This is a genomic window from Sphingomonas faeni, from assembly GCF_023195535.1.
Lineage (GTDB): Bacteria > Pseudomonadota > Alphaproteobacteria > Sphingomonadales > Sphingomonadaceae > Sphingomonas > Sphingomonas faeni_B.
This window is the reverse complement of sequence record NZ_JALPNF010000010.1, coordinates 54876-107387: the sequence shown is the minus strand read 5'-3', so window position 1 is coordinate 107387 and position 52512 is coordinate 54876. Positions and strand designations below refer to the sequence as shown.

Annotated in this window: 59 protein-coding genes, 1 pseudogene and 1 riboswitch; of the genes and pseudogenes, 30 read left to right on the top strand and 30 right to left on the bottom strand. The window is 62.0% G+C overall.

Features of this window, described 5'->3' with window-relative positions:
* Positions 1 to 611 precede the first annotated feature (611 nt).
* The gene (locus SPHN_RS16170) at positions 612 to 887 is read right to left on the bottom strand and encodes a cation:proton antiporter (protein ID WP_349238510.1); all 276 of its coding nucleotides are present in this window, start codon (positions 885 to 887) and stop codon (positions 612 to 614) included.
* 491 nt (positions 888 to 1378) lie between these two features.
* Between SPHN_RS16170 and SPHN_RS16165 the strand changes: the two genes are divergently transcribed.
* Positions 1379 to 2092, top strand: coding sequence for an HPP family protein (locus SPHN_RS16165; protein ID WP_248524753.1), 714 nt, complete (start codon positions 1379 to 1381; stop codon positions 2090 to 2092).
* 612 nt (positions 2093 to 2704) lie between these two features.
* Here the strand turns inward: SPHN_RS16165 and SPHN_RS16160 are convergent.
* From SPHN_RS16160 to SPHN_RS16150, 3 genes are all read right to left on the bottom strand, one after another.
* Complete coding sequence (locus SPHN_RS16160) at positions 2705 to 3451, bottom strand: hypothetical protein (protein WP_248524752.1); 747 nt, start codon at positions 3449 to 3451, stop codon at positions 2705 to 2707.
* A 43-nt stretch (positions 3452 to 3494) separates the two neighbouring features.
* Positions 3495 to 4193, bottom strand: a complete 699-nt coding sequence (locus SPHN_RS16155; protein WP_248524751.1) for a hypothetical protein — start codon at positions 4191 to 4193, stop codon at positions 3495 to 3497.
* A gap of 537 nt (positions 4194 to 4730) precedes the next feature.
* Positions 4731 to 6143, bottom strand: coding sequence for a sensor domain-containing diguanylate cyclase (locus SPHN_RS16150; RefSeq protein WP_187503153.1), 1413 nt, complete (start codon positions 6141 to 6143; stop codon positions 4731 to 4733).
* 342 nt (positions 6144 to 6485) lie between these two features.
* On the opposite strand from SPHN_RS16150, the gene SPHN_RS16145 reads away from it, so the two are divergent.
* Positions 6486 to 6758: a hypothetical protein gene (locus SPHN_RS16145; protein WP_248524750.1), complete on the top strand. Its 273-nt coding sequence runs from the start codon at positions 6486 to 6488 to the stop codon at positions 6756 to 6758.
* Positions 6759 to 6929: 171 nt separating this feature from the next.
* Here SPHN_RS16145 and SPHN_RS16140 read toward each other — a convergent pair whose 3' ends face one another.
* The 3 genes from SPHN_RS16140 to SPHN_RS16130 all read right to left on the bottom strand — a co-directional run bounded on the left by SPHN_RS16140 (position 6930) and on the right by SPHN_RS16130 (position 8356).
* Positions 6930 to 7673 carry a TorF family putative porin gene (locus SPHN_RS16140; RefSeq protein ID WP_248524748.1) on the bottom strand — a complete coding sequence of 248 codons (744 nt, stop codon included), beginning with the start codon at positions 7671 to 7673 and terminating at the stop codon, positions 6930 to 6932.
* Positions 7670 to 8119, bottom strand: coding sequence for a hypothetical protein (locus SPHN_RS16135; protein ID WP_248524746.1), 450 nt, complete (start codon positions 8117 to 8119; stop codon positions 7670 to 7672). The genes SPHN_RS16140 and SPHN_RS16135 overlap by 4 nt, the downstream gene beginning before the upstream one ends.
* A gap of 93 nt (positions 8120 to 8212) precedes the next feature.
* Positions 8213 to 8356 (bottom strand): DUF465 domain-containing protein, encoded by a 144-nt coding sequence (locus SPHN_RS16130; RefSeq protein WP_349238512.1) that lies wholly within the window; start codon positions 8354 to 8356, stop codon positions 8213 to 8215.
* A gap of 435 nt (positions 8357 to 8791) precedes the next feature.
* On the opposite strand from SPHN_RS16130, the gene SPHN_RS16125 reads away from it, so the two are divergent.
* Complete coding sequence (locus SPHN_RS16125) at positions 8792 to 9076, top strand: hypothetical protein (protein WP_248524743.1); 285 nt, start codon at positions 8792 to 8794, stop codon at positions 9074 to 9076.
* An 82-nt stretch (positions 9077 to 9158) separates the two neighbouring features.
* Positions 9159 to 10058 carry a hypothetical protein gene (locus tag SPHN_RS16120; protein WP_248524742.1) on the top strand — a complete coding sequence of 300 codons (900 nt, stop codon included), beginning with the start codon at positions 9159 to 9161 and terminating at the stop codon, positions 10056 to 10058.
* On the opposite strand, the gene SPHN_RS16115 is transcribed toward SPHN_RS16120, so the two are convergent.
* Positions 10048 to 10881, bottom strand: a complete 834-nt coding sequence (locus tag SPHN_RS16115) for a MipA/OmpV family protein (RefSeq protein WP_282580613.1) — start codon at positions 10879 to 10881, stop codon at positions 10048 to 10050. The genes SPHN_RS16120 and SPHN_RS16115 overlap by 11 nt on opposite strands.
* A gap of 161 nt (positions 10882 to 11042) precedes the next feature.
* On the bottom strand, positions 11043 to 12020 hold the full coding sequence (locus SPHN_RS16110; RefSeq protein WP_056418729.1) for a TerC family protein: 978 nt from the start codon (positions 12018 to 12020) through the stop codon (positions 11043 to 11045).
* 639 nt (positions 12021 to 12659) lie between these two features.
* On the opposite strand from SPHN_RS16110, the gene SPHN_RS16105 reads away from it, so the two are divergent.
* The 11 genes from SPHN_RS16105 to SPHN_RS16055 all read left to right on the top strand — a co-directional run bounded on the left by SPHN_RS16105 (position 12660) and on the right by SPHN_RS16055 (position 22791).
* Positions 12660 to 14216 carry an MFS transporter gene (locus SPHN_RS16105; protein WP_248524740.1) on the top strand — a complete coding sequence of 519 codons (1557 nt, stop codon included), beginning with the start codon at positions 12660 to 12662 and terminating at the stop codon, positions 14214 to 14216.
* A gap of 149 nt (positions 14217 to 14365) precedes the next feature.
* Positions 14366 to 15802 (top strand): IS1182 family transposase, encoded by a 1437-nt coding sequence (locus SPHN_RS16100; RefSeq protein WP_248524739.1) that lies wholly within the window; start codon positions 14366 to 14368, stop codon positions 15800 to 15802.
* Positions 15803 to 15970: 168 nt separating this feature from the next.
* Positions 15971 to 16243 carry a hypothetical protein gene (locus tag SPHN_RS16095; protein WP_248524738.1) on the top strand — a complete coding sequence of 91 codons (273 nt, stop codon included), beginning with the start codon at positions 15971 to 15973 and terminating at the stop codon, positions 16241 to 16243.
* Complete coding sequence (locus tag SPHN_RS16090; RefSeq protein WP_248524737.1) at positions 16240 to 16680, top strand: periplasmic heavy metal sensor; 441 nt, start codon at positions 16240 to 16242, stop codon at positions 16678 to 16680. The genes SPHN_RS16095 and SPHN_RS16090 overlap by 4 nt, the downstream gene beginning before the upstream one ends.
* Positions 16677 to 17270, top strand: coding sequence for an RNA polymerase sigma factor (locus SPHN_RS16085; RefSeq protein ID WP_126720306.1), 594 nt, complete (start codon positions 16677 to 16679; stop codon positions 17268 to 17270). The genes SPHN_RS16090 and SPHN_RS16085 overlap by 4 nt, the downstream gene beginning before the upstream one ends.
* Positions 17271 to 17315: 45 nt before the next feature.
* Positions 17316 to 19289, top strand: coding sequence for a copper resistance system multicopper oxidase (locus SPHN_RS16080; RefSeq protein ID WP_248524736.1), 1974 nt, complete (start codon positions 17316 to 17318; stop codon positions 19287 to 19289).
* Between the two features lie 65 nt (positions 19290 to 19354).
* Positions 19355 to 20500 (top strand): copper resistance protein B, encoded by a 1146-nt coding sequence (locus SPHN_RS16075; RefSeq protein ID WP_432715108.1) that lies wholly within the window; start codon positions 19355 to 19357, stop codon positions 20498 to 20500.
* A 101-nt stretch (positions 20501 to 20601) separates the two neighbouring features.
* Positions 20602 to 21246: a hypothetical protein gene (locus tag SPHN_RS16070; RefSeq protein ID WP_248524734.1), complete on the top strand. Its 645-nt coding sequence runs from the start codon at positions 20602 to 20604 to the stop codon at positions 21244 to 21246.
* A complete protein-coding gene (locus SPHN_RS16065) occupies positions 21246 to 21836 on the top strand; it encodes a DUF305 domain-containing protein (protein ID WP_248524754.1) in 591 nt (196 codons plus the stop codon). Before SPHN_RS16070 ends, SPHN_RS16065 begins: the two co-directional genes overlap by 1 nt.
* An 81-nt stretch (positions 21837 to 21917) precedes the next feature.
* Positions 21918 to 22292 carry a DUF305 domain-containing protein gene (locus tag SPHN_RS16060; RefSeq protein WP_248524733.1) on the top strand — a complete coding sequence of 125 codons (375 nt, stop codon included), beginning with the start codon at positions 21918 to 21920 and terminating at the stop codon, positions 22290 to 22292.
* 58 nt (positions 22293 to 22350) lie between these two features.
* Complete coding sequence (locus tag SPHN_RS16055) at positions 22351 to 22791, top strand: DUF411 domain-containing protein (RefSeq protein ID WP_248524732.1); 441 nt, start codon at positions 22351 to 22353, stop codon at positions 22789 to 22791.
* 34 nt (positions 22792 to 22825) lie between these two features.
* Here SPHN_RS16055 and SPHN_RS16050 read toward each other — a convergent pair whose 3' ends face one another.
* The gene (locus tag SPHN_RS16050; RefSeq protein WP_056025225.1) at positions 22826 to 23029 is read right to left on the bottom strand and encodes a hypothetical protein; all 204 of its coding nucleotides are present in this window, start codon (positions 23027 to 23029) and stop codon (positions 22826 to 22828) included.
* Positions 23030 to 23093: 64 nt separating this feature from the next.
* Between SPHN_RS16050 and SPHN_RS16045 the strand changes: the two genes are divergently transcribed.
* Positions 23094 to 23309 (top strand): hypothetical protein, encoded by a 216-nt coding sequence (locus SPHN_RS16045; protein WP_248524731.1) that lies wholly within the window; start codon positions 23094 to 23096, stop codon positions 23307 to 23309.
* A 146-nt stretch (positions 23310 to 23455) separates the two neighbouring features.
* On the opposite strand, the gene SPHN_RS16040 is transcribed toward SPHN_RS16045, so the two are convergent.
* Complete coding sequence (locus tag SPHN_RS16040; RefSeq protein ID WP_248524730.1) at positions 23456 to 24223, bottom strand: glutaredoxin; 768 nt, start codon at positions 24221 to 24223, stop codon at positions 23456 to 23458.
* 63 nt (positions 24224 to 24286) lie between these two features.
* Between SPHN_RS16040 and SPHN_RS16035 the strand changes: the two genes are divergently transcribed.
* Positions 24287 to 24694, top strand: coding sequence for a MerR family transcriptional regulator (locus SPHN_RS16035; RefSeq protein WP_056454901.1), 408 nt, complete (start codon positions 24287 to 24289; stop codon positions 24692 to 24694).
* Between the two features lie 1373 nt (positions 24695 to 26067).
* Here the strand turns inward: SPHN_RS16035 and SPHN_RS16030 are convergent.
* From SPHN_RS16030 to SPHN_RS16015, 4 genes are all read right to left on the bottom strand, one after another.
* Positions 26068 to 27618 carry an efflux transporter outer membrane subunit gene (locus SPHN_RS16030; protein WP_248524729.1) on the bottom strand — a complete coding sequence of 517 codons (1551 nt, stop codon included), beginning with the start codon at positions 27616 to 27618 and terminating at the stop codon, positions 26068 to 26070.
* Positions 27615 to 29150 carry a DHA2 family efflux MFS transporter permease subunit gene (locus SPHN_RS16025; protein ID WP_248524728.1) on the bottom strand — a complete coding sequence of 512 codons (1536 nt, stop codon included), beginning with the start codon at positions 29148 to 29150 and terminating at the stop codon, positions 27615 to 27617. Before SPHN_RS16025 ends, SPHN_RS16030 begins: the two co-directional genes overlap by 4 nt.
* On the bottom strand, positions 29147 to 30355 hold the full coding sequence (locus SPHN_RS16020) for an HlyD family secretion protein (RefSeq protein ID WP_248524727.1): 1209 nt from the start codon (positions 30353 to 30355) through the stop codon (positions 29147 to 29149). Before SPHN_RS16020 ends, SPHN_RS16025 begins: the two co-directional genes overlap by 4 nt.
* Before the next feature lie 93 nt (positions 30356 to 30448).
* Positions 30449 to 30988, bottom strand: a complete 540-nt coding sequence (locus SPHN_RS16015) for a TetR/AcrR family transcriptional regulator (RefSeq protein ID WP_248524726.1) — start codon at positions 30986 to 30988, stop codon at positions 30449 to 30451.
* Positions 30989 to 31135: 147 nt separating this feature from the next.
* Between SPHN_RS16015 and SPHN_RS18610 the strand changes: the two are divergent.
* Positions 31136 to 31201, top strand: a pseudogene (locus SPHN_RS18610) (TetR/AcrR family transcriptional regulator); the annotation flags it as partial.
* 9 nt (positions 31202 to 31210) lie between these two features.
* Positions 31211 to 31621 (top strand): hypothetical protein, encoded by a 411-nt coding sequence (locus SPHN_RS16010; protein ID WP_248524724.1) that lies wholly within the window; start codon positions 31211 to 31213, stop codon positions 31619 to 31621.
* A gap of 202 nt (positions 31622 to 31823) precedes the next feature.
* Here the strand turns inward: SPHN_RS16010 and SPHN_RS16005 are convergent, their stop codons facing one another.
* From SPHN_RS16005 to SPHN_RS15985, 5 genes are all read right to left on the bottom strand, one after another.
* Positions 31824 to 32114 carry a hypothetical protein gene (locus SPHN_RS16005; RefSeq protein WP_248524722.1) on the bottom strand — a complete coding sequence of 97 codons (291 nt, stop codon included), beginning with the start codon at positions 32112 to 32114 and terminating at the stop codon, positions 31824 to 31826.
* Between the two features lie 177 nt (positions 32115 to 32291).
* Positions 32292 to 32774, bottom strand: coding sequence for a c-type cytochrome (locus tag SPHN_RS16000; protein WP_037529331.1), 483 nt, complete (start codon positions 32772 to 32774; stop codon positions 32292 to 32294).
* Positions 32775 to 32786: 12 nt separating this feature from the next.
* Positions 32787 to 34022, bottom strand: coding sequence for a molybdopterin-dependent oxidoreductase (locus tag SPHN_RS15995; RefSeq protein WP_248524721.1), 1236 nt, complete (start codon positions 34020 to 34022; stop codon positions 32787 to 32789).
* A gap of 89 nt (positions 34023 to 34111) precedes the next feature.
* On the bottom strand, positions 34112 to 35263 hold the full coding sequence (locus SPHN_RS15990) for a TDT family transporter (RefSeq protein WP_248524720.1): 1152 nt from the start codon (positions 35261 to 35263) through the stop codon (positions 34112 to 34114).
* Positions 35260 to 36132 (bottom strand): LysR family transcriptional regulator, encoded by an 873-nt coding sequence (locus SPHN_RS15985; protein ID WP_056626652.1) that lies wholly within the window; start codon positions 36130 to 36132, stop codon positions 35260 to 35262. The genes SPHN_RS15990 and SPHN_RS15985 overlap by 4 nt, the downstream gene beginning before the upstream one ends.
* A gap of 146 nt (positions 36133 to 36278) precedes the next feature.
* On the opposite strand from SPHN_RS15985, the gene SPHN_RS15980 reads away from it, so the two are divergent.
* Entirely contained in the window at positions 36279 to 37346 is a 1068-nt protein-coding gene (locus SPHN_RS15980) for a sulfite oxidase (protein WP_055817283.1), read from the top strand.
* The gene (locus SPHN_RS15975) at positions 37343 to 37855 is read left to right on the top strand and encodes an MgtC/SapB family protein (protein ID WP_056626649.1); all 513 of its coding nucleotides are present in this window, start codon (positions 37343 to 37345) and stop codon (positions 37853 to 37855) included. Before SPHN_RS15980 ends, SPHN_RS15975 begins: the two co-directional genes overlap by 4 nt.
* A 51-nt stretch (positions 37856 to 37906) precedes the next feature.
* Here SPHN_RS15975 and SPHN_RS15970 read toward each other — a convergent pair whose 3' ends face one another.
* The 4 genes from SPHN_RS15970 to SPHN_RS15955 are packed head-to-tail and all read right to left on the bottom strand — an operon-like array spanning position 37907 to position 40991.
* Positions 37907 to 38677 carry an anti-sigma factor family protein gene (locus tag SPHN_RS15970; RefSeq protein WP_055817290.1) on the bottom strand — a complete coding sequence of 257 codons (771 nt, stop codon included), beginning with the start codon at positions 38675 to 38677 and terminating at the stop codon, positions 37907 to 37909.
* Positions 38674 to 39183 carry an RNA polymerase sigma factor gene (locus SPHN_RS15965; RefSeq protein ID WP_055817293.1) on the bottom strand — a complete coding sequence of 170 codons (510 nt, stop codon included), beginning with the start codon at positions 39181 to 39183 and terminating at the stop codon, positions 38674 to 38676. Before SPHN_RS15965 ends, SPHN_RS15970 begins: the two co-directional genes overlap by 4 nt.
* Before the next feature lies 1 nt (position 39184).
* Entirely contained in the window at positions 39185 to 40624 is a 1440-nt protein-coding gene (locus SPHN_RS15960) for a YncE family protein (RefSeq protein ID WP_248524719.1), read from the bottom strand.
* A 1-nt stretch (position 40625) separates the two neighbouring features.
* Positions 40626 to 40991 (bottom strand): DUF305 domain-containing protein, encoded by a 366-nt coding sequence (locus SPHN_RS15955; RefSeq protein ID WP_235528336.1) that lies wholly within the window; start codon positions 40989 to 40991, stop codon positions 40626 to 40628.
* Positions 40992 to 41154: 163 nt separating this feature from the next.
* A riboswitch (Fluoride riboswitch) is annotated at positions 41155 to 41231 on the top strand.
* 23 nt (positions 41232 to 41254) lie between these two features.
* Between SPHN_RS15955 and SPHN_RS15950 the strand changes: the two genes are divergently transcribed.
* From SPHN_RS15950 to SPHN_RS15940, 3 genes are all read left to right on the top strand, one after another.
* A complete protein-coding gene (locus SPHN_RS15950; protein WP_055817299.1) occupies positions 41255 to 42610 on the top strand; it encodes a voltage-gated chloride channel family protein in 1356 nt (451 codons plus the stop codon).
* Between the two features lie 124 nt (positions 42611 to 42734).
* The gene (locus SPHN_RS15945; RefSeq protein ID WP_248524718.1) at positions 42735 to 43007 is read left to right on the top strand and encodes a DUF190 domain-containing protein; all 273 of its coding nucleotides are present in this window, start codon (positions 42735 to 42737) and stop codon (positions 43005 to 43007) included.
* Between the two features lie 216 nt (positions 43008 to 43223).
* Positions 43224 to 43733 (top strand): sulfite exporter TauE/SafE family protein, encoded by a 510-nt coding sequence (locus SPHN_RS15940; protein WP_197977994.1) that lies wholly within the window; start codon positions 43224 to 43226, stop codon positions 43731 to 43733.
* A gap of 384 nt (positions 43734 to 44117) precedes the next feature.
* Here the strand turns inward: SPHN_RS15940 and SPHN_RS15935 are convergent, their stop codons facing one another.
* Entirely contained in the window at positions 44118 to 44504 is a 387-nt protein-coding gene (locus SPHN_RS15935; protein WP_055817303.1) for a type II toxin-antitoxin system VapC family toxin, read from the bottom strand.
* Entirely contained in the window at positions 44501 to 44746 is a 246-nt protein-coding gene (locus SPHN_RS15930; RefSeq protein WP_055818096.1) for an AbrB/MazE/SpoVT family DNA-binding domain-containing protein, read from the bottom strand. Before SPHN_RS15930 ends, SPHN_RS15935 begins: the two co-directional genes overlap by 4 nt.
* Before the next feature lie 348 nt (positions 44747 to 45094).
* Here SPHN_RS15930 and SPHN_RS15925 point away from each other — a divergent pair, with 348 nt between their 5' ends.
* Complete coding sequence (locus tag SPHN_RS15925; RefSeq protein ID WP_248524717.1) at positions 45095 to 45652, top strand: hypothetical protein; 558 nt, start codon at positions 45095 to 45097, stop codon at positions 45650 to 45652.
* A 66-nt stretch (positions 45653 to 45718) separates the two neighbouring features.
* Here SPHN_RS15925 and SPHN_RS15920 read toward each other — a convergent pair whose 3' ends face one another.
* From SPHN_RS15920 to SPHN_RS15910, 3 genes are all read right to left on the bottom strand, one after another.
* On the bottom strand, positions 45719 to 46564 hold the full coding sequence (locus SPHN_RS15920; RefSeq protein ID WP_248524716.1) for a hypothetical protein: 846 nt from the start codon (positions 46562 to 46564) through the stop codon (positions 45719 to 45721).
* Between the two features lie 69 nt (positions 46565 to 46633).
* Positions 46634 to 46969 (bottom strand): hypothetical protein, encoded by a 336-nt coding sequence (locus SPHN_RS15915; protein ID WP_248524715.1) that lies wholly within the window; start codon positions 46967 to 46969, stop codon positions 46634 to 46636.
* A gap of 25 nt (positions 46970 to 46994) precedes the next feature.
* A complete protein-coding gene (locus SPHN_RS15910) occupies positions 46995 to 47927 on the bottom strand; it encodes a site-specific integrase (protein ID WP_248524714.1) in 933 nt (310 codons plus the stop codon).
* A 408-nt stretch (positions 47928 to 48335) separates the two neighbouring features.
* Between SPHN_RS15910 and SPHN_RS15905 the strand changes: the two genes are divergently transcribed.
* The 3 genes from SPHN_RS15905 to SPHN_RS15895 all read left to right on the top strand — a co-directional run bounded on the left by SPHN_RS15905 (position 48336) and on the right by SPHN_RS15895 (position 49433).
* A complete protein-coding gene (locus tag SPHN_RS15905; protein WP_248524712.1) occupies positions 48336 to 48578 on the top strand; it encodes an AbrB/MazE/SpoVT family DNA-binding domain-containing protein in 243 nt (80 codons plus the stop codon).
* Positions 48575 to 48964, top strand: coding sequence for a type II toxin-antitoxin system VapC family toxin (locus SPHN_RS15900; protein WP_248524710.1), 390 nt, complete (start codon positions 48575 to 48577; stop codon positions 48962 to 48964). Before SPHN_RS15905 ends, SPHN_RS15900 begins: the two co-directional genes overlap by 4 nt.
* 109 nt (positions 48965 to 49073) lie before the next feature.
* Positions 49074 to 49433: a hypothetical protein gene (locus SPHN_RS15895; RefSeq protein WP_248524709.1), complete on the top strand. Its 360-nt coding sequence runs from the start codon at positions 49074 to 49076 to the stop codon at positions 49431 to 49433.
* 179 nt (positions 49434 to 49612) lie between these two features.
* Here SPHN_RS15895 and SPHN_RS15890 read toward each other — a convergent pair whose 3' ends face one another.
* A complete protein-coding gene (locus SPHN_RS15890; protein WP_248524708.1) occupies positions 49613 to 50149 on the bottom strand; it encodes a J domain-containing protein in 537 nt (178 codons plus the stop codon).
* Positions 50150 to 50502: 353 nt separating this feature from the next.
* On the opposite strand from SPHN_RS15890, the gene SPHN_RS15885 reads away from it, so the two are divergent.
* Together SPHN_RS15885 and SPHN_RS15880 are read left to right on the top strand one after the other, a co-directional pair.
* Positions 50503 to 51546 carry an NAD-dependent epimerase/dehydratase family protein gene (locus SPHN_RS15885; protein WP_248524707.1) on the top strand — a complete coding sequence of 348 codons (1044 nt, stop codon included), beginning with the start codon at positions 50503 to 50505 and terminating at the stop codon, positions 51544 to 51546.
* A gap of 321 nt (positions 51547 to 51867) precedes the next feature.
* Positions 51868 to 52062, top strand: coding sequence for a hypothetical protein (locus SPHN_RS15880; RefSeq protein WP_248524706.1), 195 nt, complete (start codon positions 51868 to 51870; stop codon positions 52060 to 52062).
* Positions 52063 to 52512: the final 450 nt, after the last annotated feature.

Here is a 52512-nt window from a genome sequence, read left to right as displayed (position 1 = left end):
CGCCTTCGCCGCAGAACTCGAAAAGCAACGGTCGGGTTTAAACCTGACCGTTGCTTCACCCGCGCTCCTGCGCGACAACAACGGTCGGTCTCTGGTCGCAGCTGGATGAAAGGCGGGGGTCACGTCACGAAGTCCGACGAGATCATGGCCCAAAATGAATTCTGCTCCGGTCGGATGCGTCCGATCAAATCCATTCGGTTCAATCCGTCCTCCGTGCGTTGCTGGGTCACGAGTTTATGAAGCTCTCTACCGAAGAGAAATCGGATCGCTTCATGGCAGCCTTGCTCGAACGCCAACCAGCCCGGCCGGCCCGGTGAAGTTGCCTGGAGCCGTTCGGCGATCACCGTACCCCGAAGCACGTCGGACGATGGCGCTAGGCGCTCTTCTATCATCCCGTCCAGAATGGTTTCGGACGCAAGGTCTTCTAGCGCTTCGACAAGTTTAGCGTCGGTGCCGGCCAGCTCGCGGAGCTTTCGCAGATCCCATATCTCGATCCTGTCTCCGAAGGTCCGATTTGAATCGCAGCAGCTCGCTGGTTGGCGGGTGGCGCTGCCCTAACTCATATGTACTCCACGCGAGATGTCAGGCGAGGCCTTTGGCAGGGGCGGCTACTATGTCCTCGTTATCGTCTGCCTCATTAAGCTGGCCAAGCTCGCCAGACGCCCGCGCTTTTCTACCATACACAAGCTCGAACAGGGGCCAAGGCCGACGAGAAACATGTAGAGCCCGACGCCGAGCTGGGCACAGACATACAGCACCGGCTTTGCATCCTTGGGGAAGATCATCGCCTGGACGTCGGGCGCAAGCAGCCCGAGCAGCGACGGCCCCAGGATGACGCCGGCGATCATCTCCCCGATGACTTGCGGTTGATCGAAGAAGCGCTTCATGATTCAGCCCATCGCACGGCATGCGGCGACGATGACGAAGACCTGCAAAAAGAATGCTACGCTCAGCTCAGATAGAGCCATATGTCCCCCCCATGCGCCAGCCAGCCGATCGATTGTCGATTGTGTCCGCGGTGCCGCTACCTACCGCGGAAGAAGACGCAAATCGGGGCCGATTTCAAGCCGGATGCATTGCAGATGGTACATGCACTCAAGCATTCCTGATGATCGCTCCAGGTTCTGTTGCCCAAGCGCCACAGGGTAGTCGTTCTAATGTCACGCCTTCAGCGTGGACCGCGATCATGCCCCCATGGCACAGGGATCGGTAGAACGTTGTAGGGTCCGGTTCGGCGTAAGCTCAGTTCGTAAGGAGGCTCAGTCGCGTGCCTGCCATATCCGACACACCGAGCTTGGCAATTCTGCTAACGATTGAGCAGTTGTAGTTGATGTGGTTACCGCGGTTTGGTCTCCATCGTTGTAGGTAATCTGAGAATATGAGACGGCCATTTTTCCCCATGATGCTTGCTGGTGCAACCCTGCGTGACCGCCTTTTTGCGTGTATTGGGGGGGTAATCGGGGTCGCACTGACGAGCCTCGTGTGCGCTATGGCGCTGCACGGATCTGAGCCGCTCCCGTTGCTGGTGGCGCCGATCGGCGCTTCTGCAGTGCTAATTTTTGCCGTCCCGGCGAGCCCATTGGCACAACCTTGGTCGGTGGTCGGCGGTAACATCATATCGGCGCTGGTCGGCGTAACAGCGGCCCGCTTCGTACCCATACCGTATCTGGCGGCAGGGGTTGCTGTGGGCGGGGCAATTCTGGTCATGTCGCTCCTACGCTGCCTGCATCCCCCCGGCGGGGCTGCTGCGTTGACAGCAGTGATCGGTGGGCCTTCAGTGCTGGAAGCTGGTTACGCTTTCCCTCTCGTCCCGGTCGGCGTTAATTCACTGATCCTGATCTTGGCTGGCATCGCGTTCCACCGGGTTTCGGGCCATTCCTACCCGCACCGCGCAGTCCCGGTAGTAGGTCACAAGCTTGCTGCATCCGAGTTAAGCATCCCGCACCCCCTAGACATTGACCTTGCGCTCGCGGATCTCGGAGAAACCTTCGATGTGAGCCGGGAAGACCTCGACCTGCTGTTCCGGCGTGTTGAGTTCCACGCGGCCAGTCGGGCGGCAAGCGGAACTCTCGACAGGCGCCCACGAACTTGACTTTGAATTCATATTTGTAATGCAAACGGGAGTTTTTTAGATTATAGAATCTATTAATATCCTTCTTGCGCTATTTATAGCGTTGCTTTGCGATTTGCTCTGGCGATCGGAAGCGAGAGCGGGAAAAATATTGTTAACATCGCTTACAATGGCAATACTGACCGCCACAATTTGGATTGCTCAGGTCGGTTTAGTCCAAGAAGCGGATCCTATATTTTCTTGGGTTGCCATTTTGTCAGCAACGCTTCTGCTAAAGTGGCTTCACACCATTATTCGAGAAGTAGACGGAAAATGACGCTATTGCTCTGTCTAAAGAGAGTTTAGGATACCAGAGGATTCGGGATACTAGTCAGGGTTGCTCTTGGGCGTTCGCCCGAGTTTGGCGACAGGAATAGTTCGGGGTATCTTCGTTAGTTTCTCGGCCGTCCGACAGCGGTAAAAGTCTTCGACGTATCGGCGCGCCGTGTTTTAGATGGCAACTCCCGTCGACTAGACGGTCGGAATGATGCATTCCGTGGATGCGGGGCGATTGGGAGGTCTGCGCAATCCGAAGGCATCCTGCCAGGTCGCACTGAAATTACGGTACTCCCGGCTGCGCCTTCCGCAAGACGATCACCGTGGCGGGCGAGCCTCACCTTCTTCGGCCATCCGCCGGATATCCGCGCCTGCCTTGCGCATGGTATCCTCGGCGCCACGTGCCGCATCTAGAAAATCTTCCTGCGACGCCACGGCGTAATTGCACCCGACCAGGAGCATTTTCGGATCCGTCGATGGCGGCACCTTCGCAGACTTCGCGGCCGGATCGCCGCCGAAGGCATCGACTAACATTTTCGCCATCGCAGCAACGGTCGGCGCGAACCCGCCGATCATCGGCCCGGTTTCGGGATCGACAAAGCGGTAATATTGTTCCGTGATCGCGATCGGCGCCCGCGTCATCTTCTGGGCAGCAATCACCCGCTCGGCGCTTGCGCGGGGTAGCAGCGCAACGACCCAGTCGCTCATGAAATAGACGTGGTCGACCGGCTCCTCGAACACCGAGACGTTGCCCTCGACCGCGAAGCCATACAACCCTATCATGCCGTCGAGCGCCTTAGGAAGTTTACTCGGGCGCATCCACGCTGGCGGGCGATACTGCAAGAAAAGCAACTCGGCGAAGGTTCCGAGCGCGTCGCGCGACTGGCAGGACAGGACCTGCGTTAGCGATGCCGGCGTCGGCAGCACCTCATGCTCGGATTGGGCCACGGCTGGCGATGCCGCCAACGCGCTGGCAACCGCGACGGCGACCATCGCTCGCACCGGAAACCGCCTCAGGGTGAAGCGCGTCGGCGACGTGGTCGCGCGGTGGTGACGATGATCCATGTTCGCGATACTACCCCGCCAGTACGCAGGATCAACTCCAGCGTTACGCATGCCGCTCGTACCGGCCTTTATCCGTGCCGTTCAGCAGCAGCGCACCATGGTCAATCAGCAACCGCAATTGCCGGAAGGCCGGTTCTGCGGTAGCGCCGGGTCCGGTTCCGGCCTCCAGCAGGACCGCGTCGCCATCGACCCGCCACTTGCCCTCCGCCGCCTGATCCGCGGCGCCGTAGCTCATGAACCAGACAAAGCTTTGATCTGGACGTAGCAGCAGTTCCGATCCCGTCTCCATCACACCTAACAGGTGGTAATGACCGGTAAGACTGCAACTGGCGCCGGATGCAGCCGCTGATGCATCCGGCGCGTAGCGTGCATTGCACCGCAGTTCTCGCATATCCATCGACGACATGTACAGGAACGACGTCATCGGATCGCCGGCGTCGACGTTCTTGTGGACGTAACGTGGGCCGCCACTGAGCAGGAAGGTCATGAAGCCGCCGTCGTCAGTTTCGAACGCGGTGATCGCTCCTCGATCATGCGGTGCCTGATACGTCTTCGCTACCAAGTCGAAGCTGTAGCTTTCCTTGGCCTCGCCTTCGCGTCGCTTGCAGCTCTTCGCTTCCGCGCAAGCCCAGGTTGTTACCGCCGTACACTGCAGACCCACGGGCGACCGTATCGTGGCAGATGCCGCGGCGGTGGCTAGCAATCCCATCGCCGCCACCGCCGGTCCAACTCGCTTCAACACGATCCATCCTCCGGTCGACACTCCGGCTCGCTGCACACGGTAAGGGCACCGTCCAGCGCGGGCGAACAGGTCCTACCATGATCTTTACTGATGCACAGGCGGATCCATTCGCGACCTGTCACAACGGTCGTGAGCGAGCCGCAAACCAGCCGGTAAAAGCTGAGATTGCGACAGCCGGCACAGCGAGGACGCAGCACATTGCCAGGCCGATTACCCAGAGCGAGATAGTCCCAGCGTTGAGCCATATCACAGGAAGCTGGGCAAACGTCAGGATAACTCCTGCCATCCACCCCCTCGTCTTGAACGCTGCCCCTGCTAGCGCAGCTAGGCCCAACGAGGACGGGTACCAGAGACGCCAGTAGGCGTCGGCATCCCAGGGTTCCGCCGCGCCTGTCACCCAGCAGACGAAAAGCCAGTACAGGACACCGGATACCAGCAAGACGGGGATCTTCATCAGTCCGGTGCTCATCGGCTCATTGTCACATGCAAAATGCCTGAATCCTATTCTCGCCAACCAGGTGCCGGGGTCAAAGCAGATTATCGCGGCTCACCAACCAAACTTTGGATATGGGCGCTGTTGCCTGCAATAGCGCCCGTGCCTCGCTGCATCCGCTTCGCGCGGTACAGAGCCTCGTCTGCCTCTTTAAGCAACGAAGCCCGATCGACATAACTTGCGCCATAGACACAGGCTCCGATCGTCGCAGACACCGTTATGACGCTACGGTCGTCAGGCACGGCGTAGCGTAGGTCTGCGAGCAATCGCGCGATGTCTTGGACGAGTTCTTCGTGCGTACGCCGTCCGCGTAGGATCAGCACGAACTCGTCCCCGCCCAGTCGGGCGATGGAGTGATCGCCCAGATACTGTACTGCTTGCAGCTTGGCGGCCATCACCTGCAAAACCTTGTCCCCTGTCGCATGGCCAAGCCGGTCGTTGACCTCCTTGAACCGATCCAGATCGATGATTGCGATAGCAAGCGGTGCGCCTTCCCGGGCGCGATCGAGCGCAGCTTCCAATTCTTCGTTAAAAGCGCGTCGGCTTGGTATGCCCGTCAGTTCGTCGGTTCGAGCTACCGCAACCAGACGGCGCTCGAATTGGTACCGGTCCGTGATGTCCTGGATCACTCCCATGACGGCGACACGCTTACCGGCGCGCTCATCGATCTCACCCAATGTGCGCACGCGACGGGGCCGCCCCTGCGCATCTGTGAAGTTCAGCTCCAGATCCCATGCAGTCCCTTGCCGCACACAGCGGTCTAGCGCTGCTTCCAACTTGGCACGATCGTCTTCGGGGTAGAACTGCATAGCTAGGGCAAGCTGCGCTTGCGAGCCCGGTGCCAGGCCGTGGATCGCGTAGGTCTGATCGGACCAGTGTATCCGTCCGCCTTCAAGCTCGAGGCGCCACGACCCGATCCTTGCCATGCGTTCGGCGTGCTGGAGCAGTCTGTGCGTGCGGGCCATGTCACCGAGGGCCTCCTGGCGATCAAGCGCCAGCTGTAGGTTCTCTTTGCTGGTCCGGCGCGCCTCAAGCAGCGCTTCGACGACCCGCGCCATACCGGCGAGTATCTCCAGCTTTTCGCGGGTCGGATCCTGCGGTTTGTCGTCAGCCACGCACAAGGTGCCGATCGGCAGCGCGGCACCTCCTCCTGGTGGTGTCACTCGCAACGGCACGCCTGCATAGAAACGCACAAAGGGTGTTTCCACCACCATAGGATTGGTTGCAAAGCGCGGGTCTTCGCGCGTGTCCGCAATGACGAGCAGATCGTCGGCAGCGATCGTATGGGTGCAAAAAGACACATCTCGTGGTGTCTCGCTAGCCTCAAGGCCGCACGCTGCCTTGAACCACTGCCGGTCCGCGTCAACTAACGAAACGAAAGCGAACTTGCAGCCAAAGAGGTGCCGCGCCCCTACAGCGATGGCGTCGAACTCGGCTTCAGGGGGAGTGTCGAGCATATCGAGAGCACGAAGCGCGTCCAGCCGCGCTACCTCGTCGACTATGCCGGTTAGGTTTACCATGGGGGACGGTAGCATAAGTGAGGTTGGCATCGGGTTAACGGCATGTACAGGGTCGGTACATCGCCGCGACTCGTTAATGGCATGGCGGCAACTGAGAGACGCTGGAGCGCTCCCGCTTGATAGGAGTATAAACGTGTCCAACTCGAGCGATCTGAGCACTCTTGTTCGTAACGAAGCGCGCGCGCGGGAACAGGCCGAAGCCAGTAACGACGTTTCAGCTCGCATCGCTCATCTGGCTCGTGCTGCCGGGTACGCCAAAATGATCAAGGCTTTGAAGCCATGATGGACGGCGAAACAACCGCTCAGCGCCTCGAACGTCTAATAACGGTTATCGGTCAGGCTTTGGCGGTCGCGGATGCTGGTGACCAACCGTTGGTAGGCGCGCATCTTCATAAATGCCTTCGAACGGCAATCGCGTTGCGTGCTATTCCGATAGTTTGTCACGGCCTTTTTAATAGCAATCAGCCCGATATCGTGAAGGCGGCAGCAAACAAGTTCGCTCGCCAGCAAAACTTACCATCCGCGACTTCTAATCCCGCAAACGAACGATGATCGAGACGGATAGGGCGTTCTCGGACTCGATCCCGGTCGATACGATCAGGAGCGCGACGTCAGGCTATTTTTCAACCGCACCGGCCGTTTGTTTAACATATACAGACGGTTCTGCCGAGGCAGTTCGTGTACACATCAGCGTTAATGGGCACTCGCTGACCGCGGTAATCGTCAGAACGAAACCTGTACGCGCCCTACGATTCTGTCTCCAGCGTTGCGTCGATCGGCAAACCTGCTAGCGATGGCGGTGCGGGAGACGTCAGTCCCAATATAATCGACGCCGATCGTCAGACGGTCACGACGATGCTCGAGACCCAGCCTCCAGTTGGTGTAACTGCCGCCCGGACGAAGACGCTCCACCCGGATGGGGTCGCGGACGCTGCCGGAAGAGTGGCCGACCTCGGCCAGCATCGTCAGCGGCGTACCGGGAATACCGGCATTGGCGTTCGTATAGACATACACGTTGCTGCCACCGATTGCGCGCTGCGACGGGGCACCGATCACGCCGACCGTGGCGTAGAGCGGACCATAGGCATAGCTTGCCGATACGCCGGCCTCGACATAGTCCATGCGTCCTCGCGCGCCCGCGAATGCGTGGCCCGTGGCGTCGGTACGGATACGCACCGCACCCAGATCCCAGTCGGTTCCTACCGAAAGGTCGACGACCGCATCGGCGCCACCGTGTCGCACGCTGTTCCGAAGCGTTACCACGCGCGCCGATGCATCGAGCGGGCCGCGCGAGACGCGAATATCGCCTGCCAGCGCGGCACGTCCCTCACTCCAGCTCAGCCCGCGCCGTTCCTCCTCGCTCATCATTTCCAAGGTTACCGACCCGGCATCTTGTGCAAACGCGGGCGTGATCAGGCCGCAACTTGCGGCACCGAGCACGCCCGCCAATCGAACGCGTCGGATCATCCTGCGCGCTGCTGACCGTGGATTTGGTCGAGCTCGACGCGCAGCATCTGCTCGTCTTCCTGCGCCAGCTTTACCAGATGCTGCTGCATGTCCGCTGACTTCGTCGCAACCTCCTTCTTGATCGCACCATGGCTCGTAACGCACCAGCCGGGCCGGGTGCCCGAAATCACCGGTTCGCTGTCGATGCTGCGCACCAGCCTGGTACCCGATGCCGCGACCGCGTGTCGCGCCACCGACATGCTCGCCGCCCAGTCGCAGCGTAGCGACGACGGTCTTCCGCCAGGTGCAACCGCGCCCACCTGCTTATGGGTGATGACCACGTCGCCGCGATATTTGACGGCGATCGGACCGCTGCGGTGATCCACTTGGTTCTGATGATTGACAGTCATGCCAAGGGCCGCACCGGTAGCAGCAAGCACCAAGCCGGCGGTTAGAAAATAGGCCATTTTCGCTCTCCTTTTGCCATCCCGATCTATTTCTGATCGGTAAAGCCAATCCTTACGGACGATGATTCGACAACGATGGTTCAGTGTGTCGGTTCAGCTGAACTGCGGCTGCAAGGCGCGTGCGTGCAGGCGGTCCTTCACGTCGAGACGCAACCGCTTCAGCCGAAATAGCCGCAAGGTATCGGGCATGCGTCGCTTCATCTCGACGCGGATCTGCTCATCCAGCCGGGCATGCAACTGGGTCAACTTGTGAGAAAATATAGGCAAAGCCGCTCTCCAACCAATGATTGAACGATCGGATCAGTCGCGATGAAGGGAGGCAAACAGGCCAGGCCTAGACATCGAGATAACCCGATGCGGTCCGACATCACGTTCGTCCTGAGACGACCGCCAGAGGGGCCCGGCCCGCTCCCTCAAGCTAGGGTTTCGCCGATCAAGGTCAATAGGATTGAGAAGGGATTCGCACGAGTTGACATTAGGGCATCGGTCCCCGATGTTACTGGCATGTACGCTCCTGCGACACATAAGCGTTTCCGCGACCACGCCGGCCAACTCGCCGCACGCGCTTAGCCCGAGCTCGCGGCTACGGCCGATCGAGTTCGGGCATTATTCGATCTGACCTTTGGGACGCGTTCTGCGCGTCCATGATCTCGAATAAGTGGAAACCGTGTAGTGGAAAACCAAGTCTCGAAATCCGATGATTTGTGTCAGGATGACCGTCAGCAGCAAGTTGCCAATCCAGCACCTCAGCCTTTCCTGCGGATGAGGCCACAAAGTTTTTTCTCGAACAAATTCGATCTGGAGATTGTAGAAGACTATTCTAAGGCTGATGCCGAAGCCCGGCAGAATGAAGGTAAGGACTGGCTGAGCCGACTTATGGAGCTCAACCTGTTACTTTTAATCGTTTTGGTTGGCGTACCGGTGCTGGTATATTGCGTCTTATCCTCTGCACTTTAGAACACGATAAGATACCGCCTTCGCGTCGCAACCGGGATCGTGGATAAAGGCCTCTGGGTCGTCCCACTGAAGCCTCGGGTAAATGACAATATGTCAGGCGCCCGAGGACCGTTTAAGTACGATAGCGCTGAATGCGAGCGAGTTTCTTTGTGACATTGCAACGCGTAAGCTGATCGGCCGTTGTGGAAAAATGGCAACGAATACCTTACCCCAACGGACCGCGTTCGATCTGCCGCATCTCGCGGTGCTGCTGACAGCAGCACTTCAAATTCTAACGCCTCTTTTACCGCAGATTGGGATCGGTGAGCCTATCGGATCCCGGTCTCTGGCGGTCCGAACCTTGATAACCCCGGCAGGCTGGGCATTCTCGATCTGGGGCGCGCTCTACCTCGGAGCCACGGTGTTTGCTGTTTATCAGGCCCTGCCCGCACAGCGCCAAAATGCATTGCTTCATCGCCTGCGCTGGCCGGCAGCGGGCGCATTTTTGGGGAACGCACTCTGGGCTGCTTACACACAGCTTTACGGGTTAAGCCTCGTATCGGTTCTGATCATTACCTTCACGCTGACGTGCCTGATCATTGCCTATCGTGCCCTGTCGAATGCGGCGGTGTCGAAAACCGCGTGGTGGTGTGCGTACCTTCCGTTGAGCGCGCTCGCCGCATGGTTGACCGTCGCTACCACCGTCAACATCGCAGCTAGCCTGAGGTATCACGGCATGGAGGGCGGTGCAGCCGCGCCGGTAATCGGTGCAGCGGTGATCGTGATTGCTGGACTCATCGCGGCCACCGTGCTGGTCCGAGGACGTGGCAATCTGCCGTACGCAGCTGTTTTCCTTTGGGCTCTTGCTGCTATCTTCGCTGCAGGTGGCCAAGCTGCAGGACCTATTGCCGTAGCAACCGGCGCTGCCGCGATCCTCGTTATTTCAGGCTTGGTCGCTGGCTACCGGCGTAGGGTATATGCGTCTGATTCGATTAGAGGTTGAACCTAAATCCGTAGCCGAGACCTAGGGTGAATTGGGTCCGGCGCCCACGTTCGCGGACGAGAGGTGAATCGCCTGCGTTCTGACCTAGTTGATCCAGGCCAGTGAAAAGCGTGACGGCGCTTCGCCGGCTCAGAGGACGAATTACGGTACCGCCTACACCGTAGGACAATAGTCCGCCTGACGCAGAATACGGTCTAAGCCCGGACCGTTGCGACTGGAGCGCATCGATGCCGAAATACGTCTCGATATACTCGCGGCTTGCCAGCGTTGCGCGAGGCCCGACGTTGATGATGGTCCGTCCCCGGCGCGCCTGGTAAGCAACTGACCCGTCGGCGACAACGCCGTCATGTCCGCCGAAGCCGCGACGAACCTCGATCCGTCCACGCCATGGCCCAGCCCGTTTCTCGATAAAGCCTCCCACCTCAACAGCTGCATCTACGTCGCCGAGGCCGCGTAGCGCGTCACTCCCGCCTGTAATGAGGAACGGCGATCCCCCGCGCTCCTCATCCCGCCCGAAGCGGAGTTTGGCCAGAGGTCCTGCCTTCCACCCGTCGTGGTTCACCACATTCCAGCCCAAACCGTCAGGAATCGAGGCAAAGATCACGTCCTTGTAGTTGAGCCGCAAGTCGGGAAAAATCGACAAGGCCATGTCTCGCGAGCCTTGCCATGCAGGACTGAGGACTGGCGCGACGCCAACGGTAATGCTCCATCCGGCAGTGCCTGCCTCCAAAGGCCTACCTGCAGGCGGGCCTGGCCTCGGGTCAGTTTGCGCGAAGCAAGGTTGAGCAGAGACTAGCGCGATGATGGCTAAAACGGCGCGCATCTTGATCCCTTTTTTTGACCATGTTGGTGGACGGCCGGACGGTCATAATCAGCAGCCACCTTATCCCTGTGCGTCGTAAACGCCAGTCTCGGTAAATGGAGTACGGCTATACCCACAGCGTATGACCGGTCCGCTTTCAATGCCGGCGGACGCGTTCAAACTCAGGCCGAAGCAGCCGCTCGCGTTTTCCACAGGGACCAGCCGACGCCGCAACCCAGTATCGCAAAGGTTACCGCCAACGACGCTGCGGGCGGGAATTTGGCGAGCCCGAACATGTCGGCAACGAAAATTTTCGAGCCGATAAACACCAGCAACGCGGCCAAAGCGTATTTCAGGTAATGGAACCGGTCGACCATTGCGGCGAGCGCAAAATAGAGTGCGCGTAATCCAAGGATAGCAAAGATGTTCGACGTGTAGACGATAAATGGATCCGTTGTGATCGCGAAGATAGCCGGTACAGAATCGACCGCAAAAATGACGTCAGCGCATTCGATCATGACCAGAGCCAGTAGCAACGGCGTAGCGATCCGGCGCATGCGCCCAGTCGCCGGGTCCTGCTCTTTTACCCAGAAACGTTCCCCGTGAAGTTGGTCGGTAACCGGCATGCGCTGGCGAATCCAGCGTAAAACGGGCGAACTGGCTACGTCATATTCCGTGTCGGCAGTCAGCCACATCTTGATACCGGTGAAAACCAGGAAGGCAGCAAAGACGTACAATACCCATTCGAACCGATCGACCAACGCCGCGCCAAAACCGATCATCACTGCACGCAGGACAATGACACCCAGGATGCCCCAGAACAGTACGCGGTGCTGGTGGATGCGGGGGATGGCGAAGTAGCCGAAGATCATGGCGATGATGAACACGTTATCCATCGCAAGGCTCTTCTCGATGACGAAGCCCGTCACGTAGTTAAGGCCGGCAGTAGGCCCGATATACCACCAAATCCACCCGCCGAACGCCAGTCCCAGCGTGATGTAACCTGCTGACAATGCAAGACTCTCGCGTACTCCGATTTCCCGTTGTCCGCGGTGCAAGACACCCAGATCGAGGATCAGCAATGTTGCGACGATGCCGAGAAATGCCAGCCACATCCAGACAGGGGTACCAAGGAATAACAAGGAGAGCAGCTCAGGCATGGGAACCTCTAACAAACATGGTGGCGTGGGGCGAGATCAGCGGTCAGGAGGGCCGGTATCTCGCGTGTGGTGGGCACAAGCGGCCTGTCAGACCCAACTCAAAGCGCTACAATTGCAGCACAATTGGAGAAGTCGGGGTTCGGCGCGCCATCGCGATACGCGCGTGCTCGTCCAACTGCTGATGGAGCTGTGCCGATCTGTTCGTTTCCATGCTCAGAGCCTCTTTTCAATCGGTGATCGAAAGCTCGGATCATCAACGACGACAGGAGGCAAAGCGGCCAGGCCTATATCGAGATAACCCGATGCGGTCCGACATCACAATAACCCGAGGGAAACTGTCAGAGGGGCCCGGCCCGCTCTTTCTAGATAGGACATGGCTCCCGGTGATCAAGCTGTTTCACTGTTTGATAATTACTGTAGTCGGCACTCAACCTGCCGCACTTTTCTTTCCAAAACCTAACGCCGATCGGGAAGAGGAATCGGTCGAAAACGCCCACTTTTGGACGCTCAGTTTGGCGAGCCGCAAGCCTGAAAGCCAATCGGCAAGCCATGAGCCGCAACGTGCCCCGCCGGCAGATGCTCTGCTTGCGGCAGGCAAGCCGTGCAGCGTATGTCGCTACTGCTGGTGGGGGGAAATGAATGGCGAATGGCAGTAGCAGCCGCGGAAACTCGGTGGTCGGCGAGCGCTGGCCGCTCTTCTGGGCAGGCTGTGCGGCGATCAGCGTTGGAGTTGCCCTTCACTTACCGATGCTCGCGATGGCCCATAGGATGGGCAATCACCTGTCGGGTATGCCCATGGACGGATGGATGTACCTGGGCATGGCGCTGATCGGCATCGGCGTGCCGGCAGCTATATTTGGCGCTTTACCCAAGAAACGCCCTGATCACAGGGCAGGCGTTGGCGTCGCATATGAAGCGCCCGATGATACCCCTCTGACGCGCTCGCATGCTGCCGTTCTGCTGGTGCTTACCCTTGGGCTCATCATCGACACTATGAAGCCAGCAACGCTCGGCTTTGTGCTTCCCGGCATGCGGGGCGAGTATGGGCTCGCCAAATCGGCCGTTGCCCTGCTTCCGTTCGTTGCCCTTACAGGGACCACAGTTGGCTCGTTTCTGTGGGGGTGGCTTGCGGATATCTACGGTCGGCGTGTGTCGATCCTGTTGTCGACGATCCTGTTCGTCTCGACCTCTATCTGCGGAGCTATGCCTTCCTACAGCTGGAACCTGGTCATGTGTTTTCTGATGGGGTGCTCGGCCGGCGGCATGCTGCCCGTCGTCTACACGCTGTTGGCAGAGATCATGCCTCCGCGGCACAGAAGCTGGGTACTTGTGCTGGTTGGCGGTACGGGGCTGGTTGGCGGCTACCTCGCGGCTAGTGGCGCCGCTCATCTGTTCGAGCCGTTGTTCGGCTGGCGTAGCTTGTGGCTGCAGGGCTTTCCAACCGGTTTGCTGCTGCTTGCGATGGCAAGGTGGATACCTGAGTCCCCGCGTTTCCTGTTGGAACGGGGCATGGATACTGAGCTGGCGGATATGGCCCGGAAGTTCGGTATTGTCAGGCGTGCGCCTCAAGCTCCTCCAGCGGATGCTGATAGTGTTGCGGCGCACCAACGCGAGTTGACCATTGCCTTGGTCATAACCGCCCTGTCGTGGAGCTTCGTCAACTTCGGTTTGCTGCTATGGCTGCCTTCCGATCTGCAGGATCGAGGTTTCAGTGCCGAGATTGCGAGCGGCATCATCGCCAGCTCAGCACTCGTTGCCCTGCCCACGATCATGATCGCGGCCTTCCTTTACAGCCGGTGGAGCAGCAAGCGCACCCTGATCGGCACTGTGCTTCTCACACTCGCCGGGCTTGCCGGAGCCCTACTGCCGGCGCCTACGCTGGCTTGGCCACCACTGCTCATCGCTGTGATCGCGTTGCTGGTGGTTGGCACAAACGGATTGATCGCCGTGCTACTTCCCTATGCAGCCGAAAACTACGCATTACGCGTCCGTGGACGTGCCACAGGGCTTATCGCGGGGAGTAGCAAATTTGGTGGCGTTGCTGTTCAGCTGGGCGCCTTCGCTGGGCTGATCCCGACGATGGGGGGCGCGGCAATCGCGCTGATTGTACCAATGACGCTGTCAGCGGTACTGATCGGGCGCGCAGGAAGAGAGACGCGGGGCCGCAGCTTACGCGAGCTGGAAGCAACGGCTTAGCTTTCGGCTCGATATAGGCCTGCAGAGTGTCCTCAGCGGTCAGATGTGTGAAAAACCAGTCGCAATCACGACTGTACAACAAACAGGTCAGACCGTCCGAAAACGTCATGAGGGATTCCAGCGTGGCGGCCGGATCGATATGATCCGGCATGGGGTACATCGAAGGTCTTCCACGCGATCAGATGCAGTTGCTGCCGGCGTCGGTCGATGACTACGTATCGGCGGACAACCCGGCGCGGTTCATCGCGGCGTTCGTCGACGAGCTGGATCTGGGTGAGCTTGGTTTTGGCCGGGCGCGACCCAAGGCGACAGGCCGGCCCGGCTATGATCCTGCTGATCTGCTGAAGCTGTACCTCTACGGCTATCTCAACCGGGTCCGGTCGAGCCGGTGCCTGGCGGCAGAGGCAGGACGCAACTTGGAAGTGATGTGGCTGCTGGGCGGCCTGCAACCGGACTTCCGCACGATCGCGGATTTCCGGCGCGTCAACGTGGCCGCGTTCAAGCCATTGTTCCGGTCGTTCGTGTTGCTGTGCCGCAGGCTAGACCTGTTCGGGCGGGAGTTGGTGGCGGTGGACGGCACACGGCTCGAGGCTGTGAACAGCCGTCGGCGCAACTTCACTCGCCAGAAGCTGGCTGGGTGGATCACAATCGCCGATGAGCGGATCGAGGAGTATCTGACCCGGCTCGACCGCGCCGACCAGGCCGAAACTGAAGCGGAAGGAGCCTCCGCACGCGCCGCTGTGCTGACGGCGAAGATCGCGCGGATGCGCGAGCGCCGGCTCCGGCATTCGGCGATGCTGGCCGAGTTGGTCGCCAGCGGTGAGAGCCAGAAGTCGCTGACCGATCCTGATGCTCGCGGCATGGCGATGCACCCCAAGGTCGGCGTCGGCTACAACGCGCAGGTCGCCGTCGACGCCCGGCACAAGCTGATCGTGGAACAGCACGTCACCAACGCCGGTAGCGACCTTGGCCTGCTCGCGCAGACTGCTGGCGCCGCACGCGAGTTACTGGGCGTCGAGCGGATCGCCGCGGTAGCCGACAAGGGCTATTACAAGGGGGAGGACATCGCTGCCTGCGAGACGGTCGGTGTGATCCCCTACGTCGCCCGCCCAGAGCGTGGTCCTGCCATCGACCAGGGCTATTTCGGCAAGGACGCTTTCGCCTACGATGCGGCGCAGGACTGCTACACCTGCCCTGCCAGGAAGCGCCTCGATCCGTTTAGCCGCTCGGAGAAGGACGGTCATTGCACCATCCGCTACGGCAACCGGCAAGCCTGCCGGGCCTGCCCACTCAAGCCACAATGCACGTCCGGTACGGCGCGGACCATCAACCGCTGGGAAGGCGAGGCGGTGCTCGATCGCATGGCCGAGCGGCTTGCCACCCGCCCCGACATTCTCGACCGGCGCCGCGAAATGGTCGAGCACCCCTTCGGCTCGATCAAACAGTGGATGAACCAGGGCGCGTTCCTGATGCGAGGGCTCGGCAGCGTGAATGCCGAGTTAAGCCTGACCGCGCTCGCCTACAATCTGAGGCGAGCCATCACGATCCTTGGGATCCCCGCCATGCTCCAGGCCATGCAGGCCTGAAAGGCACGCGTCCGGCTGCCAGAACCACCCTTATAAGCCGGCTATCAGCAGCCAAGGCGCAGTTTATGCGATATCAAAGCGGACTTGGGCCGAAAATAGCGTCAGCGACGGCTCTTCTGACACCCGATCGAGTGCGCATCTGCCCAGAATACGTTTTCGGACGGTCTGATGGATGATCTGGACAGTGCGTTGGCGAGATTGGCGGGAGCACCTGTTCCGGCCGCGCTGGACGACGTCGAAGCACGTGTTCTCGCCCGCATCGGCACCCGGCCGGTCGTGCGACAGGCCGGGCTCGGCTTCGGTGTGGTGACGGTCGCGGCATTGGCGATCGGCATGATCGGTGCCGAGTTGCCGGCGACCGCGAGCCCCGCGGTGTCGCTCGCACCGCTCGGTGGGGCTTCGCCGCTCGCACCCTCGACTTTGCTGATAGGCGAGCCGTGACCTCGACCAAGCGCGTCATTCTGTGTGTCGTCCTCGCCTTTGTTGCGGCGATCGGAGGCGTGTTCGTCGGACGTGCGCTGTTGCCCCATCCCAAGCAGCCGGGCACCGCGCTGCACGAGGTACTGCACCACAAGCTCGCGCTCGATGCCGATCAGCAGGCAAAGCTGAAGGTTCTGGAGGACCGGTTCGCGGTGCAACGGCGCGCTCTCGAGCTGGAGTTGCGCGCGACCAATGCCCGGCTCGCCGAGGCGATCGAGGCCGAGCACGGCAACGGCCCGCGGGTCACGGCCGCGGTCGATCAGAGCCATGCCGCGATGGGCGAGCTGCAGAAGGCCACGTTGGCGCATATCTTCGCCATGCGGCAGCTTCTGCGGACCGATCAGACCTCCCAGTTCGACGACGCGGTGGTGAAGGCGCTCACCGACGGCCAGGGGTGAGCCTCGATTGGACCACGCTGTCCGATGGCGAGCTGGCGACGCTCAGCATCGCGGGTCGGCAGGCCGCTTTCGCCGAAATCGTGCGACGCTACCAACAGCCGGTGTTCCGGCTCGCGCGGGCATGCGTCGGCGAACCCGACGAAGCGCTCGATCTGGTGCAGGAGACGTTCGTGGCCGCACACCAGGCCCTCCCGCGCTACGACGGGCAGCGCGCCATGAGAGCGTGGCTTTCGACGATCGCGATCAACAAATGTCGTGACTGGGCGCGAAAGCGCACGGTGCGCCGGTTCTTCTCCTTCGCGGCCCCCATCGATCATCGGGCTGAAGCTGTGGTGGACGATCAGGTGGCGATCGACGACGGCGCAGCCGACCGCCAGGAGCTGGACCGGGTAACAAAAGCCATTTCCGCTCTGCCCATGAATCTAAAAGAGGCTCTGGTGCTGCGCACCATCGAGGGTTTGAGCCAAGCCGAAACCGCCGACGTGCTGGGGATCAGCCAGAAGGCTGTCGAAACCCGCCTCTACCGTGCCCGCTCGCGCCTCCTCGAAAAGTTGAACACTGAACAAGGGATCGGCGTGCGGGACGCGTAGAAGGTGTGAAACGGGCCGGTCGCGGCCCACCTTCGAGGAGCTTTCATGTCGCGCGTTCTCGACCGCCGCCAAGTGCTGCGCGGTGCCACCCTAGCCGGAAGCGGCCTTGCTCTGTCGGCCTATATGCCGGCGTGGGCGCAGCCGGTGTCCGCGGGCATCGCCAAGCCGTTGCCGACAGTTTCGGGCGACGACATTACGTTAAAGATCGCTCACCAGATGATGATGATCGACGGACGGCAGAGCCACGCGATCGGCATCAACGGCACCGTGCCCGCTCCGCTCATCCGCTTGCGCGAGGGGCAGAACGTGCGCCTCCACGTCGTTAACGATCTGGATGAGGAAACCTCTATTCATTGGCACGGGCTGCTGGTGCCCTTTCAGATGGACGGCGTGCCCGGCATTGCCTTTCCAGGCATCCCGGCACGATCGACCTTCACCTACGAGTTCCCGATCATCCAGAGCGGCACCTACTGGTATCACAGCCACTCGGGGCTCCAGGAGCAGGAGGGGCACTACGGGCCGATCCTGATCGACCCCAAGGACCCCGACCCGGTGCAGTTCGATCGCGAGCACGTCATCGTGCTGTCCGATCACAGCTTCCAGCATCCGCACTACCTGTTCGACCGCCTCAAGAAGGAGTCGGGCTACTTCAACCGCCAGCGCCAGACCCTAAGCGGGCTGCTGGCGGGCAAGGATCAGCCGCTCAAAGAGCGGCTGATGTGGGGCAAGATGCGGATGGACCCCGCCGACGTCGCCGACGTGACCGCCTCGACCTACACCTATCTGGTCAACGGCCATGGTCCCAAGGACAATTGGACCGCGCTGTTCCGGCCGGGGGAGCGGGTGCGGCTTCGCTTCATCAACGCATCGTCCATGACGACCTTCAACGTCCGCATCCCCGGCCTGCCGATGACGATCGTCGCGGCCGATGGTTTGAACGTGCGCCCCGTTCAGATCGACGAGTTCCAGTTCGGTCCGGCCGAGACCTATGACGCGATCGTCAAGCCGCCCGACATGCGCGCCTACACGCTGGTGGGCGAAAGCGTCGATCGCTCCGGCATGGCGCGCGCGACGCTCGCACCCCGCGAGGGCATGGCTGCCGAAGTCCCGCCGCTCCGCAAGCGGCCGCTCGCGACCATGAAGGACATGGGCATGGGCGGCCATGACATGAGCACCATGGATCACGGTTCCATGAAGGGCATGGGGAGCGGTGCGACGGGCGCACAGGCTGGATCGATGGCGGGCATGGACCATGGCGGTATGGACCATGGCGCAGGTGCCGGTTCGATGCAGGGCATGGACCATTCCCAGATGAACCATGGCGCCGGCGCTGCTGCCGGCGCCATGGCCGGGATGACCGCGCCGCAGGGTCAGAGTGGCGCAATGGCCGGGATGGATCACGGGTCGGGTGCGATGCCGGGCATGGCAGATGGGCAGTCGATGGCTGGCATGGACATGGGCAGCATGAACATGCGCGATTTTTCGAAGGCCTTGGGGGTGAAGAAGGGTCCGGGTGTCCAGACCATTTCGGCCATGCCAGTCGATCGCACCGGCGAGCCAGGTCAGGGACTGGAGAATGTCGGGCACCGCGTGCTGACCTATCGCGATCTGGTTGCCCTAGAACGCAATCCCGACACGCGGGCGCCCGAGCGCGAGATCAAGCTCCACCTGACCGGCAACATGGAACGGTACATGTGGGGCTTTGATGGCGAGAAGCTGTCGGAGAGCCCAGGTCCGATCACCTTGCTGCACGGCGAACGGGTGCGTGTCACCCTCATCAACGACACGATGATGGGCCATCCCATTCACATCCACGGTCACTTCTTCGACCTGGTGACGGGCAAAGGCGCTTACGCGCCCCGAAAACATACCGTGCTCGTCCAGCCAGGCGGCACGGTGAGCTGGGACGTGACAGGCGAGGAAGGCGATTGGGCGTTTCACTGCCACATGCTCTACCACATGCACGCAGGGATGATGCGCGTCGTCCAGGTCCGCAAGGCCGGGGGGGCGGCAGCGTGAACCGGTCGCTCCTTCTCGCCGGCCTCGCCTCGGCAGTCGTCGCCAGCCCCGTGTTCGGGCAGAGCATGGATCATTCCATGCACAACATGCCGGGGATGACCATGCCGGCGAAGCCCGCGGCCAAGGCGCCCCCCAAGCCCGCACGGAAAGCAGCCGCGAAACCTGCGACCAAACGGAAGGCCCCTGTCCGGCGCGCGGCCCCCCGTCGTGCCCCAGCCGCACAGGCTCCGGCGGCCGATCCGCACGCCGGTCACGACATGAGCGGGATGCAGGGCATGAACATGGGCGGGCAGCAGGGCGCGCCCGCCCAGGACCCGCACGCCGGCCACGACATGTCCGCTATGCCCGGTATGGGCTCTCCGGCAGCAGCGGGGCAGGACCCGCATGCTGGGCATGACATGAGCGCGATGCCCGGTATGGCGATGGAGGGTAGCCAGGCAGGCGCCAAGGTCGGGACCGACCTTCTTCCCGGCAATAAGCCCGCTCCCGCGCCGTCCGGCGATCATCTCGCCGATCGCTTCTGGGGGGCAGATGCCATGGCCAGCTCGCGCGAGAACGATCTGCGGCGCGAGCATGGCGGGATGACCTACTATCAGGTGCTCTTCAATCTCGCGGAATATCAGGCCCGCAAGGGAAGCGACGGCTACCGCTGGGATGGCGAGGCTTGGATCGGAGGCGACATCAACCGACTGTGGTTGAAGTCGGAGGGTGAAGGCAGCTTCGGCAAGTCGCTGGAAAGCGCTGAGGTGCAGGCGCTCTACAGCCACGCCCTCGATCCCTACTGGAACCTTCAGGCCGGCGTCCGCTACGACTTCAAGCCGAACCCGTCGCGCACCTATGCGACGATCGGGATCGAGGGCTTGGCCCCCTACCAGTTCGAGGTCGAGGGCGCGCTGTTCCTCTCCGACAAGGGGGACGTGCTCGCCCGCGCCGAGGGCTATTACGACCAGCGCATCACCAACTACTTCGTTCTCCAGCCCAGGGTGGAGGCCAACTTCGCGGCCCAGGACGTGCGGGAGACCGGGATCGGCTCCGGGCTGACGGACCTGGAGGCCGGTTTGCGGCTTCGCTACGAGGGCCGCCGTGAGTTCGCGCCCTATATCGGCGTGTCGTGGGAACGGCAGTTCGGCGACACCGCCCGCTTCTCGCGGGCGCGGGGCGACGACACAGGGGGCTTCAGCTTCGTCGCCGGCGTTAGGACCTGGTTCTGAGCCCGCGGCTCCGCCTCCACCTTGGAGCGAGCAAGATCCACCGCTGGCTTGCTCTCCTGATCGGCGCGTAGGCGATCGTCTGGTTCACCAGCGGGCTTGTGATGAGCCTGCTCCCGATCGACACGGTTCATGGCGATCACCGCATCGATCGCAATGCCGAGCCGGCGCTGTCGAGCACCCAAGGCTTCGCACCGTTACCTGCCTTGCTCGCGTCAGCCGGAGCGCCGGTCCGGCAGCTTCAGCACCGCATGCTGCTCGGGCGACCGGTCGTCGAGGCACAGCTCGTCGACGGTCACATCCGTCTGCTGGACGCCCGCACGGCTGCGCCGCTTCCGCCACTGGATGCCAGGGTGGCCGTGACGATCGCTCAGAAAGCGTATCGAGGGAGTGGTGTACCCGCGCCCACCATCGAACGGGTCGAACGAGCCAGCACCGAGTATCGCGGGGCGTTGCCGGCCTGGCGGGCCACGTTCGCCGACGATGACGCCACCCGCATCTATGTAGCAGCCGACACAGGACGTCTCACGTCGGTCAGGACAGGAACGTGGCGGCTGTACGACTTCTTCTGGGGCCTTCACATCATGGATTGGACCGAGCACGAGCGGTTCAACACGCCGTGGCTCAACGCCTTTGCCGCAGGCGGTCTCGTCTTCGCGGTGTCGGGCGCGATCCTTCTTTTCATGCGCTGGCCGAGACGGCCGCGCCGCAAAGCCGGGGGGCGTAATTCCAGACAGGGAGTCGCATGATGGACGAGCACAAAGGCAAAATGAACATGGGAATGGGCTACGGTCGCTTCGCGGCGATGGTGGCGACCTCGACCGTCGTCATGTTCGGGCTGATGTACGTGAACGTCTATGCCCTCGGGCATATCGAGTTCAGCCAGACGCGGTTTTGGATGGCCTTCGTGATGGGCGCGACGATGGCGATCATCATGCTCCTCTTCATGTGGTCGATGTACAAGAACAAGCGGACGAATGCCGCGATCATCGGCGGTAGCATCGTGGTGTTCGCACTCGCGCTGTGGCTCGTCCGCAGCCAGGAGACGGTGGACGACGTAAACTGGATGAAAGCGATGATCCCGCACCACTCGATCGCGATCCTGACGAGCGAGCGCGCGCACATCAAAGACCCCGAGGTGCGCAAGCTGGCGGACGGAATCATCGATGCTCAGGTTCGTGAGATCACGCAGATGAAGCGGGCCATTGCCAGGCTTGAGGCAAATCCTACGCCTGCGAATGCGCCCGACCTGCCCTCCTATCGTGACAAGCAGGTTCCCCCTCCCCCGCCTGAAACTGATGAGAGCGTCGGAGTTAATACCCTTCAGCCGATCCGCTGAATTCGATCACGGGCGTGAGGGATACGGTCCCCGCGCCCGTATCCCTCCTGTGGGCGGGGGCGTTTATCCAGGAGAGACACGATGAAGAAGATGACTGTTTTGGCCCTCGCGGCCGCGCTCGGCGCCGCTCCGGCCATCGCCCAGATGCAGGGCATGGATCATTCCGGCATGAACCACGGTCAGATGATGAAGCCGACGCCGGCGAACCCCTATCCGCCTTCTGAAATGCAGATGCATCAGAAGATGATGTCGGCCATGGGCGCTGATGCGACCGAGACCTGGGTCCGCAAAATGGTCGAGCATCATCACGGTGGCATTGCCATGTCGCAGATCGTGTTGCGCGAAACCAAGGACGCAAAGGTCCGCCAGATGGCGACCAAGACGATCGCCGAGCAGAACAAGGAAGTCGGCGAGCTGAACGCCTGGCTGCGGGCGCACGGCAAGGCTGCACAGTGATCCGCCCCCGCCCCACCGCAGGGTTTGCCTGTGGTGGGGCGACCATCTAGGAATAGACATGACCCGCATCCGCCTTCTCGCCGCTGTTGCAGCGTTCGTAATGCCGGTCGCAGCCGTGGCTGCCGGGCCGGTGCTGATGCACCGCGATCCGGGCTGCCCATGTTGCGAGAAGTGGGCGCAGCAGGTGAAGGCTCAGTTCGGTCGCGCGGTGCGCGTCGTCGATGACGCGAACCGGCCCGCGTTCATGAAGGCCCGGGGCGTGCCCGCGGACTTGGCCTCATGCCACACGGCCATCATCGACGGCATGACTTTCGAGGGTCATGTGCCAATCGCCGACATGAAGCGGGCTCTGGCAACGCACCCGAAGGGTGTGACGGGGCTCGCGGTTGCCGGGATGCCGATGGGCTCGCCGGGCATGGAGATGCCGGGCATGAAGGCCCAGCCCTACGACGTCGTTGCGTTCGGACCTGGTGGACGCAAGGTGTTCGCCCACCACTGAAAAGGAGGGAGGCGCAGACGCCTCCCTCCCCGGCTTACTTCTTGGGCATTCCGGACATGTCGTGACCGGCATGATCGCCGCCCTTCTTCATGTCCTTGCAGCAATCGCCCTTGCCGTCCTTGCAGCAATCGGCACCGTCTTTGCAGCACGCCATGTCGGCGCAGCAGGACCCGGCCGCGAAGGCTGCGGTCGGAAGGGCGAGCGCCAGCGCTGCGCCGATCAGCTTGAACTTGGTCATTAAAAATCTCCGTCGATTGAATGTGTGAAACCTGTTGGAGGGTCACGCGGCTCGTGGAGGTGGAGTGGCGGGCGGTATCAGCCACCCGTTCATGACAGGGGCCGGCGACGGCCAGGCGGCGATCGGGAACGAGGATAACGGCTCGATTCTCGCCAGGGCTTTCCCCAGGACGGCGATGCAGGGCGTCGCGCAGGCCACTTGCGGTGCCTTTTTTTTGTCCGGTGCCGAAGGGTTCTTTTCCTCGCACCCGGCCATTGCCGACGCGATCGGAGCGGCTTGAGCACTGGCTTCTTAGATCGGCCCCAGCCGGATGAGCAGCATCATCGCAAGCACGGCCAGGAAGGCCATGCGAAAGACGCTGGCAAGAGGACGAGACCCGGACTTCACGCCCACTACCGGCAGCCTTTTGGACCTGAAGTCAACGCCTCAGTGCGGCATCGAAAGCGCAGCCGGGGCAATCACCATCCATAGCGCCATGGCGACCATCATCACGTTCTCGGTCAGCGAGAGGAAGCCGAGAGGTACGTTGCTATCTCCGCCCACGCAGGCGCACTTGAGTTCGCGCTTGTCGACATAGACCGCCTTGATGACGGATACCGCACCGATTGTCCCTATGACGAGCGCGATCGGCACCGACAGCCAGGTGAGCACACCAGCGGCCATCAGCACACCCCCGACACCTTCCGCGTAGGGATAAACGTAGGAATAGGGCACCCAGCGCTTGGCGAGCAGATCGTAGTTGAGGAACATGCTCGAGAAGCTCTCGACGTTCTGAAGCTTCAGCATGGCGAGCACGCACATCGAGAAGGCGATGAACCACTCCCCGGCGCGCACCGTGAACGGCGAGCCGAAGGCAGCGTAGCTGGCCGCGAGCGCCATCAGCGCGGTCATGGCGAACACCGCGACTACGGGCCGGTAAGTGACCGCCTTGGGATCGCGCACCGCCTTGCCGAAGAAGCGGCGCAGATCGTCATAACCCCCTACCCGCTCGCCCCCGATGAAGGTCTGCGGTGTGGTCTTCACGCCGTGCTCCGCCTTGAACGCGTCGGTCTCCTCGCGCGTGCGCAGCCAATGATCCTCGACCTCGTAACCTTGCCGGCGCAGCAGATCCTTGGCCTTCACGCCATAGGGGCAGGTGTGCGTCGGCATCACCATGCGATAGATCGTTGCTTTCTTGGGCGCCGCGGTCGCCATCTCACTTCTCCATCCTGTTCGCGGAACCTATATAGGGTCCGTACTATAGTACGGAGTCAAGGCATGGCGGCACTGACGATTGCGGGCCTCGCGCGTGAAGGGGACGTCGGTGTCGAGACCGTGCGCTACTATCAGCGCCGAGGTTTGCTCGATACGCCGGACCGACCCGGAGGCTCCGGCGCGAGCGGTGGTATTCGGCGCTACGGTGTCGATGACGTGCGCCGCCTCCGGTTTATCCGCTCGGCGCAGGCAGCCGGATTCACGTTGGAGCAGATCGGCGAACTGCTAGCGCTCGACGCAACCGACGACCGCGCCCGCGCACGCGAGCTTGCCAATGAGCGGATTGCGGCGCTGGACACCAAGATTCAGGAGCTTGAGCGGGTGCGCGCCTCCCTTCGCCATCTCGCGAGAGAGTGCGGAAGCGGCTCGGCCGGGCCGTGTCCGATCCTTCAAGCGTTCGATCACGCTTGAGCGTCAGGCGCGCGCCATGTGGAGCAATGAAAACCCTGTGGACCGCGCTCATTGAACCGGCCGTTCTCTGGACGGCAGCTAGCCACCCACGAGCAGTCGGTCGGCCACCAGCGACGACCTGCCGGTCGGCTCCCGACCTAAAGTCGGTCGTAGCCGAGGCACGTTGCCGATCTCCGGAGCGGGCATTCTGAACCACGGTTCTGACACACGCAAACCCTTGAGAGGCCGTGGTAGGTTCCACAGCGTCACAACCGACCGGTTATGACACCGAGCCTTTCTCGAAAACGATGGTGTTTTGAGACTGAAATCAGCAATACCGTACGATGATGTACGCTTATTGACTGCCCAGCTAATGAACGCTAGGCCATCATCGTCGAGAATAGAGCAGCAGGGTGGTGGTTCCTGCACCTGCGTAGCAGGTTCTTCTCAGCCCCGACGTCGACGTCTGCGGACGCACGAAGCGGGGGATAGAGTGGGAAATGTTGCTGTTGCGTCAGCGTGGCTCCTCGGAGCCATCTTCATCGTTTTCGCTATCACCCACGTAGCGTCCGTCAAAAGCGTCGGTCTTCTCTACGGGTTCGCTCCGAATCGGTTGGTACGGTGGATTAGTGGATTGATATCCGCCTGCGCGGGCGTCACGCTACTTATGCCCGGCACTCGGCTAATCGGTGCCACGATCGGCGTCATGATCATGGGTACCGCGCTGACTACCTCACTTCTGGATCAGAGGTTTACACCAGCTTGCTGCTGTATGCTCATTTCGGTTTGGCTGACGATCGCTGTCGCTTACGGCGGCTGAACCGAACAGGCGCTCCTCAGGGAAAGACCTAAACCCGACCCGCTTAAGCTATCGCGCCTTATCGTTTCGGATGGTGGCACTCGGCAAGCCGCCATGTTGCTCAGGCAGATCCTCCAAAGCGAGCGCTGCGTAGATTGTCGTCGCCAAGCGGCGCCTCAACCACCGGCCCCCCCACCGGCAGCCCCGCTGGTACCGCCTTGTCCACTGGATCCGCTCTGGGCACCGGTGTCGCCCTGCCCGCCGGGGGCAGTTTGAAGGCCCGCCGGTGGGATCGAACCACCCGTGCTGGCGCCGCCACCAGCCCCACCTTGAGATGCCAACCCCGCGCCTTGCGCCTGCATCTGGACACCTTGCGACATGGACTGCTGATCGCCACTGGCTGCGCCGTTGGCCGAGGGCATGCCTCCGCCCCTGGATGCATTCATGCCGCCACCCGCAGGACCAGTGCCGGCCGCGTAGCGGGTCGTCAGATCCGCATGGGTTGGGATCGTCTGCCCCTTCGGCTCATCGCTAAGCGGATCCGAGCATCCCGCGAGCAAGGCCAAGAGCCACACGACAGGCAGCAGGCGTGCGATCATATCCCATTCTCCTTGGTATTTGCGGGAGCAGGATTCCAACCGCCGCCCAGTGCCTTTTGCAGCCCGATCCAGTCGACCGTCACCTGTGCACGAGCGTTGGCGGCGAGCGACTGAGCGTCAGCAAGGTCCCGCTGCGCCGTGAGCAGATCGAGTAGGCCGACCAGACCGGCGCGATATTGTTCGTCGAGGACTGCACGCGCTCGGTTTCGATGCTCGACGGTAAGATCAGCCAGCCTCAGTCGTTCACGGTTTCGCGCGATCGCAGCGAGTCCATCTTCGACTTCACGAAACGCAGTAAAGATCGTCTGTCGATAACGCGCGGCTGCCTCATCGACCCGCCCTTGTTCCAGCTCCACCTGCGCCCTGCGCCGACCACCGTCGAAGATCGGTGCGGTAAGGTTAGCTGCGAGCCGGTAGAACTTGCTTGCCCAGTCGAATAGCCCGCCGACCGTATCAGCCTGAGTTCCTGCCGAGGCATTGAGCGACAGTCTGGGATAAAGATCTCGTACCGCACCAGCCTCGCTGTTTGCCGCGGCTGCCAACTGACGTTCCGCAATGCGGATATCTGGACGTCGTAACAACAATTCCGATGGCAGGCCTGCTGCGATCGGCCGCACGACGGCAGGGATGCTGCGTACTGGGGCGAGCGTCAGCCGCAATGCCGAGGGTTCACGAGCGGCCATCACGGCCAGGCGCTGCGCCGCCTGCAGTTCGAGGAGCTCCAGCTGCGGCACGGCGGTTTCGACCGCCAGCACCTGCGCGTCGGTTCGGGCGGTATCTGCTTCGGTAACTAGTCCGGCTCTCTCCTGCTCACGAGCAAGCGCCTGTGTTCGCCGCGCAATCGCAAGAGTGGCGCGAGAAACTGCGAGGCGGGCCTGCACCTCACGTACGACCAGATAATCGCGTGCCACTTCTGCGGCGATGCTCGTGCGCGTGTCCTCGATGCGCAGAGCTGCCGCGGATACTTGTGCATCCGCCGCTCGACGCTTGGACCGGTTCGCACCAAACAGGTCTACTTCCCAGGCGGCATCGAAGTTGCCTTGGAAGAAGTTGATTGCGGCACCGCCAGCGCCAAGTTGGCTCGGATCGAGGCTTCCGCCTTGCCCGCCTCCTTGCTGCCCGCCGCCCGGTTGGCCACTTCCTTGCTGCCCACCGCCCTGCTGCCCACCGCCACTCTGCTGGCCGCCTTGCCCAAGACCGAAGTCGATGTTCTCGCTGAACGTCTGCCGCTGCGCGATGCCGGCCGCGTTGAGGGTCGGGAGGCCATCCGCGTTCACGATCCTGCGCTGTGCGCGAGCCTGACGGAGCCTTGCACGAGCGACGTCTATGTCCGGATTGCGGGCCAGCGTATCAGCAATCAAGGCATCGAGTGTGGGATCCCCGAGTTGCGTCCACCACGTCTCGAGCGCGGGCGTTGTCGCAACCGCGGTCGGTGCATTGGCGAACGGCTTCGCCAGTGCCGGCTCGATAGCGGGTCGGTCATAGCGTGGTCCGGTCGCGCAGCCGGACAGCCCGGCGAGCATCAGCATCGTCAGTGAACGCCTCATCCCTGATCCTCCGGTCCTGGCTTGCCCTTCAGGAAGAACAGCAGCGGCAAGCAGCAAAAAGCGATCACCGCCAGCGTGAAGAACACCGCTTGGAAGGCCAGGATCGATGCCTGGCTTTGCAGCGCCTGATCGAAGGCCTCCAGCGATCCGTACTGACGAAGCGCTTGTTGATACTCGTCGCTCCACGGTGATGCGTAGGGCACCAGACCCTCACGGAACGACTGCCGTCCTCGCTCCAGCATCGTCACCGCCAAAGCAGTTCCAACTGAACCGCCAAGGTTCACGGCCATGGCGTTGAATGCGCCTACCTGCTCACGCAGATGACCGGGCACGCCGATGAACGAGTGGCTCTGGAGAGGCGAATAAATCACGGCAATACCGATAGACTGGGCAACGCTGAACATCGCGACCTGACCGAAGCTCAGGTCCGGGTAAATCCGGGCACTGAGAAACATACCGACGACCACAGTCGCGAACCCTATCCCGACGAGGTGCCGCGTCGCGACCTTGCCCGTCAGCCCGCCGACGAACATCAGCAACGCCAGCACCGACGCACCGCCGGCAGCATTGGCGAAGCCAGCCCAGGTGGCAGTGTAGCCGAATTCCTGCTGCAGCATGAGCGGGAAGATGGTCGGCGCTCCGAACAGCACCGCGCCGGTCACGAACAGGAGGATCATCGCGATGGCGGGATTGCGGTTATTAAACAGCCGGAAGTCGAGCACCGGATCACGGGCAAGCAGCTCCCACAACGGCAGGCTGGCCAGCATGACGCTGCCGATGATCGTGGCCCACAGTATCGAGGAGGATGCGAACCAGTCATTGGTCTGGCCTCGATCGAGCACATAGGACACCAGCGCCAATCCGCCCGCTGCGAGTACGAACCCGAACCAGTCCAGGCGCATGCCCTTGGCCCGGCGTTTCCTGGTCACTTCGCGGACCGCTGGCGGGTCCTGAAGCAGCAATGTGCATGCGATGACCGCAGCGATGCCTGCGGGCACGTTGGCGAAGAATATCCAGTTCCAGCTGTAATTCTCTGTGACCCACCCGCCATAGACCGGTCCGATCGTCGGCCCGACAACCACGGCCATCCCGTAGATGGCGAAGCCGAGACCACGCTTCTCAGGTGGCAAGGAGTCGGCGATCAGCGAGCTTTCGCTGGCCGCATTGCCAGCGGCCGCAGCCCCCTGAAGGATGCGGAAGAAGATCAGGCTCTCGATGTTCCACGCGAGGCCGCACAGCGCCGACGCCAGCGTGAACATGGCGATGCAGAAGATGTAGAAGCGCTTGCGTCCGAACCAGACCGCCGCCCATCCTGACAGCGGCAGGATCGCCGCCTGGGCGACCAGATAGGCGGTGAGGATCGTGTCGGCCTGCTCAGGCGCCGATGCGAGATCGCCCGCGATGGTGCGCAGTCCCACCGATATGCCGGTGGTGTTCGCCACCTCGAACAGCGTGCCGAAGCTGACGAGGCCGGCGACGACGAGCGGAGGAACGCCAGGCTTGTTCGCCGCCCGAGGCACTCCTTGCGTCACGGCATGACCCGGACGCTTGCCGTCACCGAAAGGCCGGGAACCACGTCGGCCTTGGCCGGGAACTCGCGGAACGCGTGCTCGCGAAAGCGGATCTTCACCGGTACACGCTGAACGGTCTTGACCCAGTTGCCGGTCGCATTCTGGGGCGGAAGCGCCGAGAATTGCGCGCCTGACCCTGCCTGGAAGCTGTCGATGTACCCTGCCAGCTCAAAGTCGCTCCAGGCGGCAATCGTAATCTCAACCGCCTGTCCGCGTCGCATCAGTCGAAGCTGATCTTCCTTGAAGTTGGCCTCCACCCAGCGCGCGGGCCCGACGATCGCGGCTAGCGGCTGTCCGGGTGCCAAATAGTCGCCGGGTTCGATATCGAACTGCGTCACACGCCCGGATATCGGCGCGACGACCATCGCGTCGCCGCGCCGCAGACGTGCATTTGCAAGCGCCGCCTCGGCTTGCTTCACGCGAGCGCGGGCCGCTGCGATGTCGGCAACTGCCTGTCCTATGCGTGCTTCCTGTGCCCGCGTCGTTTCGTCAGCAGCCCGCGCCGTCTCCACAGCGGATTGAGCAGAAGCACGAGCACGGTCGCGCTGAGCCTCCGCCACTGCCCCTGCCGAAAGAGAGGCGTACCGGCGGTAATCACGGTCTGCCGCGATGGCTTCGGCGTCGCGGGCGCGAGCGGTGGCAGCAGCCTGACGCACCTGGGCACGTGCCGTGACCAATGCCGCCTGCGACTGTTGCACCTGTGCCTGCGCGGTTGCGACTTCCGCCTCGGCCTGTCGGAGGGCGACTTCGTAGGAACCAACGCTGATGGCTGCGAGCGGCTGACCAGCCCGTACAATCTGATTGTCGACGACGAACACCTGCGTGACGTTTCCCGATACGCCTGGAGAGAGCCTTGCGACCGGTCCCCGGATGTAAGCGTTCTCGGTCGATTGCCATTTCCGAGCCTGCGACCACCAGACGATAGCGCCGATCACCAAGGCTATGACCACGACCACCGCGATGATCGCGATCACGCGGTGCTTCGGGGTCTCCAGCCAACCGGAGACTTTTTCCTTAGCGGTACGATCGTCCTCCGGCTCACCGTCGTCAGTATCGGGACCATCGCCGTCAGTAGAGCCATGATCTTTCTGGCTGTCCTGATCCTCCCGATCACCGTCCTCGGCGTCGGAGTGATTGGCATCATCTGTACGGCGATCGTCTGCCATATCTGGTTCCCCTGAATGGCAGTGCCCCGCCGATAGTGCTTGTCCCGCAAGCGTTTGCGAAACCTATACAAGGGTGTACGCTTACTGAAAGGGTTATTCTGAGGCTCGTGGAGATATGCCGCGAAGGAGCAATCCGAGCCGGCGATCGAGAGCCTCTTCTTTGCTTCCTACCGGATCAAGCCTCCAATCCGCTGAGATCATCCGGCAGAGTATCATGATGTCTTCGCCTGTAATGTCCGAAGCAATGATGCCGTTTGCCTGAGCGCGCCCAAGAGCAGGGGCAATCGCAGCTATGATCTTGGCTTCGCTGGCCCGATTGGTACTCCAGTCATCCATGTCCGGCAGGACAGTCAGAAATTTGTCGTAGACCATCATCATTTCGGCAAAAAGCCGAAGAAAGGTCAAAGGATCGGCCGCAGGAACCTCCAGCGCCGCGATCATGTCTTCAAGCTCGTGCTCAAGGACCGCCTCGTAGAGGGCCGCACGATCTGGAAAATTTCGGTAGAACGTGCCGCGAGTGATGCCGGCTAGTTCGCATATAACTTCGACCGCGACGTCTCCGCCTTGGTCCTGCATCAAACGCTTCGCCGCAAGCACGAGCTTTTCGCGATTTGCCTCAGCGTCCCGCCGCATCCTGGGTCTTCCAGCTTCCATGCTATGCCGTAGCAGATGGCACCGAAGGATGTCGAACCAGTTGCAATCGCCCCGATCACTCAATCGACCAAGTTGAGTGCCTCCTACCTCCGCCGGGGAATCCGTCATTGATGTACCCTTAGCGCCGTCGCGGGCAATGCGGGTGTAACCAAGGGTGGGCTGTTTCACCATTTTCCCAACAAGCAGGCCCTCATCCATGCGATGTTAAAGGAGCTCCTTGATCACTTCGACCAGGCAATTTCTGCCGCTATGGTCGACGACCCCGTAGAGCATGGCCGTTTCACCAGAGCCTATGTTCGGGCTGTCTTTCATGACCAGGCATTGGGGAAGAACAATCCCTCAGCGGGGATGTCGATGACAGTCCTTGCCGATCCAGAGTTGCAAACCCACTGGAGCAATTGGCTGGCGGAAAGACTTCAAATTCATGAAGCGACGGACAGCAATGCAATGTGTGAGGTGGTCCGATTGGCGGCCGACGGAGTCTGGCTAGCCTCGTTTTCAACTGACCCACGAACTCCGTTCCACACTGATCGTGCCCTGTCTCAAATGATTGCGCTCACCTATCCTCCCGGCGCCAACTCATTCACGAATAGCGATTGCGACCGACATTGAGGTCCGTTTCATGCGCAGCGATCAACCCGAGCAGGTCCATCATAGCTAATATCCTTGCCTTGCGCCCTGTAAGTAGATGCGTAGAGCTTCATTTCGACTTCGATTGGGAACGACGACAAAGACGGCCGATGTCTCCTCGGAATGCAGTTCCGAGAATGACGGCAGAATTGGTGATCGAAGCCATTTGGTGCGATCTCGCGACTTATCCCCGTCGCGCCACGCCGATCAATGCGGTTGAAGGGATCGGAAGCTGTGGCCGATCGCCAGCCATTTGACGTAGCTCGGCGACGATCATACACTTCTGCGTAGCATTGAGGCTTTTCCAGTCGGGCGATGGGCCGAACAGCGCGTTGAGGTCATCCAACGCTGCCATGTCGAGGTCGAAGTCGCGGGTCACAAGCTCGATTTGCGGACCACGATAGCCTGCTTCGATCAGTTCGCCGGAAGGACCTTCTGCTCGAGTGAACGGCCGAAATGGGGTGCGGGCGGCCATGATGCGCCCAGTGTCACAACCGAACGGTTCTGACACCGCCTCGCGCCCCTTTGCAGTCGGCAGAAAGATAGTTCCACCTCCGCTTGCCGGGTCCGCAGGGGTGTCACAACCCTCCGGTTATGACACCAGCGACTTTCCCGATTGAGATGGTATTTTGGGATTATGGAAGTGGCTCGGTTAGCCGGTTCCACCTGAAACATCGGGAGCCACCTTGGGGTCGGGGTCCTGCGCCTTGCCGGTTGCGGGTGCCGCCTTCTGATGCGGCATGGCGGTGAGATAGGCGACGATTGCGTCGACGTCCTTCTCGGCCACCGGCGCCTTATACACCTCGCGCATCTTGGTGACGGTCGCCTTCCACTGAGCCGCCGATAGCGCAGGCTGGGTCAGCGCCATACTGGCCGAGTGGCATGAGGTGCAGTTGGCGTTGATGACGTCGGCGTGCGGACCATCGGGATAGCTCGCGTCGTCGACCGGCAGGTCGACGCTGGTCGAGGTAAGCGAGAAGCCGCGGGCCGACACGCTGACGGGGGGCGCCGGCTCGGACGTCTCGGAGATCGGGGCAGACGCCTTGCGGCTGCTCGGCGCACCTATCGAGATGAGGATGATACCGGTCAGGCCGATCAGGCCAGCGGCCATGATGCCGGGAGACGGGGTCTTCATGCTACTCGCTCCTCAGGCCGCAATGATGGTGGTGGTTTCGATGTTGCCGCGCATGAACCCGCCGGGGTTCCAGATCGGCTTCATCGGCTGGGCGACACCGTTGGCGTTCCAGCAGCGCACCATGATGGGGTTGGGACCGCGCCTAAGCGGCACGCGACCATCCCAGCGCCGGAAGCTATACTTGCCCTCGTCCGCTCCGAGCGTCGTCCTGTACCAAGTGCGGCCACCATCGGATGAGACATCGACCTTGGCGACGCCGCAGTCGCCGCCCATCGCGATCCCGCCAACCGGGATGGACGCTTCATAGGCGATCGCCTGGCCATCGGGCAGGCTGGTCATCCAGCTGCGCGGGATCATGCGATTGATCGGCACGGTCGGGAAGTCCTTGGCACCGGGCGCGACATTCGCGCCGGGTGTCGCCGGTATCTTGTAGGCCTTGGCCATCCAATACTGGTCGTCAAGGCCGGGCAGTACCTCGATCGCGTTCAGCATCTTGACCCAGTAGGTCGAATACCAGCCCGGGACGATCAGCCGGCAGGGAAAGCCGTTGAGGAGCGGCAGCTGCTCGCCGTTCATGCCGAAGGCGATCATCACTTCGCCGTCGCGGGCATGGTCGATGTCGAGCGCCTTCTCGAAGTCAGGGGCGTCCGCCACAACCGGCTGATCGAGCGCGCCAAAGCGCACCTGTACCGCGCCTGCCTTGACCCCCGCGAGGTCCAGCACGTCGCGCAGGCGCACGCCGAGCCATTTGGCATTGCCCATCGCGCCGTTGCCCCATTGCGCGCCGGCGACCCGGGGCTGGAACAGCCCACGGCTGTTGCCCGAACACTGGTTGACCGCCGCCATCTCGACCCGCGGCAGGCGCAGCAGTTGGGCGAGGCTAATCGACAGCGGTCGGTTGACGTGGCCGAAGACGTTGAGGCGGAAGCTCTCGACGTCGATCGAGGTTGGAATGTCGGCCCAGTGCCAGCGAACGAAGAACTGGTCGTTGGGCGTGAACACCGACTTGTCGAACACGTCCATCGGCGTCTCCAACAGCGGAGGATGGATGCGTTGGAGGATCATGCTGCCCTTGCCAGGAAAGGCGCTGGTCATCGGCCGCTCGGCATTGCCGCCAGGCAGCTTCAGGTCGACGAGCTGCTGCGCCAGCGCAGGTGCTGCGGCAAGGCCGGCGGTGCCGAGCGCCGTACGCCTGAGAAAGCGGCGACGGCTGGTTTCACTCGCCAGCGCGGCGTCAAAATTGTCCATGACAAGGCTCTCCTGTGGCCAGCCACGCTGGCGGTTCGAAGCGGCGTTCTGCAAGTGATCGGACCGATTGATCCGATCATCAGGGTGGATCAGTTCGGGGTAGCGATGCAGGGCGAGACGAACAGGTTGCCGCGCCATGCTCCGGCGAGTGTCTTGGCACCGACCAGCAGCCACATCGCCGCGAGCGCGACCGTCAGCACTGTGCCGACAATACCGAAGAAGCCTAGGTTCAGCGTCGTACCGAGGCGGAAGGTGGCGACGGTGTAGACGCCGAGCGGGAAGGTATAGCCCCACCAGCCAAGGTTGAATGGGACGCCGGCGCGCCAGTAGCGGATGGTGATGAGCGTCGCGAGCGCCAGCCACCACAGGCCGAAACCCCACAGACAGAGCCCGGCGACGACGCCGATCCCTTGCGCGACGGTACCGATACCGACCAGCCCATGCGCCGCGAGGATCGCCGGCGCATCCGCCCCAAGCACCAGCATACCCAGCGCCCCGGTGCCGATCGGCCCCAGCGCAAGCCAAGAGGATGCCGCCATGCTCTCGTGCGGGAGCTTGTGGAGCGCCATGCGCAGGATCAGGATAGCGAGGATGCCAAACGCGACCGGCACCGAATAGGCCCACAGCACGTAGGAAGTGGCGAGCGTCACGATCTGCGCGTGAGGATCGGTCAGATGCGGCGCGAGCAGCCCGCCGCTGGCACCCGCCACTTCCGCTGCGACGACCGGCAGCAGCCATACCGCAGTCATGCCGTCCAGGCTGTGCTCGTGGCGGGTAAACATCAGGTAGGGGATCAACACGCCGCAGGCGAGCGACATGGCGACGTCGATCCACCACAGGACGTGTGCGACCGGCACGATGCCGTTACCGAACCGCGCGATCCCGAAGGCGAGGCATCCGTTGATGATCGTCGCCAAGCCCATCGGAATGGTCCCGATGAACATTGACACGGTGTTGTGGCCGAAGATGCGCCGTGCCTCATGCCCGAACATCGCCCAGCGCGCGCCATAGAGACCGGCGAACAGGATGAAGAGCGCGATGTTGAAGAACCACAACACCTCGCCAATCGGTTTGAGCGCGGGGCCGATATTGGGCACCTGCGGCAGCGCGAGAGCGAGGATGCCGGTGCCCATCGTCGCGGCGAACCAGTTGGGTGTGAACTGGCGGATCATCTCGCGCGGGTGATCGAGCCTGCTTAGCGGCTTGAGGCCGGTCAGGGCCGAAGGTGCGTCGGCAGTCATGCGACCTGCTCCTTGATGAGGTCCGTCAGCGCGTCGGCCGCGCGGGTGCGATAGCGTTCCTTGTGGCGCAGCGCGTGGAAGGCGCGATCGGGTAACCCAAGCGGCAACTCGACCAGATCGCCGGCCTTGAGCGCGCGTGCGACGACCAATCGCGACAACACAGCGACGCCGGCACCGGCCTCGACCGCGGTACGCACCGCCTCGTTGGACGGCAGCGTCATCGCTACTGTCAGCTGGGCCGGATCAAACCCGCGCGTTCGCAGCACGTCCTCGAAGGTCGAGCGCGTGCCCGAACCCTGCTCGCGGACGATCCAGCGTGCAGCGCGAAGCCAGTCCTCGTCGACGCGCCCGGCGTCCTCATGGCCGACCAGCACCATCGGGTCACGCCCGACATTCCAGAGGGCGAGCGCCGGTTCGTCCACCTCGCCCTCGACGAAACCGAGCTCCGCCGCGCCGCTCAGGATCTGCGCTGCTGCACCTTCGGTGTTGTCGATCGCCAGTTCGACCGCGATCTGCGGGTGGCGTTCGTAGAAGGAGGCGAGCTTTGCCGGCAACCAGTAGCTCGCGATCGTCTGGCTTGCGACGATCCGCAACGAACCACGGGCAAGCCCGGCATAGTCCGCCAGCATCGTCTCGGCATGCGCTGCCCGCCCCAGCACTGCGCGCGCTTCCTCCAGAAAGCCGCGGCCTGCTTCGGTCAGCTGGATGCCACGCCCGACACGGTGAAACAGAGGAACCCCGTAGCGCGCTTCGAGGGCCGCGACCGCGCCGGAGGCAGCGGACTGCGTGACGTTCAGCACCTCCGCTGCCTTGGTGACGTGTTCGCGCTCGGCGACACCGACGAATATTCTGAGTTGCTCCAGGGTCATGCAGCTTATATCGCGCAATCTTATCGATACGACCAACCGTTTGATCCGTTTATTTCAATCTGGATATCGGAACGATCGGTAATCCTTCGTATGCGATAGTCTTGAAGATTTGAAGCGATCCGCGCGCTTGCGGCGTTGGTTCGTCCATGACTGATATGATCGAGCGCAAATCCGAGCCCTACAACGCCGAGCCGACGCCCGGCGCGCTGATCGAGCGGTTCCTGACGCCGCAGGCGCTGTTCTACGTGCGCAGCCATGGTGCGGTGCCTGATCTGCCTGCCGATCACAGGATCGAGGTCAGCGGGATGAGCATGGAAAGACGCTCCTTCTCGGTGGAGGAGTTGAAGAGCGCGTTGGCCACGCGGACGGTGACGGCAGTTCTCCAGTGCGCCGGCAACCGGCGCACGGATCTTCAGCAGTTCGCAAAAACGTCCGGCGACCCGTGGGACGTGGGCGCGATCGGCAATGCGGAGTGGACCGGCGTACGACTGTCCGACGTACTGGATGCCGTCGGTGCGCCGGATGCGTCCGACCTGTTCGTGGCGTTCACCGGAGCGGACGAGGTGGACGTCGAAGGCGAGGAAGCATTGTTCGGGGTCTCGATCGCCATGGACAAGGCGCGGCAACCCGACGTCCTCATTGCCTGGGCGATGAACGGCGAGCCGCTGACGCCCGAACACGGCGCACCGATCCGCATGGTGGTGCCGGGCTATGCCGGGGTGCGGAGCGCCAAATGGCTGACACGGATCGAGGTGCGCGAGACGCCATCCGACGCACCGATCCAGGCGCACGACTACAAGCTCTTTCCTGCCGATGTGACGAGCGACACCGTCGACTGGAGCCAGGGTCTGACCATCAATGCCATGCCGCTCAACGCCGCGATCTGCGTGCCCGGCTCTGGCGAAAGCTTGCCGGCCGGGGAGGTGCGGATCGAGGGCTATGCCATCGCCTATGATCGCCGCGTCTCTCGGGTCGAAGTGTCGGTAAACGGTGGTCGCGACTGGCAACAGGCGACGTTCACCGATGATCCGGAGGCGCACTGGGGTTGGCGGCGCTGGACCCTCGACGCCACGCTCGACAAGGGGCGCCAGCACCTTGTCGTGCGCGCCTTCGACGACACTGGACAGGGTCAGCCCGAGCGGCCGGATACGATGTGGAACTTCGCTGGCTATCTGTGCACCGCCTGGCATCATGTGCACGTGCTGGTCGAATGATCGAAGCGTCAGCGGCACCGGATCTCGGCTTTTGGATCGATGCGATCGGGCGGCTGGTGGTGGCGACCGCGGCTGGGATGGTGCTCGGCTGGGAACGCTCGCGCGAGAACCGGCAGATCATGGGCTTGCGGACGCTGGGCCTCGTCGGTCTGGCGAGCTGCATCGCCGTGCAGGCGATCGTACACAGTGGCTTGCCGAATGTGAACGCCGATGCCGCAGGACGGGCGATGCAGGGCATTCTGTCCGGCGTCGGCTTCATCGGTGCCGGCGCTGTGCTGCGGGTCGGCCAGGGTCAGGAAGTGCATGGATTGGCGACTGCCGCATGCATCTGGGTAACAGCCACGATCGGCGCGGCAGCAGGGTTGGCGGTGTGGCCGCTCATCATCGGCGGGTTGAGCCTTGCGATGCTCGTACTGTTCGTCGGCGCTCCACTCGAACGTCGCATTCGCGAACGGGCCAGGCTGACTCCGGCAGAGGCCGACCGGAACGATGCCGCGCGCAAGCCGTGATCCCGCTGGTCCGCCCAGTGCCTGTCGGCGCTGAGAACTGGCCAGGTGCTATCAGGACACAAGCGCCGCATCGGCCTGGCGCTGGACCTCGTTGGCGATCGGATGCAGCTCGGCAGCGGGGCGCTCCCCCACCACACTATAGCCGATCCCGTCGACCGCCCATGTGACCCGGCCCATGGTCCCGCTGGACGTGCTGGTCATGCTTGCGCTCTTGTCGATTTGCATGGGCCTCGTCAGCACCGCAAGCTTCGACGCTTGCGGTCCATCATAGAGGAGCAGCGCTGCAGGGCCGTGGGGCGTCGCGACCAATCGCCCCCCGCCATAGCGGTAACCCGCTGTGCTGAGGTCCGGGATGGTCACGCGCTCACCCAATCGGCTGGAGGTCCATCGGATCAGCATGGCGCGCTGGTCGGGGCCGATTTCCGCCGGTCGAATCCGGTCGGCGGCATAGACACGGAAATTGTCGCTCGCCTCATTGGCCAGCGCCGCGATGCCCGCGTGGGGTTCGCCGCTCCACCGCGCGCTCGACCAACCACCGCCAAATCCGACCGCCAGCAGAAGCGACGCGGCGATGGCGAGTTGCCAAGGCGGTTGGCGTTGCCGTCCCCTGATGGCTGCGACGCGCATCGTCGCCGGGATCGGTTCCTCCGCGATGGGAGCGAACAGGGACGCAAGGGCTCGCGCCTGCTCCGCCTGCTCCCGCAAACGGGCATGCACGTCCGGCTGGCCTTCAAGGTAAGCGTCGACCAGACGCTGCCGCTCGGGCGACAGCCTTCCATCGATCCACGCGGCCAGATCGTCCTCTCCGATCGGGCTGGTCATCGAATACTCCTTAATCGTGGCCGTTCACCCTCGCGGAGGAGCGTCGCCAGACGGTCGCGCGCCCGCGATATGCGCGACATCACCGTTCCCAGCGGCACGCCGACGACGGCAGCGACTTCCCCATATGACAGACCTTCGACGGAAATGAGGAGCAGCACCGTCCGCTGCTCCTCGGGCAACGCATCAAGTGCGCGCAACAGGTCTCGGTGGTGCAGGCCTACGTCCTGATCGGCCGGGCGGCCGAGCGCAGCGTCGTCGACGAGGTGGAGCGGAACCGCCGTACCTCGCCGACTGTGCTGCCGCTGATGGTCGACCAACAGATTGTGCAGGATCGCGTAGACCCATGGGCGAACCTCCGCACCCCGTCGCTGGCGCCAGCGCCCGACCGCGCGCTCAAGGCAATCCTGCACCACGTCATCCGCCATCGCCGGATCGCGCAACCACGACCGGGCATAGCGGCGCAGACCGGGGATCAGTGGCTCGATCGCGGCGGCAAGCGGGTCCATCTCAGTCGCGCTGCACCTGCACGATGCGGCCCGGAGCGCCGTTCACCACCTCGGCGACCGCCAGAAAACGCCGGGGTGCCGCGGTGCTGCCTTGAACGATCTGCCGGATCGGACCCGACGCGTTGACGATCGCCGCACCTGCCGGATTGCTCATGAAGTTCGCAAGCGGCTCTACCGCACCGCTGCCGTCCGCGTTGGCGGTGAGCACGAGCATGTAAGGCTTCTTGGGCTGCAAACCGGTAACGGCACTCTGCACGACCTGAATGATGCCCTGGTCGAAGAGGGTAATGCTGCTTGCAGCACCATTGCCGCGAACCGGCCCCATGTTCAGATGCACCGCCTTGCCTGCCGTACCGAGCGGTTGAAGATTGTCGGTGCCGAGGCCTGTCGGAATAGCGTTCGGCACATAGGCGATCGCCTGCGGTGCCTGTCCGACCGGCACGGTGGCAACGACCTTGTTGCCGGCGGTGTCGATCGCGGCAAGTTCATCAGCATTCTCCAGCCCGACATAGATGCGCCGGCCGTCGCCCGATGGCCAGACACCGTGCGGCATCTTGCCGACCGGGATGGTGGCGACAAGCGCGAAGTCGGACGTGCGGAACACCTTCACCGCGTTTTCCCCGCCTACCGTGACATAGGCGAACTGTCCCCTGATCGTGCGGGCGAAGTTGACGTGATTGGTGATCGGTCCGGTATCCAGCACCTTGAGGATCGCGAAAGGCGGCTTGGCATCGAATGCGACCGTCTTGCCGATGTCCTTCAGCGTGAACCACACCTGCTTGCCGTCCGGCGTCGCGGCGATGTTGGGACAGAACGGACTCGGCTGCGCCACCTGTCCGACCTGCGCGTGGGTCGAGACATCGAACACGGCCAGCACCGGATTGAACGAGGAACAGACATAGCCGTATCGGCCATCGGGAGAGAAGATCGTCATGCCCGGACCACCGGGCGTCTTGATGCGACCGGTCTCCTTGTACGTCTTGGGGTCGAGCACGGCGATGTAATCCTCGCCGCGTACCGTAACCCACACCTCCTTGCCGTCCGGCGTGAAGAACGCCTCATGCGGGCTGCGCCCGACATAGGTCGTGTGCTTGACGGTGTTGGTGGCGGTGTCGATCCACGACACGGCGTTGGATCCGATCGACACGACCGCCAGTGTTTTCCCGTCCGGCGAGAAGCCGAGGCCGTGAACCAGCACCTGCCCCTTGTAGAGCGGGGAAAAATTCATCGGCTGCGGATCGCCGAGCTTGATGACGCCGAGCAACCTGTTGTCGGCCGGGTCCGTCACCGACACCGTGTTGGAGAATTGTTCGGATGCATAGACGCGGTCGCGGTGGCTGACAGGCACGTCCTTGGCGTTCCACGGCGCCTGCTGGGCCATGGCAATGCCCGGTGCGGCGCTCATCAGCAAGGCGGCCGAGCGCAGGAAGGTCCGGATCATGTCAGTGCTCCATATGGCTGTGGTAGTCGCCGCCCTGCGTCGGGGCTGGCGTCGAAGGGGGTAGCGGCTGACCAATCGCCAACTTCATGGCGGCGATCTCCTGCTGCTGATCGATGATGATCTCCTGCGCAATGCGCTTGAGCTGCTCGTTATGACCGTAGCGCAGCTCTGCCACCGCCATATCAATGGCGCCCTGGTGATGCGGAAGCATCATTGCGACGAAGTCGCGGTCGACGTCGCCGGACGGCTTGACCATCATGCCCGCCATCATCCGGTCCATCGCGGCAGATACCATGCTGGCGTAGCCATCGGCGGGGGCGGCCGCGACTGCGCCGGTGAGCATGGCCGAAGCAGTCAGACCCAGCATCCAATTTCGTCTACGCATAAGCCTCCGGCGCATCAGTCTCGAAAGCGTAGACGACGCCCGTCGAGATTTATTCCATGGTTGAGCCAATTATTGATCCTCAGCAAAACAATGGTCTCATCGTGACCCTGCCGATGGTTGACCAGGTCGCCGTCGGACAGCATATGCTCGGCACGGCGATGGATTTCCGCCGGGCCATTCGGCCGAACCGCCCTCGCAAGGGTCGATGATTCCTACCAGGCGCCGCAAGGCAGCAAGGAGGAATAGTGCGCGCGACATTTCGCAATCTCTACGACCAGTTCAACATGGCAGCGTTCATTCGCGATCGCCGCACCCATGCCATGTCGGTGCTGCGATGGGCCTTGATCCTGGTCCCGATGGCCGCAATGGTGGGAACGCTCTGCGCGGCTTTCTTGTGGAGCCTCGATGCCGTGACCCGGCTTCGCTTTGCCTTTCCCTGGCTGCTCTACCTGCTGCCGATCGGCGGGTTCGTGGTCGGACTGCTTTACCATCTGACCGGCCGCTCGGTGGAGGGCGGCAACAACCTTATTGTCGAGCAGATCCACGAACCGGGCGGGGGGGTGCCACTGCGGATGGCACCGCTGATCTTCTTCGGCACGGTGGTGACCCATCTGTTTGGCGGTTCGGCCGGGCGCGAAGGCACCGCCGTCCAGTTGGGCGGCAGTCTCGCCAGCGGTTTCGGTCGCGCGCTCAAGCTCGATGCTGACGGCACCCGCATCCTGCTGATGGGGGGCATTGCGGCCGGGTTCGGCGCGGTGTTCGGCACGCCCATCGCAGGGGCGGTGTTCGCACTGGAGGTGTTGGCGATCGGGCGTGTCGAATATCGCGCGCTGGTGCCGTGCCTGGTCGCGGCACTGGTCGGCGACTGGACGTGCCTTGCCTGGGGCATCCATCACGGCGTCTACCGGATCGATGCGCTGGTGCCGGTCGATGCGCTGCTCGTCACCAAGGCGGGCGTCGCCGGGGTTGCGTTCGGGCTGGTCGGTCTCGCCTTCGCCGAAGCCAATCACACGCTCGGCGGGTGGCTCAAGCGCATCGTCTCCTATGGCCCGTTACGCCCCGCCATTGGCGGCATCGCGGTCATCGCGCTCGTCTACCTGTTCGGAACGCGCGACTATCTCGGACTCGGCACGTTGGCAGCGACGCCCGACAGCCTCACCATCGCCAGCTTCTTCGGACCGGACACGCATCCGTGGAGCTGGGCGATCAAGCTGCTGTTCACCGTCGTCACGCTCAGCGCCGGCTTCAAGGGTGGCGAGGTGACACCGCTGTTCTTCATCGGCGCGGCGCTCGGCAACGCACTCGCCCCCATGTTCGGCGTGCCCACCAGCGTATTCGCCGCGCTCGGCTTCGTCGCGCTGTTCGCGGGCGCGGCCAACACCCCGCTCGCCTGCACCTTCATGGGCATCGAACTGTTCGGCGCTGCCTATGCGGTGCCGATCGCGGTGGCCTGCTTCGTCGCCTACCTCTGCTCCGGTCATAACGGCATCTACCTGTCGCAGCGCGTCGCGGTGCCGAAGGTGCCGGCGACCGGCCTCACCCCGAACGCGACGCTTCGCGAGGCGCGGGCACACCGCGCCTCGCGAAGCCCACGCTCCTGATCCCCCCACCAATCGAGGGTTTGTCCATGCCCAATCGTTTCACCGTCCAGCATCGCGAAATCGGCATGCTGCGTATCTACATGAAACCGTCCGACCGAATTGGTGAGCGCAGCCTGCGTACGCTGTGGGCTGCCAAGCCGCTCTATCGCGAGCTAATCCAGACGGCATCATCAATGCCGTCGCGCAACACACGCACTATGGGTTCAGCAACCACGGCCAGATCCGCGAGAACGGATCGGAGGCGGCCGATCCCCATCTGACGATCTGCGTCGAACTCGTCGGCGAACGCGACCAGCTCGACCAGTTCTGCCGGCGACATGGCGACCTGCTCGGCGACAAGGTGATCGTCTACAAGCAGCTGGAACACTGGTCGGTCATGCCGCGGTTCGACCGATGACACCAATGATCGAATATGGGCTGCTGATCGTCGGTGCATTTGCGGCTGCTGCAATCTCGGGTTCGGCCGGGTTTGGCGGGGCACTGCTGTTGCTGCCGCTGCTGATTTAAGTCGTCGGCGTGACCGAAGCGGTGACGCTGCTGACGATCGTCCAGATCATCGGCAACGGTGCGCCGGCCGGGATGGGCTGGGCTGGCGCCAATCCGTTGGCGGCCCGTGTTGCTGTTCCTCTCCGCTGCCATACCGTTCTCGATGCTGGGCGCATTGTCGTTCGCGTCGCTACCGACGGCGCTCGTTGCGCGGATCGTGGGCGTGGCGATCCTGCTGTTCGTCATCCTGAAGGCCACGGGCATGATCGCGTTTAAACCCTCGCGCCGCGTGCTGGTGATCGGGGGCGGTGTGACCGGCCTGTTGTCCGGGCTAGTCGGGAGCGCCGGGCCGCTCGGCGCAGCGGTGTTCCTGAGCCTCGGTTTGCCACCGCTTGCCTATGTCGCGAGTGACGCGGTCGCCTCGATCGTGATGCACAGTGCCAAGACAATTGTTTACGGCGCGACGATCGACCTTGGACCAACCTTCTGGCCGCTGGCGATCGCGATGGGGCTGGCGATGATCGTTGGCACCTGGGCGGGGTGCTTGCTCATCAAGCGTCTGCCCGTTGAGCGCTTCCGCCAGCTCGTCATGGTCCTGCTCGCGCTGATCGCGACCGAGATGATCGTCATGGGTTAGTGGGAGGATTGTCGCGAATATCCTGAGTTTCGCTACACCAGCTCAAGCGTGGTCGGCTGACGGCGTAGCTGTCGCGAATGTCAGTCGCGGAATTACGCGACTTTCAACGCACATCTGCGACACGCTAACCTGTGCGTTAACGGTGTCGCTACGCAGGAGCCGGTGCCCGGCTCGTTCAGCTGAGCCGCAGCCAACCGCGCGGCCGGACGGCGGCTTTCAGGGAGCAGAAAAGTTGTCCTGAATGACTTACTATGGGTCGGAAGTCGCCCGGCAGCTTTCGCCGAAACGCCGCCCAACAGCGGACAGGCGGTTTTCCACCAGGATGCAGACCTTCCGCTTCCAGAGGATCGACAGGTGGTTGCCCCCTGCCCTTCCCGCCAAGTTCTAGCGGATCGTCACGACCTTGACCTCGACTGCATCCGCGATCTTCTTCCAGTTCTGGTCGCTGGTCCAAGCGGGCAATCCATCCCGTCGGGCTAGAGCCAGACAAAAGCGATCTCCAAGGCTAAGGCCCGCCTCGGCCGTCGCGGCGCGCAGCCGCCCGGCGATTTTCGCCAAGGCCTTGTCGGCCGGCACTACCGTCAGTGGCAGCGGATCAAGCATGGCATCAACTTCTCGCTCGGGCATTCCGGTATGAATGAAGTGGGTCACCACCTCAGCGTAGTTCACGCTGCTCACTCGCGCACCGGCGATACCGGCTGCAACCTTGGTAGATCCCTTTTCACCCTTGATCATTGCGATGAGAGCCGAGGCGTCGAGAACCACGCTCATTCGCCGCTATCTTCGCGACGCCGATTGAGGAATGCGTCAACAGAGGCGTCGGGATTACCGCCGGTATATTGCTCGGCCAGCGCCTGCGCCCTTGCCACCGCTTGGCTGGCGGTTCGCAGAACAACGCCATCTTCGGTTTCGTCGAGATATACCGCACCGCCACCCGTCAGGCCCAACCGCTTGCGAACGTCAGCGGGCAGGCTCATGCGCCCGTTTGGCGTTATGTTGATCTGTAGCGTCATGACGGCCTCTGTACCTCTGATCAGCATCGTCATCATCTTCTAGGGATATCCCGGCTTAGCAGCAACCGTCCCCACGGTATGCCAGCGAGCCTCGTTTGTACCACACCGTTTGGATTATGGCTCATCGACGTGAAGCTGCCCCACGTGCATAATCTCCGGTGCTTTTAACGTATACCCTCTTCGAACCGATAAATCGTGACGCTCACCCCTGCGCCCGTGGACGTAAAGCGGACCGATGATCCGCGGACTGCCATAGGCAGACCACGGCTCCTCATCTGAGCTGCCCTATTGATTGATTGAGGCGACAGCGCCGGTATGATCGAAATATATGGCGGCAGGAGACCCGGGATGATTGATGGTGGCGAGTTCGATGAAGTCGAGCAGCTTCAGGACAAGCTCTTTCACGAGCACGTTGGTCGGGGAGGCGATCCCACCGTTGCCGGTGCCGCGATGCTGCTGGCCGGCTTGCAGATTCTCGCAGATCCGTTTCGGCTCTCGGTTTCCCGGGCTGAGCGGGACCTCATTTTAACCCACTATCCAGATGCTACAGACGAGACCATCGCAGCGCACCGCCTTGACCGAAAAGGCCTGATGTTCGTGCTTGAGTTCGTCGTTACCGCTGGGAGGAAATACCTCGATCATCAGCCCGAGACATCTAACGTTCTGGTTGCGACTCAATCTCGCGACAACCTCGATCGCCTCGTACCGACGATTGCGCGGGGGGTTAGTAATAGTTTTGCTAGCGCTGCGCCGCTTGATGCCTCTGCTTACGATATTGCAGCAGCGATCATCACCAATACCGTTGCCCGCGCAATGACAGAGCATGTCGCACCCGAGCAGCTCATGACCATTCTGCTGGAAAACGTGCAACGTGTGATCGCTGAAGCGCCCGACGATCGCGCGTGAGGGCCTTGCAGCGTTTGCGGTAGCTGTTTTTGGCCGAACGGCCGTGATGTCAAAGCGAGCGCTGGCCTAACGTCTTAGGAACGCCAGAACGATTAATGCTGCGACGGTCAGCCAGATCGGCGTAACAAGCCGCCCTAGCGCAGCCTCAATCCTTCTCGTCGCGTCCATCACCTCGATATGTTCGCGGGGCGGGTCGAAGGGCAGTTCAGCTTTAGGTTTATCGTCAAACATCCGCTCTTTGCGGTGGAAGTCCGACGACCAGTCCTCCTTGCGCCAAACGATCGATGCGGACTTTACGGGCAGTTCCCCCTCGCCATTCCATTTGATGCGCTTCCCCATAAATCCCTGGCTTTCAACAGTGCCATGAGGGAACAGCACCGACAGCCCGATCTCAAAATCGTGCTTCTTAAAATCGATGAGGCGACTGCGGAGAAGCGCGAAGTTGTCGGCGCCCAAACAGGTCCAGGCCGTGACTGTGGGTCGTTTGTCTTTGACAACCCCATCGGCCGTATTGATACGCGGATAATAATGAAGCCTGCCCAGAACGGGCGATCCATTATTCTTCTCTCCGCTTTCGTTCAGCCATCTTTCGTCAACGCGATAGAGGGTAAGCATTATTGGCACGTCGCCAAGCTGCCACCCGATATCCTGCTCTGCCTGACCACTTTCCTGCCCGCCTTCGTCCTCGTCCGAATAGTGGGTAACGCGAGAATGTTCTTCCTCTCCGATTGTCACGTCGAGACTAAATGCGGCAGGCGAAAACCAGCATTTCAGCTCAATCGAGCATTCGTCGACTCGATTAACGTCGGCATTATTAACGAAAACGCGGCCGCCATAAGGCACTAGCTTGAGAGTGACGTCGCGATTCATTTCATCGAGCGTTTGGCTCAATCGCTTATCGTCCTCGGCCATCACTTGCTCCACCCCGTTGCGCGTAGGATGACCTCCGCAGTCGTTGGAGTAAACCAATCAGATTCCCTTTCAGGGCTTCGATCGCTCATCTGGGTTCGTCTGGTCGAAAAGTTTGTCGATCTCGATATCCACCGGGTGCACGCCTTCAAGCTTTTCCTCGCTAGCGGAGCCCAAGGCAATTTTCAGGATCGAATTCTCCGCCGCAATGAGACCATCGCGCGCACCGTAAAGCCCCAGCATGACCGGGTCGCTGCTTACCCTGTGGGAGGGCATCTCGGCCCGCGTTGGCCGGTACAGGTTTTCGACGTCTTGGACGATTGCCCGAATGTTCCGGATCAACTCATCGCGGTCGTTATCACTGATTTGCGCCGCGCCTTCTGCCGACAGCGTCAATCCATCGCTCATCATTGTATCCTTTTCCAACGGGTACTTATGCGAAACCCTCTGCGGCGTGATTACGAAACGCCTCTTCGTCCCGAACGTAGGTGCTCAGCATCTCAATCGACTTATGCCGGCTGTGTTCCTTCATCTTAAAAAGGGTCGCACCGGTGCGGCCCGCCTCCGTCAGGAAGCCAGCGCGGAGTGAATGGCCGGCGAACAGCGCCGGATCGTAGCCGACTGCGGCAGCGCGTTTCTTCACCACCAGCGCAACAGACTGCTCGCTAAGCGCGGTCTCCGTGACCCGCCCGTGCGGTGTGAGCCTTCGAAACACCGCCCCCTCACTGATGCCCGCCGCTTCGATCCAGGCGCGGTAATGGCGCACCGGCTCGATCCGCCGCCCTTCGAGGATTGCGACCGACTGCCCTTCCCCGCCCTGGTCACCCTTCGAGAACGGGATCGATACCGATAGGCCGCGCGGATGCGGGGCGATATCCTCGACCCTGATCCGCACCAGCTCAGAGCGCCGGAACGCGCCCATCATGCCCATTGTCAGCAGCGCGCGGTCACGCAGGTCGAGCATGGTGTCGCCGGTGATGCCGCGGATGATGTCGCGCAGCACGTCAGCGTCGGCAGGCCTCTTATTGCCGGGTTTGTCCGTGCGCTTGGCTCGGCGGATACCGCGCATCATTGTGGTGAGGGTGGCGGCGCCCATCTGGGTTGTGGGCGGCTCGACGCCTGCCGCACGGTGGACGAACACGATTGCCGCGAGGCGGCGCTCGATCGACGCCTTCGACAAGGGCCGACCCGCGGAGAAGGCAGTGCCGATCTCGGCTATCTCGGCGAGATGGGCGCTGGTCACTTCCGGCGTTGCCGGCAGCGGCCGGTAGCCGCGCGCAGAGCACCATTCGGTGAACAGCCGCCAATCAGATTGATAAGCTCGCACGGTCGAGGCGGCCGAAGCACGTGCGACATATGCCTTCACCCGCGCCCCGTCCTCCGCCGTGATGCCGCTCAGCAGCGCTTGTGCGGTGCCAGGTGCGACGATCAGCGACGTGCCTGGACTGGGGTCTAAGCCCCCTGCCCCACTTTCCTCCGCGCTACTCACTAGCAGAGCGGTTTCGGGGCGGCAGTTGCGATGCGCGCCCGCGCGATCGCCGACGCACGCACCATGAGACCAGTCTCACGCCGGTGCAAAGAGTCTCATTTTGGACGAAATTGCGCATGCAGACGCCCTACCCCAATCAAGGGTTTGGTAGTAGCAGGAATAAATCTTATCGCTAGTAACTATTATGGCATCTGGGATTGATCAGGCACTAACCAGCCCCCTCCCCCTTCGATCTTGGGTGTGGTATCATATTCTCGCAATGCCACTTTTGATCGATGGTGCCTTATGACCCTTCAAGTAAACATTACGTCCAACGGTCGCATGAGCCTACCCGTGGGCATTCGCAAACGCCTTGGTTTAGAAGGTGGAGGTGCGGTGCTGGTAGAAGAAACGTTAGATGGCGTCATCTTGCGCACGGTTGATCAGGCTGTGGCAAAGGCGCAGGCGATTGCCAAGCGCTATGCCCAACATCCCGAGGCCTCGGTTGATGCCTTTCTCGCGGCGCGACGCGCGGAGAGCGGCGAATGACGCATGTCGTGCTCGATGCCTCGGCGATCCTCGCGCTGCTCAAAGGTGAGCGCGGCGCCAGCAAGGTTGCCGGCGTGATCGCGGACGCGTCGGTCTGCGCGGTCAATCAGGCCGAAGTGATCAGTCACTTCGTTCATCTCGGCGCGCCGCTTGAGGACATTCGCGCCATGCTCGGTGCCCTCCCCTATATAGTAGTGCCCGCTGACGATGCGCTGGCATGGGAGGCTGGTGACCTGCGATCGATGACCGCATCCGCCGGGCTGTCATTGGGCGATCGCTTTTGCCTGGCGCTTGCCAAACGCGTAGGGGCGCCGGCCTATACAGCGGACAAGGCCTGGAAGGATATTGCTGGCGATGCCGGCGCCAAGGTCGTGGTCATCCGATAACTACACCATTCGCCTGGGCGTTCTTCACCGTGCGACCGCTAAGCCTGACGACTGGGCCGCGCCGCTACGAAACTCCGCGCGACTTTAATCTCATCTAAGGAGTGATCAAATGCGACCCCTGATCCTGCTATCCGCGTGCTTGCTCGTCTCTGCCTGCGGCGTCGGCGCGAGCGCTCCGACCGTTATCGACGGGAGCAGCGCCGCAACCTTTGATCAGACGCTACGTGCGGCAAAGGCTGACCTTGGTCCGAAAGATCGTCTCAAATTCGAAGCCGCACTCTCAGAATTCAAGGCTCGGACATTTGCCAAGGCCAACTCTCGGCAGGAGTATCAGCGTCTACTGCGCAAGGGACTCGACGGTCTGACGGCTCCGCGTGTCGTCGATCAGTTTAACCGCGACGTGGACCGGGTTGGTGGCCAAGCTGCGGATGCCGTGTTTGAGGCCAAGCGCGCTTTGAACCGCAAATAGCCGTTGGCTGATGCCGGACGCTGCAATGATCAAACGGTAGATCGCAATCCGCCAGACCCATAATCAGACGTCCCCGCCCCCTTTCCAGCTTCCTAACGTCGGCCGCTCGTTCATCTCCGCGTTACGACCGCTTTTAGCGCCTGACCCTGCGAACTCGAATGTCCCGACTGGGCGATAGTTTAGGAAGCAGGCTGTCCAAGTCCGAGTTTTGTGCCCGATGAGCTGCGGACGGCTTTTGCAGAAGGCTCAGGCACGGGATGAGCGGCGACGCTACGTCGAACCGTAGGTGCCAATCCGGATTCCTCATTCCACAGAACCAGGATCGTAGCGATCGGTGCGGCGGTGAGGATCAGCAGGAAAAGGCCCATCAGCCATTCGTTGGTCTCTAGCGGCTGCGAGAAGCTACCGCTGGGCTGTATCGACGGGCTAGCTCGCGTCGGGCGCCTGCCGGCTTTCCTGGGGTGAAACGGGCGGTCCGCGGTCGCTCGGTGGGCAGACGGCCTGATCTGCGACCGATCATAGGCGGCGCGTGCTTCCTTTTTCCCCAAAACGGAATACGCCTCGTTGATCTCTTTCGCACGAGCAGCAACATCCACACCATGATTGGTATCGGGGTGATATTGACGGAGCAGCGCTTTCCACGCGGTGTGGATATTTTCGCGACTTGCCGTCGAGGGCACCCCTAAAACAGAATAATAGTCGGGTGAGAGAGCCATCTAGCCGTTTCTTGCGGCTAAAACGCGAAAAAGGAAAGTCAGCCTGGCGCGTGATTTTAAGCTGCCTTCTCGGTGATTCAAAGGTTGGCTTTAGGCGCAAACAGTCAGATGGCGACCATTCCCATCCGCAACTTCGTGCTTTTGACGACACCACGCCGCCCCGCCCCCGGCGCTGACCCAAAAGCGGTCGGTCGTGGCAACTTTCACACGTTCAATTCCGGTCGGTCGTTCATGAAGGTGATGCAGCTGGCGTCAAATGCCTCAAGGACGCTAACGCCAGAACCGATTGACTGGATAGTTTGTCGGAGCGGATCGTTCCGTTAGCCTCCCCGCAATGATCCAGGAGCAGGTTCTTGACCAACGTTGCACTCGTTGCCGGTTCAGGCGGCATTATCGGCAAGGCTCTCCTCGAAGAGATCGCCGGAACGGCAGGCTGGCATGGTGTAGCCCTGTCGCGTAGCCATGGTGATATCCTTGCTGATCTTAGCGACGCGGAGGCAAGCCGAACTGCACTGGCTAAAGCGAGCGATGTCACCCACCTTTTTTATGCGGCCTATGGGCCAGGCGGAGGCTTGGCAGAGGAGGACGAGCGCAACTCGGCCATGCTCCGCAACCTGCTGGACGGTTTAGAGGCTGCCAGCGCCCCGCTCGAAAGAGTGGTGCTGTATCAGGGCGCAAAGGTTTACGGCGTTCATCTCGGACCAGTAACGACGCCATTCTATGAGGACGAAAACCCGCGGCCGATCGGGCCGAACTTCTATTTCACGCAGGAACGCGAGTTACAACGGCGCCGTGCCGCCGGTGGACCGGAATGGTCGATCCTGCGTCCGGACGTTGTCGTTGGCGACGCAGCCGGCAATGCGATGAATATCGCGACGGTGATCGGCGCCTACGCCGCATTGTCAGCCGCGGACGGGGCAGCGTTTCGCTTCCCAGGCTCCCGTACAACCTATGATGACTGCCTAGTTCAGGTGACGGATGCACATGCGCTGGCGCGCGCAAGCTTGTGGGCCGCTACCGCCAGTGAAGCGGCCGACCAGGCGTTCAACTACGTTCACCCGCCGTTCCGCTGGCGGCGCATGTGGGAAAAGGTTGCCCGGCATTTCGGCATCGAGACTGGCGAGCCTATCCCCTTCGCGCTCACTAACCATATGCCAGCGCTCGAGCCCGTATGGCGGCAGATATCCGCGGGCTTACTCCAGACCGATTTCACGAAGGCGGTGGGGTGGAGCTTCGGCGACTTCATCTTCGGCACCGAGGCCGATGTAATCTCCGACATGACCAAGATTCGCCTTGCCGGCTTCCACGAGGATCGCGACCCGGTTGACGCATTGATCAGAGCAATCGAACGTCAACAAGCTGCGGGTGTGATCCCTCGGATCAAGCGGGCCAGTTAGCCGCTTGGTGAGAGCTTGGCGGGTGCTCTCGAGTGAGCTGGCAACGCCCCTTGGCGGCCAACAATAACTGGATGAACCATTGCCGATCAAAAGCGGTCAGTGATACTGCGGCGAACGGAAAACCTAAAATCTGGCTGGCCATCCGGCCAATGGAAGCTGACCAGTTCGTCACTTGTAGCAGGCTATTCACGCCAAGCGAAAAGTCCGACAGTTTTCGCAAATAATTAAGCATCTTACGGCATGACGCCTCGCTGAGGAGCAACTGATCGTGCCACTAACAAACGTCGAATTTGAACGGTCGGACTGCACGACCTTGAAGCGATGAGCACCGCAGACCGTGATGCGTTGCCGTTTGGCGTCGTAGGCTTTGCCGCCGATACGATCGTACAGGTCTACAATGCGACTGAGGCCCGTATGTCGGGGCTGGATCCGGCCACGGTCACCGGCGTTCCGTTCTTCGACGCCGTCGCACAGTGCATGAACAATTTTATGGTCGCTAATATTTATGCTTGCTGATGAGCACGTCGGCGGTCGCGGTGCGCCCAGCCGCACTTGCATCCAAGCGATGAGTACAGCACATGCCCAGCTCGAGTGGACACTCCAGAGACTCCCTGCTCCGTACGCCCATGGGTTCCTGACCGCGGGCTGGAGACGAAATGGGTATCGAAGTGTCGGCGGCAAAGGTCGTCACGATCAACGATCAGCACGAGAATGGCGTTGATACGTCGGTTGCTGGAAACCCATCCCGGACTCGTTTTAAAGGCACCCCGCTCCTGCATGTGTTCGCTCGGAACCGACGCGGCCAACGGCGCGATGATGGTAACCCGCTAGTCCATGCCCTAAAGGGCCGCAGAGGGTATTCAATCCTGCCCTTTTGGAAGGGCCAGCTGATGGCACGCGCACGCTCGATCCTCGAGGCGTCTCTCGAAGACCTAGTGAATAGCCCCTAGATTTCTGGACGCCTTC

Coding starts and splice junctions, on each gene's coding strand:
- SPHN_RS16170 (WP_349238510.1), bottom strand. CDS start 887: ATGAAGCGCTTCTTCGATCAACCGCAAGTCATCGGGGAGATGATCGCC.
- SPHN_RS16165 (WP_248524753.1), top strand. CDS start 1,379: ATGAGACGGCCATTTTTCCCCATGATGCTTGCTGGTGCAACCCTGCGT.
- SPHN_RS16160 (WP_248524752.1), bottom strand. CDS start 3,451: ATGGATCATCGTCACCACCGCGCGACCACGTCGCCGACGCGCTTCACC.
- SPHN_RS16150 (WP_187503153.1), bottom strand. CDS start 6,143: ATGCTCGACACTCCCCCTGAAGCCGAGTTCGACGCCATCGCTGTAGGG.
- SPHN_RS16145 (WP_248524750.1), top strand. CDS start 6,486: ATGATGGACGGCGAAACAACCGCTCAGCGCCTCGAACGTCTAATAACG.
- SPHN_RS16140 (WP_248524748.1), bottom strand. CDS start 7,673: ATGATCCGACGCGTTCGATTGGCGGGCGTGCTCGGTGCCGCAAGTTGC.
- SPHN_RS16135 (WP_248524746.1), bottom strand. CDS start 8,119: ATGGCCTATTTTCTAACCGCCGGCTTGGTGCTTGCTGCTACCGGTGCG.
- SPHN_RS16120 (WP_248524742.1), top strand. CDS start 9,159: ATGACAATATGTCAGGCGCCCGAGGACCGTTTAAGTACGATAGCGCTG.
- SPHN_RS16115 (WP_282580613.1), bottom strand. CDS start 10,881: ATGCGCGCCGTTTTAGCCATCATCGCGCTAGTCTCTGCTCAACCTTGC.
- SPHN_RS16110 (WP_056418729.1), bottom strand. CDS start 12,020: ATGCCTGAGCTGCTCTCCTTGTTATTCCTTGGTACCCCTGTCTGGATG.
- SPHN_RS16105 (WP_248524740.1), top strand. CDS start 12,660: ATGGCGAATGGCAGTAGCAGCCGCGGAAACTCGGTGGTCGGCGAGCGC.
- SPHN_RS16100 (WP_248524739.1), top strand. CDS start 14,366: ATGGGGTACATCGAAGGTCTTCCACGCGATCAGATGCAGTTGCTGCCG.
- SPHN_RS16095 (WP_248524738.1), top strand. CDS start 15,971: ATGGATGATCTGGACAGTGCGTTGGCGAGATTGGCGGGAGCACCTGTT.
- SPHN_RS16080 (WP_248524736.1), top strand. CDS start 17,316: ATGTCGCGCGTTCTCGACCGCCGCCAAGTGCTGCGCGGTGCCACCCTA.
- SPHN_RS16075 (WP_432715108.1), top strand. CDS start 19,355: ATGGATCATTCCATGCACAACATGCCGGGGATGACCATGCCGGCGAAG.
- SPHN_RS16070 (WP_248524734.1), top strand. CDS start 20,602: ATGAGCCTGCTCCCGATCGACACGGTTCATGGCGATCACCGCATCGAT.
- SPHN_RS16065 (WP_248524754.1), top strand. CDS start 21,246: ATGGACGAGCACAAAGGCAAAATGAACATGGGAATGGGCTACGGTCGC.
- SPHN_RS16060 (WP_248524733.1), top strand. CDS start 21,918: ATGAAGAAGATGACTGTTTTGGCCCTCGCGGCCGCGCTCGGCGCCGCT.
- SPHN_RS16055 (WP_248524732.1), top strand. CDS start 22,351: ATGACCCGCATCCGCCTTCTCGCCGCTGTTGCAGCGTTCGTAATGCCG.
- SPHN_RS16050 (WP_056025225.1), bottom strand. CDS start 23,029: ATGACCAAGTTCAAGCTGATCGGCGCAGCGCTGGCGCTCGCCCTTCCG.
- SPHN_RS16040 (WP_248524730.1), bottom strand. CDS start 24,223: ATGGCGACCGCGGCGCCCAAGAAAGCAACGATCTATCGCATGGTGATG.
- SPHN_RS16035 (WP_056454901.1), top strand. CDS start 24,287: ATGGCGGCACTGACGATTGCGGGCCTCGCGCGTGAAGGGGACGTCGGT.
- SPHN_RS16030 (WP_248524729.1), bottom strand. CDS start 27,618: ATGAGGCGTTCACTGACGATGCTGATGCTCGCCGGGCTGTCCGGCTGC.
- SPHN_RS16020 (WP_248524727.1), bottom strand. CDS start 30,355: ATGGCAGACGATCGCCGTACAGATGATGCCAATCACTCCGACGCCGAG.
- SPHN_RS16015 (WP_248524726.1), bottom strand. CDS start 30,988: ATGCGGCGGGACGCTGAGGCAAATCGCGAAAAGCTCGTGCTTGCGGCG.
- SPHN_RS16010 (WP_248524724.1), top strand. CDS start 31,211: ATGTTAAAGGAGCTCCTTGATCACTTCGACCAGGCAATTTCTGCCGCT.
- SPHN_RS16005 (WP_248524722.1), bottom strand. CDS start 32,114: ATGGCCGCCCGCACCCCATTTCGGCCGTTCACTCGAGCAGAAGGTCCT.
- SPHN_RS16000 (WP_037529331.1), bottom strand. CDS start 32,774: ATGAAGACCCCGTCTCCCGGCATCATGGCCGCTGGCCTGATCGGCCTG.
- SPHN_RS15995 (WP_248524721.1), bottom strand. CDS start 34,022: ATGGACAATTTTGACGCCGCGCTGGCGAGTGAAACCAGCCGTCGCCGC.
- SPHN_RS15990 (WP_248524720.1), bottom strand. CDS start 35,263: ATGACTGCCGACGCACCTTCGGCCCTGACCGGCCTCAAGCCGCTAAGC.
- SPHN_RS15985 (WP_056626652.1), bottom strand. CDS start 36,132: ATGACCCTGGAGCAACTCAGAATATTCGTCGGTGTCGCCGAGCGCGAA.
- SPHN_RS15980 (WP_055817283.1), top strand. CDS start 36,279: ATGACTGATATGATCGAGCGCAAATCCGAGCCCTACAACGCCGAGCCG.
- SPHN_RS15975 (WP_056626649.1), top strand. CDS start 37,343: ATGATCGAAGCGTCAGCGGCACCGGATCTCGGCTTTTGGATCGATGCG.
- SPHN_RS15970 (WP_055817290.1), bottom strand. CDS start 38,677: ATGACCAGCCCGATCGGAGAGGACGATCTGGCCGCGTGGATCGATGGA.
- SPHN_RS15965 (WP_055817293.1), bottom strand. CDS start 39,183: ATGGACCCGCTTGCCGCCGCGATCGAGCCACTGATCCCCGGTCTGCGC.
- SPHN_RS15960 (WP_248524719.1), bottom strand. CDS start 40,624: ATGATCCGGACCTTCCTGCGCTCGGCCGCCTTGCTGATGAGCGCCGCA.
- SPHN_RS15955 (WP_235528336.1), bottom strand. CDS start 40,991: ATGCTGGGTCTGACTGCTTCGGCCATGCTCACCGGCGCAGTCGCGGCC.
- SPHN_RS15935 (WP_055817303.1), bottom strand. CDS start 44,504: ATGAGCGTGGTTCTCGACGCCTCGGCTCTCATCGCAATGATCAAGGGT.
- SPHN_RS15930 (WP_055818096.1), bottom strand. CDS start 44,746: ATGACGCTACAGATCAACATAACGCCAAACGGGCGCATGAGCCTGCCC.
- SPHN_RS15925 (WP_248524717.1), top strand. CDS start 45,095: ATGATTGATGGTGGCGAGTTCGATGAAGTCGAGCAGCTTCAGGACAAG.
- SPHN_RS15920 (WP_248524716.1), bottom strand. CDS start 46,564: ATGGCCGAGGACGATAAGCGATTGAGCCAAACGCTCGATGAAATGAAT.
- SPHN_RS15915 (WP_248524715.1), bottom strand. CDS start 46,969: ATGAGCGATGGATTGACGCTGTCGGCAGAAGGCGCGGCGCAAATCAGT.
- SPHN_RS15905 (WP_248524712.1), top strand. CDS start 48,336: ATGACCCTTCAAGTAAACATTACGTCCAACGGTCGCATGAGCCTACCC.
- SPHN_RS15900 (WP_248524710.1), top strand. CDS start 48,575: ATGACGCATGTCGTGCTCGATGCCTCGGCGATCCTCGCGCTGCTCAAA.
- SPHN_RS15895 (WP_248524709.1), top strand. CDS start 49,074: ATGCGACCCCTGATCCTGCTATCCGCGTGCTTGCTCGTCTCTGCCTGC.
- SPHN_RS15890 (WP_248524708.1), bottom strand. CDS start 50,149: ATGGCTCTCTCACCCGACTATTATTCTGTTTTAGGGGTGCCCTCGACG.
- SPHN_RS15880 (WP_248524706.1), top strand. CDS start 51,868: ATGAGCACCGCAGACCGTGATGCGTTGCCGTTTGGCGTCGTAGGCTTT.